Here is a 53,608-nt window from a genome sequence, read left to right on the forward strand (position 1 = left end):
GCGGGTCCAAGGCCGGCTATATCGAGGCGAACCTCGCCCTCGCGCTCGAGCGCGAGGATCTGGGCGACCATATCCGCGCCTTCGCCAGGGCTGAACTCGACATGCTCCAGATGGCAGCGGCGGCATAAGGCGCAGGTCGACAGCCGCCCTTCCCCCGAAGGGCGGCTTTCAAAGACTCAGTTCGCCTTGCTCAGGTCCACTTTCTCGACCCATTCGGGGTAGAAGCTGGGCTCGCGGTTGGACCAGCCCACGGCGGTCGCCGCCGCCTCGCTGATCGACTGGAGCAATGCCCGGCGCTTTTCGGGATGCAGGTGTGGCAGGCTCGCCGCCGCGCAGAAGGCCCCCGGCAGCCACGGCCGCGCCCCCGCGCCGAGCAGCCGTTCATAGAGGAAACGATAGGCGGAAAAGCTGCCCAGCCGGTCCTGCCCCAGGTCAAAGGCCGATACCGTCACCAGCGGCGCCATGAACGGCTCCATCTGGTCAAGCCCGCTGTCATCGGGCACCCGTGCCTTGATCTCGTCGAGCCGCCCGTAAACGCGGGCCTGCGCGCGGATGCTCGCCTCCTCCACCATGTCGCGCGACCATAATTTCATGGCGTCGCGGCGGTGAAGCCCGATATCCAGCGATCGACGGATATAGCGTTGCGTGGCAGACGGGAAACTGGCGAACTCGCGCAACTCCGCCAGTGTAATGGCCCCATCGGCCGGTCTTGCACTCGTGCCCATGCTCTTGCCCTCCGACTTCAAGTCGATCGACAGATCATGCGCCCTTCATGGTTACTGAAAGATTAAGCGCCTATCGCGTCGACATTTGCTAAGGAATCATGTTTCTTTGTGCAGTGCAACATGTAATTTTTGTGAATGCGGCGGACGGTTGCGGCTGCCCCCGACCCACCCCTGCATCGGCAAGGGCGCCCCGCGCAACCGGCTCGCAAGGTCAGGCCCGCCCTCATTCGCGGCACAGCGCGCCGCCGCGGCCTGCGACCTGACCGCAATGGATCTGGATCTTGATCCTCAATGCACGGCCGCTCATCGCCCGCCTGTGGCATGGGCCGGTGTTGCCGCCAATGGCGCCTTCAGCCCACCCGCCGTTCGAGAACCGCGCCGATCATGCTGCGCCATACCGCCACGTCGCCCGCCTGCGCCATCTCGGCATCCGGCTCGCGCAGCGTGTGAAGAATGGCATAGGCGTCGTCGACATGGTCCTTCCAGGTTGCGTCGACCGCGCTTGCCGCGTGCGGATCATTCCCGCCCCCATTCAAGCTCAACTGGCGGCCGGCCAGCACGCGGGCAATGCGTTCGATCGCGGGAGTGGCGGAAGTCGGCATGGAATAGGGCTCCTCTCACCTGCAGGCGGACCGCCCGGCCGTCCGCCGTTCCGGTCCGCCTTGACCTCGATCATATCATCATTATCGCCGCCGTCTATCAATCCTCCTCATCTTCCTTGTAGCCCGACGAGGGCACCGGCTCGCCATGATCGCCCGGCTTTGTAACGGCCGGCGGGTCGGACGCGTCCATCGAATCCTTCAACCCTTCCTCCAGCTTTTCGTCCTGGGTGACGGCATGGTCCTGCGCGTCGGTCGGACGTTCGTCGCCCGCCTCCTCGCGGCTGTTGGGCCGAATGTCGGTTTTATCACTCATCTGTCTCTCCTTCGCGCGGCGTGAAATCTTCCGCCTGGATCAACGGCCATCCACATTCCCCGGTTCCACCTCGACCAACGGCGGGTTGGCGTGGACCGGCTTCGGGCAATCGACCGGGCGGCCAAGGCAATGGCAAAAGGAGACGGTCGCCAACCTTGCCCGATCCTAGGGATCGATGGTGCGTGCAATCAGCAATTTTTCTCGCATGATGGTTCGAGACATTGCAATCACGTGATCGACCCCTTCAATGGTGATCGCCAAAGTTCCCTGCTCGGTTATTTCAATCAGGTCTTTCGCCTTCAGGTACCAAAGATGAAACTCGAAATGTTCATCCGAGCAGTCCAACATCTTCTGGACAAAATATCGACCCACCCCTGCATCCTGGGCATTTTCTCTTCTTCTTTTGTATAGAAGCAGCAAGATTTTCGAGTGCGCATCCGCGTCATCGTAGGCGGTTTTTTCTCCATCAGCTTCGTCATTCGCAGAAAAGATAAAGCCGGTCTTGGCAGTGTAGAGAAGGTCATACTGAGTGCGCTGGCCCGGATTCCTGAGCGCCTTATACGCCTCGATCACCTCGTTGAATTTCGTGGCGTCGGCCGTTTCGGCATGGTCGGGGTGATATTTCTTCGCAAGGAAGCGATAGGCAGTTTCCAGTCCACGTGCGTCACAGTTCGGACTGACCTGCAAGATCTTGTAGTAATCAATAAATGGTTGGCCATTAACCATCGCAAACTCGCCCCCCGCTTCGTGCGAACCTTCTCACAGGCCTGAAACCCGCCCGCATTGTCGGAGGCGGGAGCGACATTGTCAAAGCAGATCACACGCGGCCAGATCGTCCAGGCAGCCGATGATTGACCGTCAGCGCACCGGTCGTCGGGCTAGTCGTAAAGCGCCAAAACACTCTCATAATGGGCCGACAGGCTTGCGTCCCGCAAAACCGGGCTGAGGACGGGCAGGACTCCGATGTCGAAATAGGCCTCCAAACCCTCACGCACGGTCGATGGCGTCCCGAACAGCGTGACGTTTCTGAGCCATGCGTCGCTCAACAATGTCGGAATTCGCTCATGCTCCCCCTTCGCCAACGCCGCTTCGACGGCATCCATCTCTTCGACATATCCAACCGACCGCCAATAATTGCGGTAATTCGGGAGGCCCATGTAAAAAGCCTGGCTCTGCCGCATGACATTGCGCGCGACCTCGGGATCGGCGTCGATGACAGTCGGAATCGCATTGCCCACGAAAAAGCCTGCCGCGCGACGGTCGGCGGGAATGCGAGCAACCTGTTTTGCAAGATGGACCCTGCACGCCCTGGACGGGAACACGCCGTCCGCGATCTCAACGGCAAGATCGAACATCCGGTCCCTAAGCGCGGCCATGATGATCGGCGCTTGCGGCCCCGTCCACTCGACGGCCGCTCGCATCGCGGCGACGTAGGCGCGGCAATCCTCCAGCGGCGGACCCGGCTGGACATGATAGACCTTGTTGGCCAGCTCGTGGCTAACCCCTATCCCCAGCTGAAATCGTCCACCGCTGACTTCATGCAGATGGGCCCCCGTTTCCGCCAGCGATACCGGAACACGGTGATAGATGGGTTGCACCGCAGCCATCACCTTGACGGACCGGGTGACACCGAGAATGGACTGGGACATGGCCACGCAATCGCCTGAACTCGGCGTGGAAATCAGCGGAAACCCTCGGCGCTCTATTTCCCTGGCAAAGTCTATTATCCGCTGGCGATGGCCGATAACGGACGATACGCCTGTGGTAAAACCCGGCATTTGCCTCATCTCGATCTCCTGGCGCAGCTACCTCTTGAATGCAGCCGCGCAACTCTAATCGAGAATCTGTGCGATGGCTGATGGAAAATCTTCATGGATTGCGCACCCGCTTCGACCAGCGCCGGCCGGTATCGACCAACGACGCCTGTCTCGACGAACCGCCTTCGCGCGCGGACCCATGACAGGATGAGCGCCATATGTCGAGGGTCAAAGCCTTGTTGACGTAGCGTAAAACTACCCTTCAGGGACATAATATAGAACGCCCCCGGCGCAAGGGATGGCCGGGGGCGTATCCGGGATGCTGTCGGGCTCTCCGGGATCTCTCATGATGTCGTCTATGCAGACGGCGCCAATCCTGTCGATCCGTCGCCTGCCTGCCGCACTATAACCCAGGCGCGGATGAAAGCCGTCATGAAATCGACAACCGGCCGTAGCGTCCCCTCCCGATCGCAGGGCGCTCCCATCAACGGCCTGCCGTCGTCCATCAACGACATGGCGCGGACGCTTGCGGCCCGCCGGCGCCGCGCCCATATCGGCCGCGGACGATCTTGCCCATCAAGAACAAATCTGGAACAACACGCCCCATGAGTCTTACCACCATCAGCGTGCGCGGCGCGCGCGAGCATAATCTCAAGGGCGTGGACGTCGACCTGCCGCGCGACAGCCTGATCGTCATCACCGGCCTGTCCGGCTCGGGCAAATCCTCGCTCGCCTTCGACACCATCTATGCCGAAGGACAGCGTCGCTACGTGGAGTCGCTCTCCGCCTATGCCCGCCAGTTCCTGGAGATGATGCAAAAGCCCGATGTCGAACATATCGACGGCCTCTCCCCCGCCATCTCGATCGAGCAGAAGACGACCAGCCGCAACCCGCGCTCCACCGTCGCGACCGTGACGGAGATCTACGACTATATGCGCCTGCTCTGGGCGCGCGTCGGCATTCCCTATTCCCCCGCCACCGGGGAGCCGATCAGCGCCCAGACCGTCAGCCAGATGGTCGACCGTGTGATGCAGCTCCCCGAAGGCACCCGCTTCTACCTGCTCGCCCCCGTCGTGCGCGGCCGCAAGGGCGAGTATAGGAAGGAACTGCTGGAATGGCAGAAGGCCGGCTACACCCGCGTCCGCATCGACGGCGAGATGCACCTGATCGAGGACGCCCCCGCCCTCGACAAGAAATACAAGCATGACATCGAAGTCGTCGTCGACCGCCTCGCCGTCGCGTCCGACATGTCCACCCGCCTCGCCGACAGCTTCGAACAGGCGCTGAAACTCGCCGACGGCCTCGCCTATGTCGACCTTGCCGACGGCGTCGTCCCCGGCCGCGAGGACGAAGCCGAATCCGCCGGCAAGATGAAGAACGCCGGCATCCCCGCCAACCGCATCGTCTTCAGCGAGAAATTCGCCTGCCCCGTCAGCGGCTTCACCATCCCGGAGATCGAACCCCGCCTCTTCTCCTTCAACGCCCCGCAGGGCGCTTGCCCGGCCTGCGACGGCCTGGGCGAGCGGCAGGAGTTCGACCCCGAACTCGTCGTCCCCAACGAAGCGCTCAGCCTCAAGAAGGGCGCCGTCGTCCCCTGGGCCAAGTCCAACCCGCCCAGCCCCTATTATATGCAGGTCCTTGGCTCCCTCGCCCGCGAATTCGGCTTCACCCTTGAAACCCCCTGGGCCGACCTCCCGCCCGAGGTGAAGGTCATCATCCTCCACGGCACCGCCGGCAAGCCCGTCACCCTGCGCTTCGTCGACGGCAAGAAAAGCTACGAAGTCAAAAAGCCCTTCGAAGGCGTCATCGGCAACCTGAACCGCCGCCTGCTCCAGACCGACTCCGCCTGGATGCGCGAGGAACTGAGCAAATATCAGACCGCCATGCCGTGCGAGACCTGCCACGGCGCCCGCCTCAAGCCCGAAGCGCTCGCCGTCAAGATCGCCGGGGAGGATATCTCCATGTCCACCCGCCGCTCGGTGGTCGACGCGCTGCGCTTCTTCTCCACCCTCCCCACCCACCTCAACGACCAGCAGAACCAGATCGCCAAGGCCATCCTCAAGGAAATCGTCGAGCGCCTCGGCTTCCTCAACAATGTCGGCCTCGACTATCTGAACCTTGACCGCACCAGCGGCACCCTGTCGGGCGGCGAGTCCCAGCGTATCCGCCTCGCCTCCCAGATCGGCAGCGGCCTGTCGGGCGTCCTCTACGTTCTCGACGAACCCAGCATCGGCCTGCATCAGCGCGACAATGACCGCCTGCTCATCACCTTGAAGCGCCTGCGCGACCTCGGCAACACCGTCATCGTCGTCGAGCATGACGAGGACGCGATCCGCACCGCCGACTATATCGTCGACATGGGTCCGGGCGCGGGCGTCCACGGCGGCACCATCGTCGCGCAGGGCACGCTCAACGAACTGCTCGCCCACCGCGACAGCCTGACCGCCGACTATCTCAACGGCACCCGCCGCATCGAAGTCCCGGCCAAGCGCCGCAAGGGCAATGGCAAGAAGCTCACCGTCCACAACGCCCGCGCCAACAATCTGCAAAACGTCACCGCCAGCATCCCGCTCGGCACCTTCACCTGCATCACCGGAGTCTCAGGCTCGGGCAAATCCAGCTTCACCATCGACACCCTCTACGCGGCCTCGGCCCGCACCCTCAACGGAGCGCGCATCGTCGCCGGCCCGCATGACAAGGTCACCGGCCTTGAACATTGCGACAAGGTGATCGACATCGACCAGTCGCCCATCGGCCGCACCCCGCGCTCCAACCCGGCGACCTATACGGGAGCCTTCACCAACATCCGCGACTGGTTCGCCGGCCTCCCCGAAGCCCAGGCGCGCGGATACAAGCCCGGCCGCTTCAGCTTCAACGTCAAGGGCGGCCGCTGCGAAGCCTGCCAGGGCGACGGCGTGCTCAAGATAGAGATGCACTTCCTCCCCGACGTCTATGTCACCTGCGACGTCTGCCACGGCGCGCGCTACAATCGCGAAACGCTGGAGGTAAAGTTCAAGGGCCACAGCATCGCCGACGTGCTCGACATGACGGTCGAGGACGCGGTGGAATTCTTCAAGGCCGTCCCCCCCATCCGCGACAAGATGGCGATGCTCGCCGAAGTCGGCCTAGGCTACATAAAGGTCGGCCAGCAAGCCACCACCCTGTCCGGCGGCGAAGCCCAGCGCGTCAAGCTCGCCAAGGAACTCTCCCGCCGCGCCACCGGCCAGACCCTCTACATATTGGACGAGCCCACCACCGGCCTCCACTTCGAAGACGTCCGCAAACTGCTCGAAGTCCTCCACGCCCTGGTCGAACAGGGCAACAGCGTGGTCGTGATCGAGCATAATCTCGACGTCATCAAGACCGCCGACTGGATCATCGATATGGGACCAGAGGGTGGCGTCAAGGGCGGCGAAGTCGTCGCCGAAGGCACGCCGGAGAAGGTCGCGAAGAACGCCCGGAGCTTTACCGGGCGGTATTTGGCGCCGTTATTGGGGTTGGAGGCTGTGGCGGCGGAGTGATTGTCCTACCAGTTGCGTTCGTCTGCAATTTTATCTCGTTTCAACCCAACCAACCGGACGAGTTCTTGCAGTGAAGTGGTGAGCGCCACATGATTATCTTTGGGCGAATAGGTGATCACATTGATTCCCCTCGTTCGCTTAATTAGCCCTTTTTCTGCATCTGACACCGGGGATGGCAGAGTCATAAAGTGCGGCGATTCGTTATGTTTATATTTATAGTCCTCGAATATTAACTGAAGGTCCGGATCAGACAATCCACATCCGATACATACGAAGGTATGAGTGTGCAGTAACGACGAAAAAACATCATAGAAAGAGGAGTATTCCGTTCTCGCTTTTCCGTACTGCTCCAAAGTAAATATCATTTTTGAAACAGTATCAACTGTTCCATGGGGCTTAATTATGTATCTATCTGAACCAGAAACGGTTTCACGAATGTCATCATCATTGTAATTTTTTACGGAAACAGTTCCTTCGCTAGCTTTGATCGCGTAAGTTTCGTAAATCTTATCAAAATTCAACGATGCTACGATCCGAGAATCTAGATCAAATATTGCCTTATGTATCTCTGCATGCTTATAAATCGGGGTTACAAACTCAGCGCGGATTAGGTCTGCCCAGTTCTCTCCCAGTTCGGCTTGGATATAATCACATGCCTCCAAGTAACTATAGCGCTTGAGAGCACTGGCGATGTGAGGCGCTCGGCGGCCGATTTTGACATAAGCTGTTTGCAAAAAAGCCCCCCATGTAGCGGGCCGCTTACCATCGTCAGATTTTGAGTTCGCAGAAACACCTGACCCGATCAGCAAAACCGAACGACGACGGGCTATGGCGTTCACGACGCCGTCTGGCCACGAAATCATGCCGATAGCTCATCCAAGTTCTTCAATAAATTAGTAGCAATCAGGTCATAGATGTCGGCAGCATCTTTCACTTTGCTGAAATGTGCGCCTCTAACACCATCCTTTGCTCGCAATGCGAACACAGGCTTATGAGCTGTTTGAGATAGAGGAATCAAGCTATAGAGATTAGGAATTGTCCCGATTTCATAGGAAGACCCATCCATCTTTGCCATCTTGAGTTTTTCGACAAAGTTAGATTTAATTGCCTTTGGTATTTTTCTCATAATAGCTTCATAAGCCGCTACAGCGCGTTTCTCTCCTTCTTTTGTTTTTTGGATGTATTGCTGCGCCACATATCCAGCAAATTTTAATTCAAACGCTCCACCATGGGGAACATCGTTTACCAAATCATCGTCAACTTGGCTCAGCCCATTGGAGAGTTTTTTCTTCCACTCCTGTAATGCTAGTGAAATGTTCTCGATGGCTTTCAGGCTGAATATATCAATTGACATCGGACTGACAAAGAAATCGCATGCCAAGAGAACGGCACGATTTATAGAACCGAGTGATGGCCCCATGTCAAAAAGAACAAAATCATATTTTCCACATCTAGCAAGCAATTCTGAAAATAGAAAAGATGTTCGAAGACCACGTATTTCTCCACCGATCGCATCCTGCCAATCTTTCGAAAGCAGGTCTTCTTTAAGAGCAAGACGTGGATCACCTGGAATTAAATCAACACCGTAGTCAGGAATTCTGCGAGGACTAATTGTATCCGCATACCCTTTACCGATCGATAAAGGATGAACTATACTGTGCACAGTAAATGATTTATTATCTTCGTATAATGAGAATACTTCCATTTCATCAAGAAGAAGCTGCGTAGCGTTACATTGAGGATCGGCATCCACAATCAAAACTTTTTTCTTTTTTTCCAAAGCGAGATAAGCTGCAACGTTACACAGGAGAGTAGTCTTTCCTACTCCCCCCTTGTTATTGAAAAAAGCTATCGATTGCATCTAGGCCCCCATCTTCGGCCCGTTCGGCATATATATTTTTCTTTTCTGATCAAGGCATAGCTCTCAGCTTTGTGCATTATCGCCGTATCTCGCTAATCGGACACAGCAAATCTATCGTTAGCAACCATCCACCCTCTATGTTCCCATTTTGTTCTGTCCTACAACCCCTCCCCTGACATATCCTCCCGGCAAAGCCAATTCACGCAAAGGGCCTTGCCATGACCTGCCAATTCCCTCCCCTCCCCACCCCCGCACAGCAAATCCGCGTCGACGGCTGGAGCCCCGCGCGCCAGCGCGCCTTCCTCGAAACCCTCGCCGCCACCGGCATCATCCGCACGGCCTGCGCCGCCGCCGCCATCACCACGCGGTCCGCTTACGCCTTGCGCATACGCCGCGACGGCGCGGCCTTTCGCCTCGGCTGGGACGCGGCCATCCTCATCGCCCGCGCGCGCCTCGCCGACGAACTGCTTGCCCGCGCCCTCACCGGCCATGACGAAGTGATCCGCAAGGACATGGACGCCGGCGAAATCACCCGCCACCGCCACGACAACCGCCTCGCCATGTCGATGCTCTCCCGCCTCGACCGCATGGCCGACAACCCGCCCGAAGGCTCCGACGCCGCGCTCGCCCGCGTCGTCGCGCAGGATTTCGCCGCCTATCTCGACCTCATCTGCCGGCAGGATCAGCCGGAAAGCGACGCCGACCCGATCGGCGACGCACCCCAGGCCGCCGACCTGTCCGACTCCGCGCTGTCCGCCCCCTCCCCCGCCATCGATCAAGCCGCCACCGCCCTGTCGCCGGGCGCGTCCGCTGCCCTGTTCGTCGCGGCGCGGATGGCGATTGGGACAGGCGACAAGGCCGCTCGCCACCCCCTCGATGGACGGTGTGAACTTCGCCCCTTTTCGGCGGATCCGCCGATCGATCGCGCGACCCTTCCGCCCGACGAAGCCGCCGCCCGGCTGCGCGGCATATGGTGGGATGATGATCGCGAAAGCTGGCGCACCGACTATCCCGCGCCGCCCGGTTTTGCGGGGGATGAAAGCGAAGAGATCTACGATATCGACGGCTATGAGCGCGACCTGACGCCGCGGGAAATAGACGCCTTTGCCGCGCGCGAAGAGGCGCGCCGCCGCCCCTTTGAACAGGCCGCCGCCCGCGCCCGCGACGCCTTTTTCGGACTTGCGGCGCTGACGGAGTCGGGCTGACGTCGCGGCCGCGCGCGCGCCTTGGCCGGCGCTCCATGGCCTCGCCGATTTGCTATCTTGGCGGCCATGCCCTATATGGGTGTTGCTACAGTCGCAAATCGACGGTCTTCGGCGCTTTGCGGCACCCAGTTCCTTCTTTCCCTGCCCCTCTAGCAACCGGCCCGTCCACACGGGGCGCGCCGCAGACATGAAGGAACTACCATGAGCATTACCGGAACCGTCAAATTCTTCAACGCGGACAAGGGCTATGGCTTCATCGCCCCCGATGACGGCACCCCCGACGCGTTCGTCCACATCACCGCTGTCGAGCGCGCTGGCCTCGCCACGCTGCGCGAAAAGGACCGCGTCTCCTATGATCTGGAGCAGGACAAGCGCGGCAAGATGGCCGCTGTGAATCTCCAGCACGCCGACTAAGGCAGCGCTGAACGACCGGGCGCCGCCTTTGCGCGGCGCCCGGATCGCCTCCCGACGGCTGCCTTATAAAAAAGCCCCTCACGCACAGGGAGTAGAGCAACATGGCCCACCCCGATTATCGGAGCCTCGCCGCCCAGGCGCGCGGTGAAGCCGACGCCGCCACGCTGGACAATGTCCGCCAGCGCCAGCTCCGCTCCGAAGCCGCTTTCCTTGCAATGGCCCGTCGCCAGGACCTCGCCGACGCCAACCGCGCCCGCCGCGAAGCCGCCGCCGAAGCTGAGGCCGACGCCAGCGAGGCAAGAGCCGACGCGGCTGCCGCTACCCACGACGCCTGACGCCCTCGCGGGGGGCCATCCCGCGCCGCCTCCAGCAACGCCAGCCCGGCCGCTGCACCTCGCGAAAGCGCCTTCCGCCGCCTTGGCCGCTCGCTTCGCCGTTCCCCCTTTTTTCCCCGGAACCCTTCGTCCGGCCGCCGGTTATCTCCGGCAACTACCCCAGACACGGAACGAGGAGCCTCCCCATGATCCGCACCCTCATCTTCGGCGCCATCGCCGGTTACGTCGGCAAGAAACTCTACGACGAAGGCAAGCTGACCGAGTTCAAGGACGATCTCGTCTCACGCTACAACCAGGCGCGCGGCGACCTGTCCGCCCGCTCGACCGGCACGCAGTCCGGCACCAGTTCCAGCACCAACGGCCTGGAATCCGCCAGCACGCCCGCCATGCCGCGCGGCAGCAGCACCACCGGATATACGCCGTCCCCCAGCATCAGCTGATCCGCCTTACCACCTCCCGGCGGCTTTTCCCCGGCCGCTGGCCACCGCCCGCCCGGCCCGCTCCTCCACTCTTGGCGCGGCGCCGATGGCGGGCGGACTAGATAGATCCGGCTGCCGCCCCAGCTCGCGGCGCAAAAAAAGGGCGCGGCGATCGCTCGCCACGCCCTTTCCTACATCGTGTAAAACAGCTTACAGCTTGCTGGTCAGCTCCGGCACGACCTTGAACAGATCACCGACAAGGCCGATGTCCGCGACCTGGAAGATCGGCGCATCCTCGTCCTTGTTGATGGCGACGATGGTCTTGCTGTCCTTCATGCCGGCCAGATGCTGGATCGCTCCGGAAATGCCGACCGCGATATAGACTTCCGGCGCAACGATCTTGCCGGTCTGGCCGACCTGATAGTCATTCGGGACATAGCCGGCGTCCACCGCCGCACGGCTCGCGCCAACCGCGGCGCCCAGCTTGTCAGCCAGCGGGAAGATCACCTCCTCGAAGGTCGGACCGTCCTTGAGCGCACGGCCACCCGATACGATCACTCTGGCCGAGGTCAGTTCCGGACGCTCCTGCTTGGCGATCTCGGCGCCCACGAAGCTCGACAGCCCCTTGTCACCCGTCGAGCTGACAGCTTCCACCGCTGCCGATCCACCCTCACGGGCCGCCTTTTCAAAAGCGGTGCCGCGCACTGTGATGACCTTCTTGCCATCCTTGCTCTTGACGGTCGCAATCGCGTTGCCGGCATAGATCGGACGCGTGAAGGTATCCTCGCTCTCGACCGACAGGATATCGCTGATCTGCATCACGTCGAGCAGAGCCGCGACGCGCGGCGCGATATTCTTGCCGTTGCTGGTAGCCGGCGCAACAAACGCATCGTGCGCGCCCATCAGTTCGACAATCAGCGGCGCGACATTCTCGGCAAGCGCGTGATTGAAAGCACCATCATCGGCGACATGGACCTTGCCCACGCCAGCGATCTTGGCGGCTTCGGCTGCTACGCCGTCGACGCCCTGGCCGGCGACCAGCAGGTGCACCTCACCCAGCTTCGCGGCAGCGGTAACGGCCGAAAGGGTCGCATCCTTGACGGCGCCGCCCTCATGTTCAACCCATACAAGCGTCTTCATGCGGCAACTCCCAGAGCTTTAAGCTTCGCGACCAATTCATCGACATCGGCAACCTTCACGCCCGCCGAACGCTTGGCCGGTTCGGTGACCTTCAAGGTCTCGAGGCGGGGAGCGATATCCACACCATAATCGGCGGGCGCCTTGGTAGCGAGCGGCTTGCTCTTCGCCTTCATGATGTTGGGCAGCGAAGCGTAGCGGGGCTCGTTGAGGCGCAGGTCGGTGGTGACGATGGCGGGAACGTTGAGCTTCACCGTTTCCAGGCCGCCGTCCACTTCGCGGGTCACGCTGACCTTGTCACCCTCAACCTCGACCTTGCTGGCAAATGTGCCCTGCGGCAGGTTCAGCAGCGCGGCGAGCATCTGGCCGGTCTGGTTGCTGTCATCGTCGATCGCCTGCTTGCCCAGGATGATAAGGCCCGCGCCTTCCTCTTCCTGCACCTTCGCGAGGAGCTTGGCGACGCCGAGCGGCTCGACTTCATCATCGGTCTGGATCAGGATCGCGCGGTCCGCACCCATGGCGAGCGCCGTGCGGAGCGTTTCCTGCGCCTTGGCGACGCCGATCGACACCGCGACCACTTCGGTCGCCACGCCCTTTTCCTTCAGACGAATGGCCTCTTCGACCGCGATCTCGTCGAAGGGGTTCATGCTCATCTTGACGTTAGCCAAGTCGACGCCCGTACCATCCGCCTTCACGCGCGGCTTCACATTATAGTCAATGACCCGCTTCACGGGCACAAGGATCTTCATTGCAACATCCTCCGTTTTCACGCCATCGCCGCATCTGCGGACAAGGACGCAGACGCCTGTCTCCAGACCGCCTGCGCCCCATGGTGTTCGTTCAAGTGCCTGATTGGATCAGGCCGCCTTCCTCACTTCCGCCACGATCTTCTTGGCCGCGTCGCCCAGGTCGTCAGCAGGGACGATCGCCAAGCCCGATTTTGCCAGAATATCCTTGCCCTGCTGGACGTTCGTACCTTCAAGGCGCACGACCAGCGGAACCGACAAATTCACGTCCTTGGCAGCGGCGACGATGCCGTCGGCGATGATGTCGCACTTCATGATGCCACCGAAGATGTTCACGAGAATGCCCTTCACCGCAGGGTCCTTCAGAATGATCTTGAAGGCCGCGGTCACCTTCTCCTTGGAAGCGCCGCCACCGACGTCCAGGAAGTTGGCGGGGAACTCGCCGTTCAGCTTGATGATGTCCATGGTCGCCATGGCCAGGCCAGCGCCGTTCACCATGCAACCGATGTTGCCGTCCAGCTTGATGTAGGCGAGGTCATACTCCGAAGCCTCGACCTCGGCCGCGTCTTCCTCGGTCAGGTCGCGCAGTTCGGCGATATCCTTGTGGCGGAACAGGGCATTGCTGTCGAAACCAACCTTGGCGTCGAGAACAAGGAGTTTACCTTGTTCGGTGAGAGCCAGTGGATTGATTTCGATCTGCGAAGCGTCCGTGGCCAGGAAAGCTGCGTAGAGCGAGGAAGCAACCTTGGCGGCCTGGCTGGCCTGTTCCCCGGTCAGTCCCAGCGCGGCGCCCACGGCGCGGCCATGGTGCGGCATGAAGCCGGTCGCGGGATCGACTGCGAAAGTGTGGATCTTCTCGGGCGTCGAGTGGGCCACCTCTTCGATGTCCATGCCGCCCTCGGTCGACACGACGAAGGCCACGCGGCCGGTCGCACGATCCACGAGCAGAGCGAGGTAGAATTCCTTCGCGATATCCGCGCCGTCAGTGATGTAGAGGCGGTTGACCTGCTTGCCCGCTTCGCCGGTCTGAATGGTCACCAGCGTGTTGCCGAGCATGTCGGCGGCATGCGCCTTCACTTCGTCAAGGTTGAAGGCAAGGCGGACGCCGCCCTTCGCGTCGGGGCCGAGTTCCTTGAACTTGCCCTTGCCGCGACCGCCAGCATGGATCTGCGACTTCACGACATAAAGCGGCCCGGGGAGCTTCTTGGCGGCTTCCACTGCTTCGTCGACCGAAAAAGCGGCGAAGCCAGCGGCGATCGGCGCGCCATATTTCGCCAGCAGTTCCTTCGCCTGATATTCGTGAATGTTCATGGGCCCGGCCCGTCCTTTCGCTCAAAAAAGCTGTTGGCCGCGCTAAAGCACAGCCGGGACGAGCACGCCAGCCTCGTTTCGCAAAAGAACTTTGCAAAATTGCAAATTCAATTGTCCCAGCGGGACCGGATCGTCGGCGTCAGCTACAACGCGCAGACGATGGCCGCCTTGCTGGTCACCGTCAGGATCTGTGGATCTTCCAGCGCCCGCACCTTGTAGAGGAAGCGATCGATCGTCATGTCTTCCATGCGTGACTTGCGAAGGGATGCGAGCGACTGAAGCCGGCGCAGTTGCACGATGCTCAATCGATCAACCATCCTTTCCGCCATGCACGCCGCCAGTCGGGGCGACAGGCCAGCGTCGACAAGTCCTGCCCGGACTCGCGATTCGGGTGACACTGTGGCGCATGAGCACAGGAATATGGCAAAGGGCAGCGCCAGCAGGCCGCGACGAAGAGTCATGGTGATCATGGCCGTTTCATGGCAACCACAGCCTGAACGGGGGCTAAACGGCGCAGGCGGAGACCAAGGGAATGGACAAGATTTTTGGAACGTTCGCGCATCGCGTGTCCAGCTGGTCGGGGCAGCCGCTCGCCTTCATACTGGCTGTGACCATCATTCTGTGCTGGATCGTCACGGGGCCGGTGTTCCATTACTCGGATACTTGGCAACTCATCATCAACACAGGCACCACCATCGTCACGTTTCTGATGGTGTTCCTGATCCAGAACGCACAGAATCGGGACGGATCAGCTATCCAGGCAAAGCTGGACGAACTGATCCGCGCGGTTAAGGGCGCACGAAATGACTTCATAGGCATCGAACATTTGACCGAGGCGGAACTTGAACACATCAAAGCCGTCCTCGAACGCGAAATCGGCGACGACAGCAGCCACCGCCTATCGATCCAGCGGCTGATCGAGCGCCGATGATCGAGAGCGCGGATTTCAGTGCGCGAGATCGACCATCCGCGCATTTGCGCGGCGATATGCATCGACCTGATCTATATAGCCCCGCGCGAGATCCTCATAAGCGGCCCGGCCCTTCGTTGATCGGCTCATCTGAGCCCGGATCAGTGACATTTGCTGGCGGTGCAGCAGGTAGTTGACATCCATCTCTCCAGTCATTCACGCCCTCCTGCCTGATCGCGTCAAGAAACTGGTGGGGTACCGCGACCCTTGGCGAGTCGTCTTTCCCGCAGTTCGCTATAACATCTGTCCAGGGCCGACGCGATTCCATCCGGCGCGCCTGCGGAGCGACCTGACGGAAACCGCTCAGGCATCATTACTCCCCAAGGCCAGCCTACCGTAACGGAAGGTGTCAGTAAGCGATGCCAAGAGGCATGCTCGACACTGCCCCGGCCGCCTCAGCGCCGCACGGAAACAGTGAGCTGGGCGGCACAAACAACATCGTTCAACCCTGGCGCGTTGCGAATCGTCTGGTTTTTTACGCTTCGCCTGTCATTAAGCGCATGAGTTCTTGGGGGAAACGAGTTAATGGCCGAAACCTTGGTCGCCATCTTGGCGGCTGTTCATCACGAAATTTTGCTGTTCGCCGTTGTCGGTCTTGCTGTCGGCGGTATCGACGATTTTCTGGTGGACATCCTGTTTCTCTGCCGCCGCTGGTGGCGCAGGGTTACGATCTATTCACGCCATCCGCGCATGACGACCGCCACCCTGCCCGCATCGGCGCAGCCCGGCCGGATCGCCGTGTTCGTGCCCGCCTGGGGCGAAGCGGAGGTAATCGCTCCCATGCTCCGTAACGCGCTGAATCGCTGGCGCGATGGGGATTACCGGATCTTCGTGGGCGTTTACCCCAACGATCATGCCACGCTAAAGGCTGTCACCGCCGTCGCCCAGGGCGAAGATCGTCTGATCATCTGCATCAATGAACGGCCCGGACCCACCACCAAGGCCGATTGCCTCAATCTTCTCTGGCGCAGCATGGAGCGCGAGGAAAACCACACCGGAATCGGCTTCAAGGCGATCGTCCTCCACGATGCCGAAGACGTCGTCCATGCAGAGGAAATCCGCCTGTTCGACGTGATGATCGATCGTTTCCAGCTGGTCCAGTTGCCGGTTCTGCCTCTCCCCGGCCATGGCGGCTGGTGGGCCCGCGCCATCGCCAATCATTATTGTGACGAGTTCGCGGAACCGCGTCGGGTGTTAGCGTAATTAGAGTGATCTGCCGCTAACACCCGATTTCCAAGGCATCATCTACTTTGTTTCAACGCCTGCAGTTGATCCTCCAGTTGCCAGATGCGGTCCAAATTCAGACGGGCGTTCAAATCGACTATGCCTTGTGCAATCTCAGCCGCCTCATCGTCGGACAGTTTGGCGCAGGTTGTCGCTACATACCCGGCGATCTCATCCGACTTGTCGGCCGTGAGACGCTCGTTGATGGCGTTGAATTCGGCAGCACGTTCCGAATTGCTTAAACCATGCCCAATCAGGGTGTGCATCGCTTCCCACGCATAGTGAAGGCGCTTCTGAATTGGGGCGGCGCTGGCCGCGAGCGCGGCCACCGCGTTGCCGAGCTTTTCCCGTTCATAATCTTCTGACATCAGGCTCTCCCCTATTAGCTGCAAAGGTCACGCAACGCCGCGAACGATAGTGGCGATGCTTGGCTGGCCTTCACGTAACCGTCGAACTTCGCAAACATTTGCCGATATCGGGGAAGCGACGTCTGCGAGTGGCTGTTGAGGTTCACCCCTTTGCGGCTCGTGCTGAATTCTTCTAGATCCTGGATCATTGTCTGGGCGACGCCATAATGAGGGTCATTGTTAGCGTCGAAGCCAGCAAACGCCGTCCAGTGCCAGGTTTTTGCTTCGTCAGCCTCTGCTCCGCTCAGCTTCTGGATCGAACTTTCGATGATGCCCCACATCCATAGAATATTGGTTGTTTCGGAAACCACCTCATCGGACGGCGCTTGGCTCTCGAAGATACCTGGATATTTGCGCGCAAGGGCCCAGCCATCATTATTGATCACCAGTGACTTTACGAGAGACGGGTCGATCTCTCTGTCAAGCTTCAGCGCTTCCATCACTTCCGCAAGCATCACTAAAATCAGGCGTTCACCGTCAGACATTTTCATTGACCACTCCCTGTTAATCGGAGCGACATGTTGGGAGTGAGCCGTTGTTATTCAAGCGCAATGAACCTAGCAGTGATGTTTGTCAGCACAGCCTACGGCTCGGCCGTCCTCGAAGGCACCAGCCGCTCGATCGGCACCTCGCGGCTGTTCGTGATGATGAGCTCCCGCGCCGCAACCGGCGACCCATTGCCGACCGTATATTGCAGATCGACCGTTGCCATGGCGAACCCGGCGAACGCCTCGCGGATCTCCGGCACATCATTGATGCTCATCAGGAACTGCCCCTCGATCCCGCGCAGCTGCTCGGCCATGACGCCGAACTCCGCTCGATCGAACATGCGCGCGCCATAGTCGCCCTCGCTGCCGTAATAGGGCGGGTCGAGATAAAAGAGCATGTCGGGCCGATCATAGCGGCGCACGAAATCCGACCAGGGAAGCCGCTCGATCGTCACGCCGGCGAGACGCTCGTGCAGCTGCTCCAGCATGGGCTGCAGCTTCGTCACATCGAACCCGCCGGAGTTTCCCGAATCGACGCCGAAGTTGCGGCCAGCCACCTTGCCGCCGAACGCCAGGCGCTGGAGGTAGAGGAACCGCGCCGCCCGCTCCAGATCTGTCTGGGTGGACGGATCGACCCGCATCAGTCGCTCGAAATTGCTCCTGGTCGTCAGTTGATACCGGAGCATGTCCAGGAAAGCGACATAGTGGCGCTGCAGGATGCGGAAGAAGGTCGCCACATCCTCCGACCAGTCATTGATAAACTCGGCACGCGGACGCCGACCGCGGCGCAGGAAGACGCCGCCCATGCCCATGAACACCTCGCCATAGGACTGGTGTGGCACCAGGTCGATCGCGCGCGTCACGCGCTTCCACAGCCTGCGCTTGCCCCCGATATAGGCCGCCACGGGCGACACGGGCGCGACGAAATCATCAAAAAGCGGACTCGACTCCATTATGTTTGTTCCATATCTGTTCACCCCTCCCGAGCGCCGGGAGGCGGGATGAATCCGGCAGGCCAGCCGGTGACATGGCGGGTCGTTTCCGCCGGCTTGAGGCGTTTGCCGCGCCTCAACCCCCGCCGAGGCGGGGAGCTCACTGGCTCACCGGATGGAGAACCAAATGGACGATGAACTGAAAGCCCGCTTCCGGCAGTTTGCCGAGCGTTGGCGGGATGATGAAACGGTGGATGATGGCGGCCTGACTGGCCGCGACCTGAAGGTCATTGCGGCGCGGTTGGAGAGGCTTGTGGCGATTCGCTACGCCAGCCTTGATGAACTGGCCGCCATGACGAAATGACGTGGCGCGGTATCGAGACGGGCTGAAGATCGCGACCTGCCTGTTCGAGGCGGCCGCATGGCACCGGACGGTGAAGGTCATCTGCCAGTGCGGCCACTTCGGACTATTCCACCCCCACGGTCTGTGGTGGCATTTCCACCGACGCGGCCTGGACGACAATTTCGGCCCGGCCCGTCAAAAAATGTGGTGCCGGGAATGCGCCCGCCGCATCGGCAAGCGCATCCGGCCGAAGGCGATCGAACTGGTCGATGCACCTCCTCAAATCACCCTTCCGCTGCCCGACGAGCGGGAATGGAAGCGGGTCGTAAACAGGTTTCGCGGCTGACAGCATCAGCCCGGCCGCTCACATTAGGGAGGTATGATGGCATCGTCGGGCGATCGTTCAGGAGGCGCGCGCCCTTCATTGTGCCGGATGATCTCGGCCCGGCTCTCCACATAGGCGTTGACGACGCCGGCGTGATGCAGGCGGCACTCCTCATAAATGCGGGCGTCGTCCTGGCTGATCCGCACTAGCGTCGCCACCAGTGGATCCCAGATCAAAGACAGCGGCGGGCAAGGCGCACTCAATTCCGCCGTCAGTTCGGCGGGAACAGGCGCTGCCGGTGCGGGCGGCGTTGAGTTCACGGAGCACGCCGTCAGACAGGCGAGCATCACGACGGGCGAGAAACGGATCATGGGCGATCTCCCTTTCGAGTGCAGGCTGGATGATGGTGCGGTGATAGATCCGCACGGCCGCGATCTTGTCGGCCAGGGTTCGGTCGTTCGAGGTGACGACAGCCGCCAGACGACCCTCGCTCCGACGCAGCAGGATATTGAACGTTGCGGCGGCCTCGGCACGGGCGAGGCGCTCATCCGCCTGCGCCCGCTCATAGCCGCGATGGTCGATAGCCCAGACGACGCACGCGATCGCAGCGACGGCGAGCAGATGCGGCCATATCCGCGAGAAGATCGCCCCCATCACTCACTCCCGTAATTCTTGTCGGGAATCAGCGCGGCGAGCGTACCCACGGCCAGGCTGAGCCAACTCCACGGCGGCGGCAGCACCGAAGCCGCGCCGATCGCGGTCCCAATGCCCACCAAGGTCGAACGCTCCTGCAGGCGCGACCGGAGCCAAAGCAGCGCGCTCATGCCTCATTCCTCGACACAGGCGCGCCGGATGCCAGCAGCTTCACGGGCCCGCCGATGACGCCAACGCCCGCAGGCCAGCGCCGCGCGACACAGCGGCTCTTTTCCAGCCGCATGATGCTCACCCGGTCGCCTTGGTTGCCGCCCAGCACATGATAGTGCGTCGAATCCTCGCCCACATAAAAGGCGACGTGCCCGCCGCCGGATCGATCGAAGATAAGGATCGCGCCAGGCGCGAGCCGATCGGCCGCGATCGTCACGCCCCAGGTAGCCCACGCCTTCGCGCGGACACCGACCTTCATGGCCGACAGGTCGACGCCGGCTGCGCGCAGGCAGTGGGCGACGAACAGGCCGCACCAGGGCACGCTGTCCGCATTGTAAAGGATGCCCAGCACCTTGACGCCGAGCAGCTTCGCCCAGCCGAGGATCGAGGCATTGTTCGCAGCGCCAGCCGCTTCGCGCGTGCCGAGCAGTTGCCGCGCGGCCATCAGCCACGCGGGATCGGTCGAGTTCATCTCATTCCCCCATGAAAAAGGGCGCCGAAGCGCCCCGAAGATTGATCCTGTGAAGGGTCGCTAGACCCGCTCGGCCTCCGGCGCGGGCCGGTCGATCATCGCCATCAGCGTCGCCAGATCCTCAGGCAGCGCCGGATCGAGCGGGAAGGCGCGGTCCAGCATCGCCTGCGCCCGCGCCAGATTCGGATTATCCGGCTCGACCCGCCGGAGCGGTTCCGCGACCAGTTCAAAGGCCCGCCGCAGCACGCGGATCTCCACCGCCTGCCGACGCAGCTGGGTTTCGATATGTTGCTGATACTGCCGGTCCCGTTCGTCCTGTTGCTTCTCCCGCGTTTGCAGCTCTTCATGCCAAGCCTGCAGCTTGGCGGCCCGCGTCTTCGCCCGCGCGTCCTTCCAATTGAGCAGCCAGGCCACTCCCTTCCCCAACGCCGCCAATATGGCGATCGCACCAGCAACCATCCCGCCGACCTCACCGGCCGACGCCCCCGCTTCAACTGCCATGTTCGTGAATTACCCCGCCAAAAGTGCGACGATCCCAGTCGCGATAGATCATGCCGCCTCCAACTCCACGAGACGCGCTTCGATACGATCCAGGCGGCGGCGCTGATAGGCCGCCTCCAAAGCAAAGCATTCATCATAGCGCAGGCCCCAGCGGTCGCCCGCCTCCAGCGTGACACGGGTTTCGCCGGTATCCACCAGTTCGGCGCGGGCTGGCTCGATCTCTTTGCCGTCGCCGTCCAGCACGGCGGGAATTTCGACCGTCTCGAAGATCGGGTCGCGCTCTTCTTCCCAGTCATCATAACAGAGCAGGCCAATCGTCTGCGCGTCGAGGTTGCGCGCCGCAAAGGCATCCCGAACCGCCTGCGCGATCAGGCCGATATGCCAGCGGGCATCATCTCCCTTCGCCTGCACCGCGTCGATGAACTTGTATCGCGACCAGTCAACATCGCCCCAGGCGTCCAGCCATTCTTCGGGGACAGCACTGATATTCTGTTTGGCACGCTCGTCTGAGGTGTTGATGGTGCCGGTCGCCGCGTAAACTACAGACCAACGGAAGGAAGCCGTCCCTATGCTGTAACTGTTGTCCTGACCTGGCCGTGTAGCCCCCCCTGTTTCAATTCGCAGCCTCTCAGCCCCGACATCCACGATGAACGCACCGCTTCGCGTCCCCGCGCGGATAGTGCCCACGCTGTCACCCATGAGCAGGCCGCTGGCCGTCGAAGAAGATATAATGGCTTGCAGGTCTGTCGCCGATCCTACCACAGTCAGCTTGCTGACGGGGGACGACGTGCCGATACCGACGTTACCGCTGCCGTCCACGCTGGCCCAACCCAGCGTCGGATCAACCGCCAGCGCGATCCTCCAGCTTGCTATCGTGCCACTGCCCGCTGTTGCCGTGACGTTCACGGTCAGCGCGCCGGTCCCCGAATTATAGGCTGTCACCTGCCCAATCATGTAATTGGACGGGCTTGCCGTGCTCGCAACGATTACCCACTGCCCGACCTGCAGCAGCGATCCGGTGGAAGCGGTGAAGCTCTTCGACCCGGTGCCGATTGCCACGCTGCTGCTCGACGTGCAGTTGTAATTTGTACCCGATGCCGCCGCGAGAACGGCAGCTGCAAAGGCGTTGATCTCATTCCGCAACGTCGGGAACGCCGCCACAAAGGCATCCGCACGCGATGCGAAATTCGTCGGATCATTTCGGCTCGGCGGCGTGGGCAGGGCGGAAATTGTCGGGATCGTCATCAGGTCAGTCCTTCGATTTCGAGGGTGCAGATGCTCATCGTCGGATAGGCAATCTCGACGTTGAAATCCTTGTAGAAGCCATAGAGCGCGGTGAAGGCCATGCCGTCGGCGCCGACCCAGACAACGGGCGTGGCGCGATACTGCGCTGCCAGATTGATCAGGGCGGGCACCCGCTCATTCTCAGTCCAGACCGTGAACCGCCCGCGCTTGGAATAGGCGCGCTCCACAATGGAGTAGCTGCCGAACTCGTCCGCTTCCTTCTTGGAATAGTCGGTGATGCCGATCGACGCGCCATATTGGGTCGCGCCCAGGTCGCGCTGCTGCCCGACTATGACCGTGCCGACCGAAACCTCGGCCCCGCTGCTGGTCAGGATGATATTGATCTGGGGATTGGGGGCAGGCGGAAGATCGAGCAGGATCAGTTCACTGAGATAAGACACATCCTCATAGAAATAGGCATACCAGTCAGTGAGGCCGCCAACATCGATCAGGGAGTAGGTCTGATCGTAGATGGTCGCAAACGTCGCCCCGTCTGTGGAAATCACCCGAGCGGAGACCGCGGACACATTCAGCAACGCGATGCTGTCAACGCGCCCTGCCGACTGAAACCCCGGCACGGGGAAACCTACGCTGGTGAAAGTCACGCTGATCTGGTCGTTGGCAATGGTCTTGGTGCCGTTGACCTGGTCGAACATGGCCCAGCGATTGGCCGGACCGACATCGATCCACCATGCCGGGTCGGTGACGGCATGGTTCAAATTGCTGTTCTGGAGGCTTTCATAGGCGCGGAGAGCAACGCCACCGGGTGTGGTCGGGGCTTCGACTCTCTGGCCGATGGAGTAGGTGGTCGCGTTGTCCCATAGCTTGTAACCATCAGCCACCTTCCTCCACCATGTAGGCGAGGAAGCGGGCGAGTGATTGAGATTGGGAACTTGTAGATTCTGATACCATGTCACGTTCGTGCCGCTGAATACGGCGACCCGGTCAACCAGGGAACCATAGGTCGTTCCGCTGTTCCACGCATTGGACGCTATCGCAGGGGCAGGAACATCACTGTTGACGGTTGCGGTATTGACGACAAAGGGACGGATGATCTTCATGCTGTCTCCACCTGCGTTGCGATGGCATCGCCCCGATCGGCTCGGCGCAGGATGCGGGCGCTTTCCCCGGTGTTGCTCGCGATCGACACCAGCGCCGCCTGCATTTCGCTGCGCAGCGCCGCGATCTGGCTGTTGGTCGCGTCCTGGCTGCTGTTTAGCTTGTCGATGATGCTGGTCATGTCGGTGAGGTTGGCATTGACCTCAGCCAACGCCGGCAGCGCGTTGCTGGCCTGATCCACCTCCAGCTGCAGCCGATCCGCCTCGCCCTGCGCGGCTTTCAGATCGGCAATCGCCTGCGCCACTGATATGACGCTGTCGTCCAGGTCGATCAGCTGCTCGACACTCTTCTTCAGCGCAGCCAGCTGCTGATCCGCGGCGCTGGCGACGCCTTCCGCCCCAGCCTGCGCCAGACCGGCTGCGGCAGCGACACGGGCTACGTCGCGGGCATAGTCCAGCGCGGACCCAGCGCGGTTGCGCGACGCATCGAGGAACGCCTGCGCGTCGCTCGTGAATGCCTGCAGGCTCGCCTCGTTGCCGAACTGGGCCATGCTGGCGGTATTGTCGAACCGGGCGCGAGCCTGATCATAGCTGTTGCCACCCAGACCGCTGGCGAGCAGGCCAGCGCGGAAATCGCCGATGGTTTTGGCGAAATCGCGGAATTGCGCGGCGGTGGACACCAACTGCGCCGATTCCCGGTCATAGGCCGACGAAAGCAGATCCCGTGCGTCACTGACCTTTTGCGCCGCCTTTGCCTGCGCGTCTGCCAGATCCTGCCACGCATAGATCTGAAGCTGCATCGGCCGAAGGCTCTCCTCGATCGCCGACAGCTCCATCTGCCTCCGGAGCGCCAGGGCCGCGCTGCTCTGGCCCATGGCTTCCAGCAGTTCGATCTGCTTGGCCTGGCGCTGGTCGGCGAGATCAGCAGCCGACCGCGCCTGCTCTTGCGCATCAGCCTGCGCGGCAGCCGCATCCTGCCAGGCATAGATCTGCTCCTGAAGTGGCCGAAGGCTCGCGTCCATCGCGTCAAGCTCCGCTTGCCGCCGCAGCGCCAGCGCCTCGCTCGATTTCCCCTGGGCTTCCAGCAGCGTGATCTCCATCGACCGCCGTTGGCTGGAGATCGCGGCAGCATCCTCAACAGCGAGCACCTGCGCCATCAATGACTTGAGCTCATCCTTGGTCTGGCTGAGTTCGATTTCACGCTGGAGCGCCAGCGCCTCTGAGGCCTTGCCCTGGGCGGTCAGCAGACGGACCTCCAACTCCCGGCGTTCATTCAGCTTTTCGAGCGCATCCTTCGCCGCCTCATCGAGAATATCCTGCCGCTGCATCGTCAGCAGCTGTTCCAGCTGTCCATATTCCTCCGTAGTGGCGCCCGCCTCATCGAAGGTCTTGCGCAGGCCGTCAAAACGCTTGCTCAACTGCTCCAGCGCCGCGCCGGCGGGATCGAGCCGCGCTTTCAGGTCCGTGAACACGCCCTCGAACGACATCGCCTTGGCAATCTGCCCCTCGATATCGTCGCTTCCCTGCAAGAGGCGTTGAGTGGATGCGCGTAGGCCGAGCAGCGCCCCATCCTTGACCGCGTCGGCGATCGCGAACTTGATCGCGTCCTCGGCCCCTTCCTTGCCAAAGTCATTGAGGCCCTTCCCCGTCGCGCCCGTATTGCCCTTGAAGTTGAGTTTCCCGTCATATCCGGTCGTGGAGACGCGCCATTTGCCCTTATACTGGCCGATAGAGACATTGTAGCCGCCGATACCGGCCCCGAACTGGTCGGCGATCGACTGCAGCCCGCTCTGGATCGAGGTGGCGGCGAGATTGGCGTTGGATCGGTAGGCCGCCTTGTTACCGGAAACCGTCACGTCGTCCGCACCCTGGCCGGTGACGACCGCCGTGCCCCACTTCGCCTTTTTGAACAGCCCGCCGAGCGCGCCGCCCAGCAGGCCACCAACGATGGAACCGATCGGCCCGGCGAAGTCGCCCAGCCCCTTGGCGATAGTTTCGAAGCCCTTCGACAGGAACTTCTCGCCCAGCTTGCCGCCGATCGCGCCGCCGATCGACGCGCCAAGCTTGCTGCCATCTTTGCCGAGCAGCATCGATGACGCAAGCGAACCCATGCCGGCATCCTGCATCACGCCCGTCATGGTCTTGGCGAACTGCCCCTCGCCGCCAAAGATGCTGTCCAGCTTCTTCGTGACTTGCTCCCAGCCATCCTTGCCGACGACCGCGCTCGTCAGATTGAGCAGCGACCCGAGTTTGCCGCCCACGCCCGCGAAATTGCCGCCATCAAGGATGCCGGCGACGATGCCGGCGACACCACCCAGCGCACCGCCCATCTGCTGTAGCAGGTCCAACTGGCGCAGATACACGTCCAGGATCTGTCGAGCGCCTTCGGCGCGCGCCTGCTCCAGATCCTCCAGATCCTTCGCCTGCTGGATCATGGTTTCGCCGACGGTGACCTGGTCCTTGCCCCAATCCTGCTGGCGCTTCACCATCTCATCGAACAGCTTGTTCACATTGCCCTGCGCTTCGGCGCGCGCAACCATCATCTGCTTGTAGATTTTTTCGGCCGCGTCGGACTCGGCCTTTGCGGCCTTTTCCGCCTTATCCTTGCGATCCTTGATGATCTCGTCGGCCTGCGCCTTCAGCCGGGCATTACGTCGAGCAATGGTAGCGTCCTCGAACCTGCCGAACGACGCGAGAGCCGTTTTGCGGGCCTCATCGTAGGAGTTGCTCCAAGCGTCGCCAAACGCCTTGCCGGCAGCACTATATTGCATTTTCCAGCCCGACAGGTCGATCGGAGCGATTTTGGTGAAGCTGGTACCGAAGATCGCGTTCGATTTCTCCGCCAGCCAATTGAGCCCTGCGACCGCTGCGTTGATCTGATTCTGAACGGCGGTGATCACGAGGTTTACGGCGAGCTTCACGCCCTCACCCACCAGCGAGGGCAGGTTCTTCCAGAGCGAGCCGATATTGTCGTAGGTCGCCTTGAACGCGCCATAGACGGACGCCACCGATTCCTTGAACTGGTCGTAGAGCCATTGCGCTCCGTCGCTCACCCACCCCTTCAGCGTCTTGAAGACGTCGTCCAGGTTGAGCGCTTCGCGGATCATGTCCCAGGCCGCGCCGGCGGCGTCGCCGAGCGTGACATGCGCATCTTTCAGCTTCTTCGCTTCTTCGGCAGTCAGGCCGAGCGATTTGATATAGTCATCGACAGGCGCTTTGTTCTCGAGCGTATCGGCGAAACCCTTGAACGCCACCGCACCCACAGCGACCGCCGCGCCTGCCGCAAGGATCAAGGGATTCGCCGCGAGGAGGCCGGCTGCCATGCCCGCCAGCTGCTTGACCATTCCACCAACGCCGACACCGGCCTGCATCAGGACGCCACTGATCTGGCTACCCTGCTGAAGAAACGCAGTGAGCGGATTGGAACCGGAAGCGATCTGCACCCCGAGATCCTGAAACTGAAAAGCGAGATTCTGGATGTGGTGGCCGGCGAGCTTCCCGCCTTTGCCAATGCTCGCAAGATTATCATTCGCCGCGCGCATGCTACGGCCGACATCATTCGACATGTCACCGACCGACTTTTGCACCTTGCGCATGTCTTCCTGCAGACGCGCGATCTCGGCGACGATCTCGATCTCTAGCCTACCCGCCTGCATGAAAACTCCACGAAAAAAGGGCCGCCGGGCGAACCCGACAGCCTGACACCCACCGCCATTGCAGTTAATTCGCTCTGCCCGCCTCAAACCGCAGCGTCGGCACACGAAAAAGGGCCGTCGGTTTTACCCGACGACCCATATTATTCCACCAATCGGATCCGATCAGTAAGTGATCGGCTCCGCCGTGAAGGCGTTGACGAACTGGCCCGGGATCATCACGGCGGAACGGCCACTGACCAACCAGGTCGCGAATACGGCGGCAACCGTATTGCCCTTGCCTTCCTGCCGATGCGTGCCGCGCATCGCATAGCTGCGCCCACCCACGGTGACACTGTCGAAGTTCACTTCAAACTTGCCCGACTTGCCGCCAACGGCCTTGCCGGTCTTCCAGGTGATGGTTCCGTTGACCTTCGAGCCGCGCGGAATGGCGACCGCGCCGCCATCAAGCACATCGTTGACAACCGAGAAGGATACCTTCTCGCCAACCTCGACCTTCTTCGACGAAATCTCGGCATCCGGCGTGATGGAAACCAAAGTGCTGGCAGGCAGCGTGCGAACCACTGGCGGCGGAGAGACAGCTACACCTGCATCTTGAGCCGATGCCGCGAAGGGAACAGCCAAGGCGAACAACATCGGAACAACAAACTTCTTCATGATTACCCCCTGCTTGAAAAGCGAGGCAGTAGATGCCGCGCTCCCAGCCCCTTGTCTAGCGGCCTTTCATTACCAATGCCTTGAAAGCATTGCCGACCTTGCGCGACACCGCCTCGCGATTGAGAGCCGGAGCACCCGTCCAGGGCGGAGGACAGTCAGGCTTGCGCGCGTCATCGCCCATGGCGATGAAATCCTGCGACAACCGCCGCAGTATCCTGCCCTCTATCGGCAGCAACTCCACGCCGGCGATCCCCTGCCATGCCTGCATGTCATGCCATCCGATCGGCGCGAGCCCCATGCCCGTGGGCACCGTGGGGCCGATCTCGAACAGCCAGTCTGTCAGATAAGATGCAGGGTTGGGCGGCAGTTCCGGTTCAATCCCCGCCGCCCGCATTCCGTTGATGCGGCTGTCCGGTTCAGCCGCAAGCTTGCTCTTCGGCTTGGCGATCAGCCAGGCCACCTGCCGGATGTAGAGGCTCAGCTGCTCGCCGAGCCTTTTGTAAAAGCCGACCAGTCGTTCGCCTCACCATAGACATGGTCGCGGATGAAGCCGATCGCATCATCGGCATAGGCGGCACGGAACATGTCCTGCGCCGTCGCGCCCTTCTCAACCGGATATTCCCAGCCATTGAAGCTGATCGTCACGCGGCAGAGGAAATCGATCCGGTCGTCGCGAGCGTGATCAACCGCGGCTTCCAGTCGGCCGCCGCTCTTGCGCACCCGCTCCGCCTTTCGCCGGTTCGCTTCGGCGGTTGCCTGCTGCCAGACCTTGGAGGCCGGGCCATGCACGGTGACGCTCAGCTGGTTGCCGTCGTCATCGAGCAGGGGCGAGTTGTCGCCATTGATGAGGTCGATCGTCGCGGTTTCGAGCGCGCGCTTCTTGGTGATGTCGAATGCCATGGAAACTACCTTTCACGGAAGGTGCCCCGGCCCGCCTCCGTGACGGCAGGCCGGGACATGAAAAACCCCGCCGAATCGGGGGTCAGGTTAAGCTCACGGGCCGATCAGCCTCAGGCGACGCCGATGATGACGATCTTGTAGGTGACGCTGGAGCCGCCGGCGCTGTTGGCGATCTTCAGCAGATCGGCCGTGCTGGCCGTCACCGCCAAGCCGTTCGCGTCGGGCGCGACAATCAGGAACATGCCGCCGGGCTTCACCTTGATCGTGTCGTCCGTCGCGCCCACGAAGCTGATGAAGCCGTTGGAGGCCGCGCCACCGACCAGTACGTCATTGCTGTTGGTGGCGGCGGCCTGGATGGCGATCGCCTTGATCTTGGTGAAGGTGATGAGATTGCCGAACACGTCCGACAGGCCGCCAGCCAGATCGAGGCTTTCGTTTGCCGACGCCGCGAGCGTGCGCTCGTCCGCGAACACGGCCTTGGCCTGGTTCGCGCCGAGCCCGTCGCTGAACACATAGGAGGGCGACCAGCTGGCCTCGTGCGAGGCTTCGCCGATATCGACCAGCGTGGAGAGGTCGAAGGCCAGCGTCGCGCCGACCTTAGCCGAATTGAGGGTGGGCATGGATCAGCCTCCTTATGCGAGCTTCTCGACAACGCCGACGCCGGCGGCGGAGGTCGTCAGTTCGAGCGTGATGGAGGCCGTCGTGATCTGGTCAACGCCGCCGACGCCCACCTTGAAGTTCATCACCTGGGCCTGGAAATAGTAGATGTCGCCATTCTGGGTGGTGACTCGGAAGCTGTAGTCATTGTCGGACAGCGACGCCGACTTGGCGAGGATCTGGCCGGCATCGTCGGTGTCGAGGCCGAGCGCCAGCGTCATCGAACCTTCGTTGAACGAGCCCTTCTTCTTGACGGTGCCGCGCGAACCGACCGGATTGTGCGTCACCAGCGCATATTCGCGGCCGAACTCGCCCAGGTCGGTGACTTCGCCGATGGCGGTGAACGACAGGGCGTCATAGCCTGCGGTGTTGAAGGTGGCGGGATTGGCGGCCGAGATGGCGATCGTCGTCCCCGCCGAAGTGCGAACAGTCATTTCGTTGCTCCATGCAGAAAAGGCCCGCGCGCGGCGGGCGGGTCATTGCCGCGATGGCAATAGGTGGATCAGGTCGCTTCGCTGTAGCGGACCAGGAAATCTTGAGTGCGCGCGCGCACCATGGTCGTCGGGCTGGTGCCCTGCGGCCCGGCACCGTCGGTATGGACCGTTACATGGGCAAGCCCATCGACCGCCGGCATCGTGTCGGCGCAGGCCGCCTTGATTGCCTTCATCAGGACAGCCAAATCCGGCACCGTGGCGGCATGCCCGCGAACCGTGACCCGGTCCTGGACATGCCGCGCGCCCCCCCGCGAAAGGATATTCCGATCGACGCTGCTCACCAGCTCGACTTCGATCGCCGGCAGCACCACGCCCTGGCCGAGCTCGTCACCCGAGATCCGCGACGGTACGGCTGTGGGATCGACCAGCGCCGCGACGCCGGCATCCGCGCAGAGCAGCTGGAGGATGACTGCCACGCCGTTCATTCTTCCACCTCGTCGAGTTGCGCCGGCGCGGAAAAGCCGGTCTTGTCTTTCAAATAGGTCCGCAGACGATCGCCGAAAGCCTTGACCGCCTCATCCGCCTTCACATCAAGCGCAGGCCGCAGGAAGGGCTGGGCAGGGATACCCGGATGCAGCACCGCGCCGGTCACGAAATCAGCGCCAATCTTCAGCGCGCCATCCACTTCTTCGCTGCCTTCGCGCCCCACCTTCTGGGTCAGCTTGCGCGCCGACAGATTGCTGTCGCCGGCAGTGATGAAGTGCGGCGCGACGCCATATTCAAAGAAGATGCCGAGGAAGCTGTGCCGCCCCTTCAGCCGGACGCTGATCGAGATCGTGCCATCCTGATTGACCTTCGGGCTGCCGGATTTGATCGACTTCGCCAGCTTGCCGGTTTTGCGCGGCGCGTTGGTACGGGCCTGATCGCGCACCGGCCTGGCCGCCGCCGTCAACGCCGACCGCACCGCCCCCTTCTGCAGGCGGGCAGGAAAGGCCGCGAGAAACGCATCCAGATCCTTGCCGCCCTTCAGGGGAATGGTCACGGCTCTTGCCCTTCGGTGCTGAGCTCTTCGGCCACCAGTTCCAACCCTTGGCGACGCCCCATCTCCGCCGGCCCGCCGACGATGCTGTAGATTCGCCCATTGATCGACAGGCGCATGCCGGAGTCGATGTCGGCGCGATACCGCATCCGGACGCGGCAGGGCCGGTTCGTGATGCTGATCCCATCGGCGATCTTGTCAGAGCGCGACGGCAATATGTCCGTCACCTGGGCCCAGACGGTCGCCAACGGCACCCACGCGACAACCGCCGACCGGAAAACCGGGTCGATCTGATCGGCGCGGCTGAGGATCGTGACCCTTTTATCCAGGCGACCCGCGCGCAGCAGATTGGCGGCCATTAGACCGTCGGCATCCGATAGGCGTTGCACAGCAGGCCGAACGCCGCCGGCATGCCGCCGCTCGCCTCACCCTCCATCGCGACATCGCGCATGGCATAGAGATAGCCCAGCGCCAGCTTCGCGGCCGCGATCAGCGGTGCAGGGCAGGCATCCGCCGCATAGCCAGCAGTGAATGTCACAGTGACCGGCCCGCCCTCCGGCCAAATGGTACCCGGCGCTGCCACCAGCGCGCCATCGACCGCCACCCGCCAGCCACCATCCGGCAGATCGACGGTTTCGCCATCGACCGCCGAATAACTGACGGCGGTCACTTCGACCGTCGGAACAGGCCCGACGCCCAATTGCATCCCCCGACCAAAGCCGGGGAACGTCGCCACGATGCCCTCCACCACGCCGAGGCGAATGCCGCAAACCTTCTCGACCAGCTGCAGCGCCGCATCGCGCAGCACCTCGATCAGATCATCCTCCGCATCATCGTCGACGCGCAGGTGCAGCTTCGCCGCATCCAGGCTCAGCAGGGCTTCCCCATAGCCTTCGGGCATGGCCATGGGGGTCAGGGTGAACAGCATCGCGGCGCGCGCCCCTTATGCCTTGGACTTAACTTCGGCCTTGGCGAAGGCGACCGCCCTCTTATCCGCGTCGGCCCAACCGTCGCGCTCGGCGATCTCAACCTCTTCGGGCAGCAGCTTCGCCACCGTGTCGGCCTTATAGGGGCCATGGTCGACCAACACGCGCACCTCGATCCTGGTGGCCTGCTGAGCAGCGGCAAGCGCCTGCTCCGCCTTCGCCAGTTCGGCCTTCAGCGTTTCGTTTTCCGGATCGCCGACCAATGCCTCGCGCGCGGCGGCAACCGCCGCCTTCAGTTCGTCTAGAGAAAGTTTTGCCACGGAATGTCTCCCGATGGAGGAAGGGAAAGCGGGTCCGGCGATCGCGCGCCGGACCCCGCATCATCAGGACGCGCTGTTGCGGTACCGCTTCACCGCGCCGCCCACGTCCATCAGGTTGCCACCCGACCGCAGGAAGGCCAGGAAACCGACCTGCCCCTTCTTCGCATAGGCGCTGTCCGTGAAGCGGAACATCTCGATGCCCATCGCGTCGCGGATCAGGTAGTTCTTGAAGTCGCCGAAGGCGATCGAATAGGCGTTGGCCGCCATCGTCGCGACATGCTGGTTGACCTTGATCGGGTAGCCCAACAGCGTGTCCAGCTTGCCATTATTGGCGGCATCGTAGCCGGGCAGGAAGATCGGCCGACCCGCCGTATCCTTCAGCTTCTTGACGATCTTCACCGAATCGTCGTGCATCATGAAACGGCAATTGCCGATCTCACGATAGGCCGGATCGACGCTGTGCTCCAGGTCGACCAGGTCATCATAGATGACGGTGGCGGTCTGGCCGGTGGTCCCCGTCTTGCCGGTGCCGGCGGCGACCATGACGCCGTTCGGCTGCCCCGACCCGGTGCCGATGGTGAAGTGCTTGTTGGTAATGCGGCCCAGGCGGGTGACAAGGCGGGCGCGAACGAACGCCTCAATGTCGACGCTGCTATCCTGCAGCAACTCGATCGGCACCGCGACCGTCTTCGAGCTATATTTATAGACGGGCAGATCCTTCGTGCCGAAGCTGACATCAGCGTCCGCAGCGGTGGCATTCTGATCGAGGATTTCGCCTTCCTCCGAAGTGCCGTCGCTGGTCGGCCAGTTCATCGCATTGCCGCTGCCGGACTGGAAGACATCGCCGATGTCACGCATGCCGCCATAGGCTTTGAGGGCGTCCAGCACGGTTTTGGCGACATCGGTCTGGACGGTATAGCCACCCTCGCTGCCGGTCGTCGTCGACATGGTGTTCTGCACTGCGGCAAGGTGCGCCTGCCATTCCTCGGTCGTCAGGGCATTGTCGCCGCCGCGCAGCCACTTGGCGAAAATGCGGCTCGCCTCGCTGTTCTGGTCGCGGCCGATGCGATCGGCGGTATCGATCACGGTGCTGGTCAGCGCCGTTTCGGCGGCCAGCTGGTTCATGCGCTGGTGGCGTTCGATCTTGGCGTCGATGTCCTCGATTTCGGCGATGCCGGCATCATAGGCGGCCTGGTTGTCGGCGGTCCACGGACCTTCCTTCTTTACCAGATCCTGCAGCGACTTCGCCTTTGCCGCGCGCTGCTCGCGGAGAGCCTGAATGCTCATTTACGCTTCTCCATAAAAAAGGGCCGCGAAAGCGGCCCGGTGGTCTCCCTCGCGCGGCGCGCTCAGGCAGCTTGGGTCAGCAGGTCCACGGCAAGGCGCCGCTCGCGTGCTGCAATCTCATCGGATTCGCTGGGCTCCGGCGCGGGCTGGGGCTCCGATGCCGGTGCGGGGGTCGGGATCTTGTTCACCGGCGGATGATCGAAGGCCGACAGATTCCAGCCCCGCTTGCCGGAGTTGGCCGCCTTCCCGCCCTGTTCGGACAGCACTTCGTCGATCAGGCCGAGCGCGAGCGCCTCATCGCCGGTAAACCAGCTTTCCTTGTCCATCAGGGCAATCCAGTCGGTTTCGCCACCAGCTTTCGCGGCGTAACTGGCCGCGATGCTGGCATCGATCTTGTCGAGCAGATCGGCCTCGGCGCGGAAATCGGCGCTGTTGCCGATCATCAAGGTCCAGGCCCGATGGATCATCACGAACGCGCCGGGGGCCGCGACGACATGGTCGCCGCTGATCGCGATGTAGCTGGCCGCGCTCGCGGCCAGGCCGTCGATATGGCATGTCACCTTGCCATCATATTCCCGAATGGCCTGGGCGATCGCGCGGCCGCCGAACACATCGCCGCCAGGGCTGTCGATCCGCACCGACACATCGCCCTCCATCGCCATCAACTGGCGGGTGAAGCCTTCGGCGCTCACCCCACCCCACCACTGCGCATCGGCTTCCGACCCGGCGATATAGTCGTAGAGATAGATGGTGTTGCCTTCGGCCTTAATGCCCGCGCCGACCTTGGCGTTGCGGGAATAGAGGTTAAGCAGGCGGTTGCGCATTGGCGTTGTCCTCGAAGCTGTCGCCGCCGGGAGTGCGGCCATAGTTGATCAAACGCCGGACTTCGTCCCGCGTCAGGATCGGCTTTTCGCCCGCGCGGCCGAGCGCCGAGCGGAAGGTCTCGAACAGGGTTTTCAGGTCGGCGCGCTCCAGCTCGAACGTGTCGAACTCCGCGAGCCGCGCCGAGGTGCGGAAAAACTTGCGGTTGATCTCATTCTGGAAGGCGTTTAGGTGACGGCGCAGCACATAGCGCACGAACGCCGTGCCCATCTCCGCCACGCCCGAGCCCCAGCTGGTCGTCTTCTCATTGTGACCGATCATGAACGGCGGCACATTGTAGATGCGGGCGATTTCCTCGATCTGCAGCTGCCGGGTGACGGCCAGTTCCGCATCCTTGTTCGGCAGCGTGATCGTCTTGATGTCGAGGCCGCCGGTGAGCAGCATCGGCTTCGACCCTTGGCCATTGCGCAGGGCGTGACGCTCTTCGACCTGGTTGCGGAGATTTTCGATCTTCTCCGTATCGAACTTGGCTTCAACCGGCGCGATCAGCGCATAATCGGGACGGGCCTGATTGGCGAAAAACTGCCCGGCATAATTCTGCGCCGCCAGTGCCACGCCCCCAACATTCTGCAGGGCATGACGCAGTGGCGAGAAAGAGCGCGTGCCGTTGAAGCCCAGGCCGGGCACATGCAGCATGTCGTCCTGGTCGAGCACCCGCACCGACTGGTCGGCCAGATCCGGCTCGGGATAGACGATATAGGCGAGCCGTGACCCGTCTTTCCACGGCACCGGCTCGACACGGCGGGGATGCAGCGGCACCAAACCGGACTCGCCCGGACCCTTGCGCAGGATCTCGGCATAGGCATCGCCCTCGAACAGGCGGGACAAAACCAGCCATTCCCACCCGGCGGACGCGACCCAGCGCGGGCAAAACTCTTCGTTCAGCACCCACCACAGGTCGTCGCTCTCGCGGATGGTCCGCTCGCCATCCTTCGTCCGATTGTAAAGGTTCATGGGCAGCGTGGAGATGGCGCCGGCGATCAGCGACACGCACGACCAGATCGCGCTGATCGTCAGCGCGCTCCGATCCGTCACAACAGGCAGGCCAGCAATGGCCGGAACGCCGGTGAACCATTCAAAGGCTTCCGTGCCACGGCGGATCGTCGGCAGGGACACTTCGCCCGAATTGCTGATGGGCTCGCCGGAGCCCGCCCGCTCAGCGTCGGTGCCGATCAGCCAGCGGCCGACCTTTTCGCGCAGATTCATAGGTTGTGGATCTCCGGTTCCGGTGCGTCGTCTTCGGGGGCCATGCCCACCGCCTTCGCCATCACCGCCGCGACGATGCCGTCGATCTTGTCCTTCGACCGCTTCTTCGCAGGCATGTAGTTTAGATTCTCATCGAACCGGACCATGGTGTTGCGCGCCATGTAGCGCAGCAGGGGATGCCCCCCATGGTCCAGCGTGCCGGCATAGACATGCCGCTCGAACTCCTTGGTCGGTTCGCCGAGCGAATGGATGCCCTGGCGGACCTGCAGCAGCAGATCGGTGTCGATCCCTTCCTTCTGCATGTCCGTCACCAGCTTGACGCCGCCCCACGGGTCGTAGCCGATGCGCTCGACATCGAAGGCGCCGATTCCGGCCTCCACCGCGCGCAGGACATAGTCCTGGTCGACAATATCCCCCGGCGTCACCTCCAGCGCGCCCATGTCGCGCCAGCGGTCGAAGGGAACCTTCGTTTCCTTCACCCGCTGCGCCAGCGAAGCCTCCGGAACCCAGAAGCGGCACAGCAGATGCCAGAGCGGGTCGCCCGCGATCGGCGGGAACAACCACACCAGCGCCGTGATGTCGCGCACCGACGACAAGTCCCATGCGCCGAAACAACGGCGGCCCGCCATGCGCTCCGCCATCGTCAACCAGCCATTCTGGCCGACCTGGCACTTGTCCCACTTCGCCATGTTGAGCCAGAGAGCCTGATCGTCGACCCACTGGTTCAAATGGTAGCAGCGAAAATGCGCTTCCTTGACCGGGTTTCCCTTCGCAAGGCGCGCTTCACCGCGCAAAAACTGCAACGTCGGCGACAGGCCGAGCGACGGGTTCGCCGATCGCCAGACCGCCTCGTCTTCCCAGTCCGCGTCATCCGGCGCGGCGAAGATGACGACCAGCGTCGCCGGGTCGTCGATCGTCCCGTCGAGGATCTGTTCGCTCTCTTCCCAGATTTCGACGCCGGTCTGGTTCGTTTTCAGGCCAGCGGTCGACGCAAACAGCGCGATCGGCTGCAGGCGGGCACCTTGGCCTTGCCGCAGGTCGTTCTCGATCTTGCGGCTCTTCCACTCGTGCATCTCATCGCCGAGCGTGACGCTGGGCGACTTGCCGTGCTTCCCCTGGTCGCTTCCCGTCAACACCACGAACGACGACGACAGCGGCTTCAGCCACATATGGCTGCTCTGCACCTGAATGTCCCGCGCCAGCACTTCGCTGTGCGACACCATGGCCTTCATCTTGGCGAACGGGATTTCCGCCTGATCCTCATCGCGGGCGAAGGCATAGCCTTGACCGCCCTGGAGCCCTTCGACCGCCCAAAACATCAAGGCGAGTGCGGCCAGGAACTCAGACTTCCCGTTCTTGCGCGGAATCCAGAGGCGCAGGATCTGGAAGATCCGCACATGCTCTTCCACGTCCGCGCCCGTCATCGGATCGATGATCTGGATCGGATGCTTCCACCCGAACAGCAGGCGGACAATGATCTCCTGCCAGAGGTTGAGGCGGAACGGCACGCCCGCAAAGCGGTCGTCCGTCAGCCGGAAAATTTGCGGCCATAGCGTGACGACGTGATCAGCCTTGGCATGGTCGAACCATGCACCGGGCTGCGCCGCCGCCTTCTTCCATGCACCGATCGCCCAGCCATAGGCCGGGTCGCTCTCGACCTGCGCCAACCAGGGCGGCAGCGGGTCTCCTTCCCGCCACCAGGGCGACAGCGTGGCCGCTGCCGTCTGGTCGGCCATATCAGTTCGGCCGCTGTCCCGGCGGCGGCGAATCCATGCCGCTCAGAATGCCGACACGGGGGCCGGAGGCGGGTGCCTCTTCCCCAGCTTCAACCTCGCCTTCGGCCTTGCGCTGGGCAGGGACCGGCAACGCGCCACCGAACAGACCGGGATTGGTAGCCGCCGCGCCCGCCTGATTCTTGAACAGGTCATATTCATCGTGCGGCGTCAGGCCGAACTGCCGGGACAGCGTCATGACATTGTCGAAGCATTCCTGCCGCCGCCGCACCGCCGGATGATCGCGGATCATGAAGCCACCCGCGACCGTCTTCACGCGCTGCGTCATGCCTTCCTGCTTCAGCTGATCGTTCAGCGAAACCCAATCGGCGTAATAGACGCAGAACATGGCAAAGATCATGCGATGCTGCTCGGGCAGGCGGTGCGTGCGCGCGAGGCGCGGTGCCATCTCCCGCCAGACCGCTACCGCGCCGGCATAGAGCGGCCCCTGGTCGATCAGCGCGGGCGGCTGCAGCACATCGCCCGATGTCGACGCCACCAGCAGCTGCGCGACGCGCGCCGCCTCTTCCTCCCGCTTGCGCGTTGCCGACTTGCGCCGGTTCGGAAAGCCCTTTGCTTCCTGATCTGGGTCGGGCCTACGTCCACGCGGCATAAAAATCACTCCCTGGCCGACCGTCGCGCGGCCCACCTCCTTCGCCAAATCCGCTGAAAACTCAGCGCCTTAAAAAAATATCTGGCGCAGAATTTCGCGCCGATTTTTTCCTATGTGCATGGCCGGTCCTAGGGGCCGCCGGGCCAGCCTTTGGGCACCCCCCTCCCGCCCGAGGGGGAGGCCATGGGCTCGCGGCCGAGGCGGCGGGCCAGCGCGTCGATCGCGCCCTTGCCCGCCTGCTCGACGGCCTGCTTCATGCCCGAGTGGCACGCCGTGCAGCTGGCCACCCACCATTCGGTCAGCCAGAACACGCCGTCATAGGTCCGGTGCGGGTAGAGATGGTCGACCAGCACCGACGGCTCGACCCGATCCTCCAACGCACAATATTCACAGAGCGGATGCCGCCGCCGAAACGTCGCGGACGCCTTCGTCCACCGGCTCGTATATCCACGCGACGCAGCCGACCCGCGCCGCTCATCCTGCTCCTTGCGCACCTGCTCCCGCGATCGCGCGCCCGCAGGTCGTAACCGCTTCGGCATCGTCGGCATGGCGTCACCCAAAGAGAAGCGGGGCCAGTGTCGCCACCAGCCCCGCTTCAGTCATCCAAGGAGAGGAATGCTTGGCTCCCCCCAATCCACACGACTGGACCAAGCATATATCTGAAATAGGGCCATTCACTGCGGAAACGGACACCCTTTATTTACTCCGGAAAAATTCCGGGGGTTGACACATTCCGCAAGCGGAAATGCTGGGTTTCGCTGAGCGTCACAGCAAATCGTGCGACGAACCGTTGCGGTTGAGACGCTGTGCGATGCCCGTGATCGCCCGCGAATAACGCTTCCGCAGCGCCTCCGCACCGATCATGACGCCCTCCGATTCGGCAACGTCGCGCCAATCGAACCCGACCTTGCGCGAGCGCAGCCGCAGCACCGTGGCGATCAGCGACCGATCGCGCGGCACGACCCACTCGATCCATGCGCCGTCGCCGGTGAGCAGCCGCTCGACCAGATCGACCTGGGCGGAGCGCAGGCCGGGCCGACCTGGGCGCGTCTCCATCCAGTCGCCCTTGCGCACATCACGGATGACGGCGGGCATGGAGGAGCGCGAGCAGGCGCGCAGCCATGACGCCTCACCATCAGGCATGCGGATCAGATAGCCCCACGCCTCCACCATGCGCTCCTGCACCGCCTCAAATGTCCAGAATTGCGACCCTTCCACCACCGGAACCGTCATACTCTCACCCTTCCACTACTCAACTCTATGAAAAGCCTATTTAAATTCTTGTATTTGGAAGGTTCGGAAGGGTTGGAAGGATTATTGTATATGTTCATCACCTATGCGCCCGCGCACACGCGCATATGTGAGGGAAACATGCGCACAATCCTTCCAACCCTTCCAATGGCGCAGAAATTCGCGCTTTCTTCCTTCCAGTGATGCTTCCGCCACCCTTCCAACCCGGAAGCATTTGAACCTGTCGCGCCGCCGCCGCTCAGAAGTCGGGCACGAAGTCGTCGTCATAGGGGGGAGGCGCGGGCGGCATGTCGGGCGACACATCGGCCGGGCCGGACGCCGCATCGGGCAGCATCGGCGCATCCTCGCGCGGCCGCCCATGCTCATCGACAAAGTCCGACGCCTCGCGCACCAGGCGGATACCGAGCCACTGGATGCCGTCGCTGGGTTTCTTGACGAAGCCCTTGTCGAGCATCGCCTTGGTAAAGCCCTTGTTCGACCAGTCGCGTTCGCCCGCGACCTTGCACCAGGCGAGGAACACTTCGTGCAGCTTGGACGACTGGATGCGGCCTTTCTGATCCTTCTCGACGCAGAGGTTCAGGAACCGGCCCAGCGGATCGCTGGCCTCGCGATATTCGGCCGTCGCATCCTTCACTGCCTGCGGCTCGATCAGCCCATTGTCGAGCCAGTCGAGCAGGCCGCGCACCATATGGTTGAGCACGCCGGCGGCCTCGGCCCGCAACTTCATGGGCAGCTGCTCGTCGCGATCGCCGTCGGCGACATGCGCGTTCCACGGCACCAGCTTCATGCGCCGCCAGATGCCCTCGTCGGTGCCGGGAATATCCGGCTTGTAGTTGCCGCCGATCGTCAGCTTGAACAGCGGCATCAGGTCGAAGAACCCGCGATGCAGCGCGCGCACCGCCATCGGCTCGCCGCCGGTCGCCGCCTTTATCAGCGCCTCATTCAGCTTCGCCCCACGCTCCGGTTCCGACGCGCGCAACATGCGCACGCCGCCCAGGCGCGCCAGATCCGGCGATGCCTGCTCGCCGCGCTTCTTGATGCCCTGGTCGAGAAAGGTCTCGATCCCGATCGTGCCGCTATAGTCGCCGATCACATGCGCCCACAGGTCGATCGTGGTCGATTTGCCGTTCGCGCCCAGGCCATACCAGAAGTGCAGCTTCTGCTCCGATATGTCGCCGCTGGCGCTATAACCGGCCCACTGGTGCAAATAGCGCCGCATGCCCGCGTCGGGCTGGGCCCATTCCAGGAAGCCGTCATAGATCGGGCTGGTCGCCGCCGGATCATAGGTGACGGGCGCGAGCTTGGTGTTCAGATCCTCGCGCCGGTGCGGTTCGAGCGTGACGGTCGCGCCATTTTCCTTGTCGCGCCGGAATCGCAGCGTACCGTTCAGCACATTGATCGCCAGCGGGTCGCGGTCGAAATCCTCGATCGGCGCTGTCACCCACCGCTTGGCGAGGCCGGCAATGCATCCGATCCGCCCCGCGCCTTCCGAAACACGCCCGAATTTGGCGATCTGCTCCGACAGGATGACCGGCCCGCTGCTCTTAATTTCGAGCACGCGGTCCATCGCCCCGATGCGCTCGCCGCTGTCACGATGCCGCTTCCACTGATCGGCCAGCAGCACGGGCACCTTGCCCTCAGTGGGCAAAGGCTCATCGGGCTTCGCAAAGCCGGTGGTCGCCACGAAATCCGCCTCGCGCTGGATCGAGCGCACCGTGTCGAACACGGCCGCCTGCACTTCCGCCGGCAGTGTATCCTTGTCCTGGTCGAGCACCTTCCAGCGCCTGCCGTCCCAGCCCAGCCAGCCCTTGGCCGTGGTGAAGCGGAAGCTCCCGCCATAGCGGGCATTGAACCGCTCGGCATTGCCCAGGTCCGTGCGCTGGAATCCGGCGCACCGCATGTCGAGCAGCATCGGCGCGATGTCGAAGCCCTTGGCGACGCCGGCGGCGAAGCTGCGCTCAATATCCTCGGCCGCGACATCCTCAACGCCGTCCGCCACCTCATCGATCGCGTCATCGGCCATGTCCTGGTCGATCAGGCCCGCGCCAACGCGCCGACCCATGCCCCAGGCGAACAGCGTCACGCCATCCTTCGTGCGCTCGGCCGAGGCGACAAGGCCCGCCAGCCGCTTCGCCGCCACCGCCCGCAGCCGGTCCTGCACCTCCTCCGTCTGGTCGGAGAATTTCGCCTCCATGGTTCCAACCGGAAGCTTTTGATCCTCGACCACCCACCGGGGGGCCGGGGGGAACTCGGCGTTGAACAGGGTCCGCCAATAGGACTGGTACTGCAGCCGCGTCTCTTCATGCGCCACGCTCGCCGCGAGATCGGCCAGTTGCTGCCAGATCGCCGCCCTCCCTTCCGGCGTGTCGCGATCCCCGGCCGCCAGCACCGCCGTCCAGACATAGCTGGACAGCGAAAGCGCGACGCCGACCAGATCGTCGATCGCCGCGCGCCCGCATTCCCGCACCAGGCTGTCAGGATCATAGCCATCCGGAAGGGTGGCGATCTTCAGCGACCGACCCGGCCCGACCATGGGCAGGGCGCGAATGCAGGCGCGGGAGGCCGCCTTGCGGCCCGCTTCGTCGCCATCCATCAGCAGGACCGGGCATTCCGTCACGCGCCAGGCGCGCTCCAGCTGCTCCGGCGTGATCGCCGTCCCCATCGGCGCGACCGCCTCGCCGATCCCGGCCTGGTCGAGCGCGATCGCATCGAAATAACCCTCGACCACCAGCAGCCGCCGGGCGACACGCGCCGCCGGGGCCGCGCGGTGCAGGTTGAACAGCACCCGGCCCTTGTCGAAATGCTCCGACTGGTCGCTGTTCAGATATTTGGGCTGGGCTTCGCCAAAGGCGCGACCGCCAAAGCCGATCGGCCGACCGCGCGCATCGTGAATCGGAACGATGATGCGATGCCGGAAGCGATCGCGCTTGCGGCCCTGCTCATCCTCGACGACCAGGCCGGCCGCCACCAGCTGGTCGGCAGCGATGCCGATCGCCGACACGCCGCCGCGCATGGGCGCAAAGCCGATGCCGAACCGCTCGATCGAGGCGGGCTCGATTCCGCGCTCGGCCAGCGCCTCCATCGCCATGCCGGTCGGCTCCAGCTGGCGAGCATACCATGCCGCCGCATCGCCCAGCACTTCACCGACATGCTCAGCCCGACGCGCGCGCTCCGCCTGCTCCGGCGTCCGCGCCGGCATCTCCACCCCGGCCGCTTCCGCCAGCTGCTTCACCGCATCGATGAAGTCCATGCCTTCATGATCGGTGAGCCAGCGCAGCGCGTCGCCATGCGCGCCGCAGCCGAAGCAGTGATAGAATTCCTTGTCGTCATTGACGGTGAAGCTGGGCGTCTTCTCGCTATGGAACGGGCAGCAGCCCTTATGTTCCTTGCCCTTTTTCTCCAGCTTCACCTTCTGCCCGATCAGGGCGGAGAGCGGCGTGCGGGCGCGGAGTTGGTCCAGAAATGCAGTTGAAAGAGACACAGAAACCCACCCCGAAAAATCAGGTCAAACATTCACATCGATGTCGCGAAGGTCGCGGCCGTCAGGACGGCGGCGCGCTACTCCCCGTCATGCTCGATCGTCCTGGCCGTCGGGTCCGCCCGATCGCCGTCGAGATACATCCAGGGATGCGCCTCGACCGCCTCCATGATCGGCGCGGGGGCGAGGTGAAAGGCGAGCGCAGCCGCGCCGACCGTCTGCCCTTCCCACCGCTGATCCTGCAGGCCGCTCCACACCTGGAGCGCGGTGCCCAGGGTGCCGATCGCGTGCAGTTCGATGCCCATGCAGTCGCGCGCGAGCTCGATCGGCAGGTTGAAGACGCGCGCGACGATCTCGGCCGTCGGTTCGGTCGGCTGCGTCAGTGACCAGCGCGCTACGGCCTGGCCGACCAGCCAGCGGCCCGGCATGCCCGATCCGTCGCTGTCGCCGCCTTCCACGTCCTGGTCGGCATTGTCCTCATCCAGTTCGGTGACATTCCAGCTGTCGGTTTCCCGACCCCAGCGCGTCACCCATGGGCCCACAACTTCCTGCGTCAGTGCCACAGTCACCCCCTCTGCCGTGCGTGGCGCTTGCTGGGCACCGCTCGCGGAAGGGGAGGCTTGACCGGCTGCTGAGCCTGATCGGGTTCCCGATGTTCGCACACCGCTGCGCCGCTTGCGTCGTTGAAGCAATAATTTGCTTCCCCGGCAGGTGGCACCTGCAGAACATCGCCCGGGATCGTGATCAAATTGTCGAAACCGGGCACGGGCGGGATGGCATGCGATGCACATCCGGTGGCGGCGCTCAGAATAGCGCCCATGAACAGCGGCCTGACGACTTTACGGATATTCACGCCTTTATTCCTCCCCCAACAGGTCCGGCGCGCGAAACGGCGTCAGGACATCATAAATGCAGTGGCGATCGATCGCCTCGTCGTCCCAGACACACCAGATCACTTCCATGGTCGGCGCGCCCTTGCCCAGGAAATCGGGCCGCCAGTTCAGCGCCCAGATCCGCTGCGGCTGCCGCTGCCGCCAAAGCCCCGTCCGCGCCTGGGCATGCCAGAAGCTGGCCTTCAGCAGCATGGCGACATAGGTGCAGTGCAGATCGACCAGCAGATGCCGGATCATCTCCTCCGCCAGCGCGAAGGGCGGATTTGTCACCACCACCGGCGACCATGCCTCCTGGCAGAGCAGCAAGTCCTGCGGCGCCACCAGGTTGTCAGGATCCGCAATCAAGTCGGAGGCGACCGTCGGAAAGCCCGCGACCCTGAGTTCCTTCGCGATGGCACCGCCGCGACCGCAGGGCTCCCACACGGGATGATGGCCATCGCACATCGTCAGCAGCGCCTCGCGCTCCGCCGCGATCAGCGCGCGCGTGACGGTCGCAGGCGTCGGATAATAGTCATTCCCCTGCCGATCGACCTTGGCACCACCGCCCGTCATCATGCGGCCGAGGCCGAGCGGAGCGGGACCGGCGATCGGCGGTTCGGGGAAAAGGGCGTCAGTCATCACGAACGACCAAGTTCGCGAATAGTTGTCGCGCCGTCATGGTAGTGGACAGAGATAGGCTGTCCTTCACCAGATTCAGGATCGACCAGAAGTCCCAGCGCCTTCATCATGTCGAACATGGGTTTGATGCGCGAAACATAGACATCATAGTCTTCACGCGTCAGGAGACTCGCCCCGCATTTGGGGCAAGGCTTCCCGATTTGGTCCTCCCGCAATTCATCATTTTCCTCGCGATGGCCGCATCCCTGCGCATCGCACTGCAGAAAACCTTTCAGCATCAGACCCTCAACGGCATAAGGACATAAAGGCGGGCGGCATCGTCGCTGGTCTGCCAGAGCGATGGCGCGGCGGGGTCGGCCAGCTTCACGCGGGCGCGCTCGTCGCCCATCCCCTTCAGCTGCCGCAGCACATCCAGCAGATAGCTGCCGTTGAAGCCGATGCGCAGCGGCTCGCCGTCATATTCGCAGGGCACTTCCTCGCTCGCCGTGCCATTCTCCGGGCTGGTGACTTCCAGCGTGACGGCCTGCGCGGCAAAGTTGAAGGCGATCGCCTTCGTCTTGTCGCTGCTGATCGTCAGCACCCGCTCCACCGCCTCGGCGAGCGGGCCTGGCTCGAACCAGCAGTCCAGCCGGTTGGCGGCAGGAATGACGCGGGTGTAATCGGGAAAGGTGCCGTCGATCAGCTTGCCGGTGAGCACCGTCTTTCCGACCTCGAACCGGAACTTCGACGTGCTCACCGCCACATCGACCATGCCGCCCTCTTCGTCGAGCAGCTGGGCGAGCGCAGCGACCGCCTTCCGGGGAATGATAATGTCGGGCATGCCGTCCGCGCCATCGGCAACGTCGCAATGGAAGCGCGCCAGCCGGTGCCCGTCGGTCGCGGCCGCGAACTGGCACTCCGACCCGTTCGGCACATGCAGGAAGATGCCGCCCAGATAATAGCGTGTCTCTTCCGTCGAGATGGCGAACCGCACGCTCTCGATCATCTGCACCAGCTGGGTGCCATCCTGCTCCCACTGCGCATCCCAATCGCGGGCAGCGAGCACCGGGAAATCATCGGTCGCCAGCGTCGGCAGCTTGAACCGGGCCCGGCCGCACTTGATCGTGATGCCCGTGTTGCCGTCAGACTCGATCTTGGCGATGCCCTCCGCCGGCAGCTTGCCCGCAATCGACGCGAGCAGCGCGGAATCGACGCAGAAGTTCATGGCGGTGTTCGCGCCCGCATCCTCCAGATCGACGGTCTTTTCGACCATGATCTCCAGATCGGTGCCGGTCAGGAACATCTGGCCCGGCGTCGATCGCACCAGCACCGTCGCGCAGATCGGCACGGTCGTCCGCTTCTCGACCACGGCGTTGACCGCCTTCAGCGCGGCGCGCAGCACCTTCACATTGACGTTGATCATGCGCTCAATCCTCCACGGCGAGCATCGGCTCGCTCGCCTTGAAGGAAGCGAGCGGCGGCTGTCCCTGCACATTGGGCTGCATCGCTGCCGTGACGGCGAAGGGCGGAAACTCCAGGGCGAACAACCCGTCCGCGCTGGCCTCGTTGATGGTAAGCGCATAGCCGCCATCCTTGCCCTTCTTGGCCCGGAAGCAGTCGGCCGCATTGTCCACGCTCAGCGCGACATGCCCCGCGAACTTGCCCCCCCCCCAGCGACAACCGCAGACCGGCCTGGTCGCCGACCATGCACAGCGCCTTCGCCAGCTGCGGGCCGATCCCGATCTTGATGTAGCGCACCATCTTGCCGTTGCGTGCGCCCAGCTTGCGGGCGGCGATGCTCACGCCCATGGCGGGCACCTTCTCGGCCGACGGCGGCGTCGGCTTCACATTGCTGATCGGCTCCCAGCTCACGCCACTTCCTCCTCTGCTTCAGGGACGTTGTCGCCATGGGGGTTGTCCGCCCAGGCTTCGATCGACCGCCATGTCAGGCCGATGGCCTGGGCGTTCTCCAGCAACTCCTCCAGGTCGTCATAGAAGGAGCATTCATATTCGTCGGCTTCCGGCGTATCCGGCTGAGCATCGGCATAGGCGCCATTCTCCCAGCGGAAATGCGCGACGCCATCGACCTGGATGACGACGGGCGCGGGATCCATCGCCAGCACTTCGGCGCGTCGCGCGACCAGTGCTTCAGCGGCTTCCGCCTTCGCCCTTTCCTCAGCTTCGCGCCGGACGGCCTTCTCAGCCTCCTGCAGCAGATATTCCTTCTCGGCATCCTCCAGCCGCGCATCGATCTCCGCCGGCGTCACCAGGATCGAGAGGCTGACGGTATGGCAATCGCCCAGCCCATCCTGCTCGACCAGACCGCCCAGATGCGGCCGCGTCGATTGCCACCACAGCCGCCCTTCGGTGCGCTCCTTATGATGGTCCCGCGCCACCATCCATGCCGCGACCGATCGCACTGCGCCCGCCCGCAACCGGGCTTCCCGATCCGCCTCCGACTCGCGAGCGGCATGCTGCTGAGGCGGCACCACATCGGCCAACCGCGCACCCGGCACGAAAAAACCTTCGTCCAGCACCAGCTTCCCGGCATGATCGATCCCGGCATAGCCGATAATGTCTATGCCTGCGTCGCTGGCCTTCTCCCGCAGCTTTGCCAGACTGGGCAGATCATTACGCCAATAGGGCCGCTCGACCTTTTCATACCCCTTCGGCGCCTTCGGCACCTTGCCCAGGCGCAGGCCAGGGACAAGGATCACGTCGCTGGTCGCCGGATGGTCGCGCTTCGCGTCCGCCTGCACATGGATGATCTGGAAGTTCGCCCGGTCGGTGGCGATCCCCATGATAATGTCGGGGTCGATCAGCTTGCGGCCGGAACAATTCTCCGCATCGCCGAACAGATCATCCTCATAGCGGCCGCCCTTCTTCTCATAGCCCGCCTTGCCGACGAACTTGAACAGCGCGTCACCAGTCGTCATCACCGCGTTGGTGATGCCCGACCGAATGCTCTGGACCCCATGGCCCCAGCTTCCCTTTTTCTCTTCGGCCGCAAATATCCGCAGCTGCAGCTTCTGGTCCTGCGTCCCGGCATAGGCCATGGCCGCATCGAGCGTCAGCTGGCCGCGCCGCATCGCGTCGAGTATCTCCGACGCCAGTCCCGCCAGCCGTAACCGCTGCTTCACATAGCGTTCCGAAAAACCGAACCGCTTGGCGATGTCCGCAGGCGACAACGCACCGGGCCGCATCAGTTCCTGGAAGGCCGCAAATTCATCCGCCGGATTCATGTCCCGCCGCGCCAGATTTTCCGACAGCGACAGTTCGATCGCCTCGGCCTGGTCGCGGATCAGCACCGACACCTCATAGCCATCGTCGATCGAGCCGCGCTCGCGCAGCAGCTGCAACGCCTGCAGGCGACGCCCGCCGCCGATGATATAGACCGCCGCCGCGTCAATATCGGTGTCGCCGACATAGCCGATCAACGATTGGAGCAACCCGTGCGCGGCGATGTCGTCGGCCAGGCTCTCCACATCGGCCGCCTTGTCCGTATGGCGCACATTTTCCGGCGCGCGGACAAGACGGCCGAGCGGCACCGGCTGAATGGCCATGGGCGCGACCCGAAGGCTCGCCGGTGCTGTCGTCTCTTCAGGCGCACCCTGCGCCGTCGCTTTCTTCGGTCTGGCCATGAAACGTCCTTCTCTCTTGGGCTTGCCGGTTGCGGCTTATGGATTGTCGGAGTGGGAAGAGGCGGAGGCGGCGCGATGTGCAGTCGCGTCCGCCTCCGCAGGGAAACCGCCGCTCGATAAGGGTCGGCAAGCGGCGGCAATCTGTTCATTGGTTTCGCGGTCGATCTCGTCGGCCCAATGCTCGGCCGTGTCGAAGTCGATGCCGAAGATCTGCGCCAGGTCGGCCAGCATGCAGCGGCCGACCTGATTGTAACGCGCCTCGAAATGGCGGCGGGTGATGGTCATGTCGACGAAGGTCATCGGCCCGCCTCCACCATCAGCCGATCGGCCAGAGCGCGTGTGCCGAGCGCGGCGGCGATCGACGCGATCAGCTGCTCGGCTTCCCGCTCGCCGATCTCCGCCATGCCGTCCGCCGTCGCCAGCAGCACCTGTCGAGCCGCCGGGCGGTAAAGCGCCATGATGCCGTTCGGGAACCGCCACCGCGCGCGCCGGGGCAATCCCTGCTGCGCCCGATAATGCTCCATCGTGCCGCCATCGACGCAGCCGCCGCAGAAATAGGCCGGATCGAAACCGGGCACCCGCACCGCGTCCCAGCCGTCAGGCAGCGCCGCCTCGGCCACGCCCTCTGCGATGGTGACGCAGCCGAAGCACTGGATCTGATCGCTCATAGCGCCCCCCGTACTGTCGATTTGCCGCTGGCGACCAGGGTCACGACGCGGCGCTCGCGGGTGCCGAAATTCGTGACGGTGAGCAGCTTCTGCTCGACCAGCTGGTTGAAGAGATAGCGGGCGGCCTCGGCATTCTTCAGGCCCATCTCCCGCGCGATCTCCGCATTGGTCCGCGCCGGGATGCCGAGCTTCAAACACCGCTCCATGATCGCCAGCACGCGGCCAGCCGGCGTCTCCGGCGCGGCATGCAGAGGGCGGGCCTGCGCCCTGGGCTGCCGGTCGGGATAGCGGCGCACGACGAAATATTCCCATTCGCCGTTCACCTTGCGCTGGTGCGTGCGGACCTCGCCCTCCTGCGCCAGTTCCCGGGCGCGGATAACGACATCGCGGCGCTGGTCCAGGACCGCGCCGCGCGCATAAACGAAGTCGGCACCCTCCGGCGCTCCGGCGATCCACTCATCCAGTTCATGGACGGAGGTGGACAGGCAGAGCGGCCCGATCGAAAAGCGCAGATCGCGCGCGTTCGTGGCCATCGTCAGCGCCCCCCTTCCATGGCCAGCAGGCGCTGATCGAGCGCGGCCAGCGTTTCCTGCATGATCTGGATGTCGGCCCGAATGGCGGCGTTCTCGCGCGGCGACACCGCCTCGCCAGCCTCGCCCTGGGCGCTGATCGCCGAGCGGATGCTGTCCGACAGATCGCCGAGTTCGCCCGCCAACTCGACCACCGACAGGGTCAGGCCGTTGGCATCGTCCTGCGGTTCGGGCATCGGCACGAACACGCCGCCCAGCTGGCGGCAATAGGCGCGCAGGATGAACGGCTGTCCCTCGACGCGAGCGCCCAGCATGTCGATGGTGACGGCGTCGCGGATCGTGATGCTGTCAGGCTCATTGACCGAACTGCAGCGCGACAACTGGCTCTTTTTGACGGATGTTTCGTCGGCGCAGCGTTCCAGCCCGCCAGCCGCTTCGATGGCGCGTTTGGTCGCCAGCGCAAGCGCCTTTTCCCCCGTGGCAATATCCCCCCGTGGCATTTTCTAGACTGTCTCCTCTGCAAGAGGGGAAGTTGCGGGACAATTTCCCGGTGACGAAGGCGGGCTCGCGCTCCTATCGGAGACGATATGACCGACCCCGTAGAAGTCGTTGGGCATCACCTCGCTGCGCGTCTTTTCGACGATGCGAAGCATCATCGTGCGATCGGGAATTTGCTGTCCCTTGGCGTATCGCTCGACCGTGCGCGGGTATTTCGTCCCGATCAAAGCGGCGAACGCGGTAAAGGTAAGTCCTTCTCGAGAGAGGTAATCTTGGAGCGTCATGAGCCCGCTTTAGCTACATTGGCTAATTCCCGTCAAGCCAAATTAGCTATATCCAGCCAAGACGGATTTAGCCGGGTCGGCTATTCCAAACGCATGGCTGAAAACCAGAACATGATCCGCGAAATTCGCAGGCGCAGGGGGCTCACGCTGGAGCAGTTGGGAGCACTGACGACGAACCCGCGCACGGGTAAGCCGACAGATCTTGCCACCATTCAGAAGATTGAAACCGGCAAGCGGAAGCTCGACGGAGATTGGCGCGCTGCGATCGCCGAGGCGCTAGGCGTGGAGCCGGATGATTTAGTTGGCGCGACTATCCCCCGCCGTCCGGTGCGAAGGGTGCCGCTGTTGGGCAAGATCGCTGCAGGCAACTGGCGAGCCGCAATGGAGGATCCGCTGGATTTAATCCCAACCACCAAGGGCGGACCGAACACCTTCGCCTTGGTGCCGGATGGGGACAGCATGGACAAGCTGGTACCGCACGGGGGAATTATATTCTGCGACCCAGACGATAAAGCGCTGATCGCGAACAGCTATTACGCAATGATGCGTCCGGGCGGAGAGATGACCTTCAAACAGTTTCTCGACAGCCCGCCCAGGCTCGCTCCTTGCTCCACGAACCCGGAGCATAAGGAAATGCTCATGGGCGAAGAGCCGTTGACCGTCATAGGACGGATTATCGGATATAACGCCGACCTCTAGGGCCAGACCGGCGCAATCCAGGTCAGAGGCTCTAGAAACACACGCCCGTATTGCAGATCGACGTGCGCCTCACGCGCTTCTACCGCGTCCTGCACGGCTTCCGCGCGCGTTTGACGTAGCGGCCCCTTCACCTGCGTATCGACCATGAACACATAGCCGATCGGCCTGCTCTTACCCGCAGCCGCATCAATCGACCGCTGCACCTTACCAGAATAACCCACCCACGACTCCTTTCCGCCGGTGAGAACATAAATCGAACAAACATTGCCAACGAGTCAACGGGTTTAAATCGAATTAGCTATCTTGGCTAAATTTGCCGTTGACATGATTTAGCCAAGATAGCTAATTGAGCCAATCGCCAACACGGGAGGCTCATGTGCTTCAAACTGAAAACCATTTCCCTTATCCCGGCAGCATCGCGTTGTTTCTCGGCCTGCGCTGGCGCGTCCTGAGCCATGCGGCCGACGGCACCGCGCATATCGCCCGCGAAGGCACCGCCGCATGTCTCAGCCGCCGCGCTGACATCAGCGAACTGGTCGATCCGAAGATCGCCGACGAGAACGCTATGATCGCGCTCACCGACATGAGCGAGGCAGCGGCCCGTATCGGCCTCTTCATCGCCCGCCAGCTGCGCGACGCCAATGAAGTCACCATGGCGGACCTTCGCCGCTTGCTGGCCGAGGCCGCCCGCGAAGGCCGCATCCCGGCAGCGCGCGACAACTTCCAGATTGCGATGCTCCTGCGCCGCCTGGGCTGGCGCAAGGTGGGCTATGCCAAGGAAAGCTACGGCACGTCGGCCCGCTATGCGCGCGGAGCCGTCCAGTGAGCGCCGCCGCATTTGTGGTCATCTTCGGCAGCGCCTGGTTCGCCTTGGCGATCATCTGCGGGATGATGGTGGAGTATCGGCACAAAATCGCCGCGGCCCTGCTGTTCGAGCCGATCCCGCGCGATCATCCCGTCATCATCCAGCGCAGGTCAAACGATGGCTGACAAGTCGATCTACGCGGGCAATCCCGCCGACGTTCGCGGGCGCCCGCTGGCCGAATTCACCGGCGTCGCCCAGGACATAAACGACAGCGACCCGCTAATGGCGATCTACGCCGCGCCGGAATGGGCATGCCTTGGCGATGACGGCCAGCAATGGGTTTGCGGCCTGGTCCGCGAGACGATCGCGCGCGCCGCCGAGCGGCACCGTGATCGCTATCACCTCGCGCTCATGGCCATCCAACTCGCCGCCGTCGAGGGCAGGATCTGCGACGATGTCGCATGGTTCGACAAGTTCACCACCCTCTACGACCTCATAGAGGACGTTCTCCGCCCTCCACAGGCGCCCGTCATCGCGGACCTGTTCAATGCCAATGAGGCCACGACATCGCAGCACTTCGCGCATCAGCTGCTGACAAATCTGCCCCGCACCGTGCCGACACAGCAGCCGATCACGCATGACGCCGACTGCCTTTCTTTCTTCGAGGCGGCACCGGGGCCCTGCGATTGCAGCGTTTCCCGCCGTGCCTAAGCCGACCCCCGCCCAACTGCACCAGTTCGCCAAGGATGAACGCGCGCGCCGCAAGCTATCGTGGGAGCGCGCGGGCAAGGCGGGCAGCGAACAGGCGCGTTACGATGACGCGCTGTGGTCCAACATCGAACAGATGGCGGGAATCGCGGCAGGCGATCCGACCTGTCGGACACGCGAGCCCCAATGGTGGAGTCGGCCGCAGCGCATCATCATGGCGCGCAACGCTTGGACCACGGCCTGCAAAGCCGAGAACAGCCTGGATCACTCAATCAAGGCGAACCTGAGCAAGATTGCCGACCTCTGGCAGCTGTACCGATGGCTCCAGCCCGTGGGCTGGTCCCCTTATCTCAGCAGGGAGACCGCATGAACGCGCCCCTCGACCCCGCAACCCGCGAATTCGTGAAGGCACTTGCGCGCGCGCAAGTTGCAAGAGACATTGCCGCCCTTCGCGCCGCGCACCGGCCCGAGGGCCAGGGAGACATTCGTGCGCACGGTCATCTACGCACGCTTCAGCAGCGATAACCAGAATCCGCGCTCGACTGCGGATCAGATCGCCCTGTGCCGCCAGCGCGCGGAACAGGAAGGCTGGCCGGTCGTGGGCGTTTTCGAGGATGCGGCCATCTCCGGTGCCGCAGGCATTGGCCCGCAACAGCGGCCCGGCCTGAACGCCATGCTTCAGCTGGTCGAAGCGGGCGCGGTCGACCAGGTGCTCGCCGAATCGACCGACCGCATCACGCGGCATGTCGCCGATGCCCATGTCGTCCGCGAGCGCATCGAGTTTGCTGGCGCTCGCCTCTTCACCCTTTTCGACGGCACCGTCACGCCCATGATCGGCCTGGTCAAAGGCTTCATGGACGCGCAGTTCCGCACCGACCTCGCCAAGCGCGTGCGACGCGGTCAGCTGGGCACGCTGAAACAGGGCCGCATCCCCGGCAGCATCGCCTACGGCTACCGCCACGCCAACCGTCTCGACGAGAAGGGCGCGCTGGTACGCGGCCTGCGCGAGATCGATCCCGACAAGGCCGAGATCATCCGGCGCGTGTTCGCCGAATATGTCGCCGGCCGCAGCCCGCGCGCGATTGCCGCAGGCTTGAACGCCGAAGGCATCCCAGGCTCGCGCGGCGGCATCTGGCACGAGACCGCCATCAGCGGCGACGCGAAATTCAAGCGGGGCATGCTCCGCAACGAGACCTATATCGGCGTTGTCACCTACGGCCGCAGCCGTCAGGTCATCAACCCGCAGACGCGCCAGCGCCTCAGCCGGCCAACCACCGAGGGCGACGTCGAGCGCCATGAGTTCCCGCACCTTCGTATCATCGACGATGAAACGTGGCGGCTGACACAGGCACGGCTTGCATCGAACCAGGGCGTCAGACCGGAACGCCAGCGCCGACCCAAGCACGTCCTGTCGGGCCTCGGCTTCTGTGGCGTCTGTGGCGCGCCCTGGGTCAAGACCGCCGGCGAATTCTGGGGATGCAGCGTCTTCCGCTATGGGCAGGACTGCACCAACAACCGGCACATCAAGACGTCACGCTATGAGGCGCTGGTCCTGGCCGACCTGAAGGCGGGCCTCCTCTCCCCCGATGCCGTGAGCGAATATGTCCGCGAATATCACCGCGACTTCGCCCGCCAGTCGGCCGACCTCGGCCGCGATCGCGCCCGCATCGAGCGCAAGCTACAGGAGGCTGAGCGTAAGAAGGAGCGGATGCTGAAGGCGTTCGCCGAAGGCGGCAGCGAGTTCGCCGAGATCCGCACGATGCTCGCCACCGCCCGCGATGAAGCCGATCGCCTGCAACGCGAGCTCGCCAGCATGGATGCGCTGCCGAACGTCCTGGCGCTGCACCCTCACGTCGAGGAGCAATATCGCCAACAGGTCGAGGATCTGGCCGCCGCGCTGGCAACCCCCGAGGCCCAGCCGGAAGCGATCGGCCGCTATCGCGCCATGATCGCCCGCGTGATCGTCAGCCCCGACACCACGAAGCAGCGCGGTGCT

Annotated in this window: 68 protein-coding genes and 3 pseudogenes (1 of these 71 cut by a window edge); 17 read left to right on the top strand and 54 right to left on the bottom strand. The window is 63.0% G+C overall.

The features are described from left to right. Positions 1-128 (top strand): annotated as a pseudogene (locus AAC640_RS06870) (UTP--glucose-1-phosphate uridylyltransferase); the annotation flags it as partial. A gap of 48 nt (positions 129-176) precedes the next feature. Here the strand turns inward: AAC640_RS06870 and AAC640_RS06875 are convergent. From AAC640_RS06875 to AAC640_RS06895, 5 genes are all read right to left on the bottom strand, one after another. Beyond that, positions 177-725, bottom strand: coding sequence for a hypothetical protein (locus tag AAC640_RS06875; RefSeq protein WP_340265378.1), 549 nt, complete (start codon positions 723-725; stop codon positions 177-179). A gap of 350 nt (positions 726-1,075) precedes the next feature. Continuing rightward, a complete protein-coding gene (locus tag AAC640_RS06880) occupies positions 1,076-1,327 on the bottom strand; it encodes a hypothetical protein (protein ID WP_340265379.1) in 252 nt (83 codons plus the stop codon). Between the two features lie 97 nt (positions 1,328-1,424). Then, the gene (locus tag AAC640_RS06885; RefSeq protein ID WP_340265380.1) at positions 1,425-1,640 is read right to left on the bottom strand and encodes a hypothetical protein; all 216 of its coding nucleotides are present in this window, start codon (positions 1,638-1,640) and stop codon (positions 1,425-1,427) included. 165 nt (positions 1,641-1,805) lie between these two features. Further along, positions 1,806-2,366, bottom strand: a complete 561-nt coding sequence (locus AAC640_RS06890; RefSeq protein WP_340265381.1) for a J domain-containing protein — start codon at positions 2,364-2,366, stop codon at positions 1,806-1,808. 152 nt (positions 2,367-2,518) lie between these two features. Then, a complete protein-coding gene (locus tag AAC640_RS06895; RefSeq protein ID WP_340265561.1) occupies positions 2,519-3,367 on the bottom strand; it encodes an LLM class flavin-dependent oxidoreductase in 849 nt (282 codons plus the stop codon). Here AAC640_RS06895 and AAC640_RS06900 point away from each other — a divergent pair. Continuing rightward, positions 3,288-3,476, top strand: a complete 189-nt coding sequence (locus tag AAC640_RS06900; RefSeq protein WP_340265571.1) for a hypothetical protein — start codon at positions 3,288-3,290, stop codon at positions 3,474-3,476. The genes AAC640_RS06895 and AAC640_RS06900 overlap by 80 nt on opposite strands. Positions 3,477-4,002: 526 nt before the next feature. Then, positions 4,003-6,918 carry an excinuclease ABC subunit UvrA gene (gene uvrA, locus AAC640_RS06905; protein ID WP_340265382.1) on the top strand — a complete coding sequence of 972 codons (2,916 nt, stop codon included), beginning with the start codon at positions 4,003-4,005 and terminating at the stop codon, positions 6,916-6,918. Between the two features lie 5 nt (positions 6,919-6,923). Here uvrA and AAC640_RS06910 read toward each other — a convergent pair whose 3' ends face one another. Then, positions 6,924-7,757 (bottom strand): SIR2 family protein, encoded by an 834-nt coding sequence (locus tag AAC640_RS06910; RefSeq protein WP_340265383.1) that lies wholly within the window; start codon positions 7,755-7,757, stop codon positions 6,924-6,926. Positions 7,758-7,777: 20 nt separating this feature from the next. Then, on the bottom strand, positions 7,778-8,779 hold the full coding sequence (locus AAC640_RS06915) for a ParA family protein (protein ID WP_340265384.1): 1,002 nt from the start codon (positions 8,777-8,779) through the stop codon (positions 7,778-7,780). Positions 8,780-8,997: 218 nt separating this feature from the next. Here AAC640_RS06915 and AAC640_RS06920 point away from each other — a divergent pair, with 218 nt between their 5' ends. The 4 genes from AAC640_RS06920 (at position 8,998) to AAC640_RS06935 (ending at position 11,173) form a co-directional block, all read left to right on the top strand. Next, positions 8,998-9,984, top strand: coding sequence for a hypothetical protein (locus tag AAC640_RS06920; RefSeq protein ID WP_340265385.1), 987 nt, complete (start codon positions 8,998-9,000; stop codon positions 9,982-9,984). Positions 9,985-10,185: 201 nt separating this feature from the next. Then, positions 10,186-10,398 (top strand): cold-shock protein, encoded by a 213-nt coding sequence (locus AAC640_RS06925; RefSeq protein ID WP_340265386.1) that lies wholly within the window; start codon positions 10,186-10,188, stop codon positions 10,396-10,398. A 101-nt stretch (positions 10,399-10,499) separates the two neighbouring features. After that, positions 10,500-10,733, top strand: coding sequence for a hypothetical protein (locus tag AAC640_RS06930; RefSeq protein WP_340265387.1), 234 nt, complete (start codon positions 10,500-10,502; stop codon positions 10,731-10,733). A gap of 185 nt (positions 10,734-10,918) precedes the next feature. Next, on the top strand, positions 10,919-11,173 hold the full coding sequence (locus AAC640_RS06935; RefSeq protein WP_340265388.1) for a hypothetical protein: 255 nt from the start codon (positions 10,919-10,921) through the stop codon (positions 11,171-11,173). A 189-nt stretch (positions 11,174-11,362) separates the two neighbouring features. Here AAC640_RS06935 and AAC640_RS06940 read toward each other — a convergent pair whose 3' ends face one another. The 4 genes from AAC640_RS06940 to AAC640_RS06955 form a co-directional block, all read right to left on the bottom strand. Further along, entirely contained in the window at positions 11,363-12,292 is a 930-nt protein-coding gene (locus AAC640_RS06940) for an electron transfer flavoprotein subunit alpha/FixB family protein (RefSeq protein WP_340265389.1), read from the bottom strand. After that, positions 12,289-13,038, bottom strand: a complete 750-nt coding sequence (locus AAC640_RS06945; RefSeq protein WP_037486034.1) for an electron transfer flavoprotein subunit beta/FixA family protein — start codon at positions 13,036-13,038, stop codon at positions 12,289-12,291. Before AAC640_RS06945 ends, AAC640_RS06940 begins: the two co-directional genes overlap by 4 nt. A gap of 108 nt (positions 13,039-13,146) precedes the next feature. Further along, positions 13,147-14,346: an ADP-forming succinate--CoA ligase subunit beta gene (gene sucC, locus AAC640_RS06950; RefSeq protein ID WP_340265390.1), complete on the bottom strand. Its 1,200-nt coding sequence runs from the start codon at positions 14,344-14,346 to the stop codon at positions 13,147-13,149. A gap of 143 nt (positions 14,347-14,489) precedes the next feature. Next, positions 14,490-14,816 (bottom strand): hypothetical protein, encoded by a 327-nt coding sequence (locus tag AAC640_RS06955; RefSeq protein WP_422794962.1) that lies wholly within the window; start codon positions 14,814-14,816, stop codon positions 14,490-14,492. Between the two features lie 62 nt (positions 14,817-14,878). On the opposite strand from AAC640_RS06955, the gene AAC640_RS06960 reads away from it, so the two are divergent. Further along, positions 14,879-15,277, top strand: a complete 399-nt coding sequence (locus AAC640_RS06960) for a low affinity iron permease family protein (protein WP_340265391.1) — start codon at positions 14,879-14,881, stop codon at positions 15,275-15,277. A gap of 15 nt (positions 15,278-15,292) precedes the next feature. Here AAC640_RS06960 and AAC640_RS06965 read toward each other — a convergent pair whose 3' ends face one another. Continuing rightward, on the bottom strand, positions 15,293-15,472 hold the full coding sequence (locus AAC640_RS06965; RefSeq protein WP_340265392.1) for a hypothetical protein: 180 nt from the start codon (positions 15,470-15,472) through the stop codon (positions 15,293-15,295). A gap of 369 nt (positions 15,473-15,841) precedes the next feature. On the opposite strand from AAC640_RS06965, the pseudogene AAC640_RS06970 reads away from it, so the two are divergent. Next, positions 15,842-16,498: pseudogene (locus AAC640_RS06970) on the top strand (glycosyltransferase); the annotation flags it as partial. Positions 16,499-16,557: 59 nt separating this feature from the next. Here AAC640_RS06970 and AAC640_RS06975 read toward each other — a convergent pair. From AAC640_RS06975 to AAC640_RS06985, 3 genes are all read right to left on the bottom strand, one after another. Further along, the gene (locus tag AAC640_RS06975; protein ID WP_340265393.1) at positions 16,558-16,908 is read right to left on the bottom strand and encodes a hypothetical protein; all 351 of its coding nucleotides are present in this window, start codon (positions 16,906-16,908) and stop codon (positions 16,558-16,560) included. A 14-nt stretch (positions 16,909-16,922) separates the two neighbouring features. Then, entirely contained in the window at positions 16,923-17,438 is a 516-nt protein-coding gene (locus tag AAC640_RS06980; protein ID WP_340265394.1) for a YfbU family protein, read from the bottom strand. 92 nt (positions 17,439-17,530) lie between these two features. Next, positions 17,531-18,388: a DNA adenine methylase gene (locus AAC640_RS06985; protein ID WP_340265395.1), complete on the bottom strand. Its 858-nt coding sequence runs from the start codon at positions 18,386-18,388 to the stop codon at positions 17,531-17,533. A 166-nt stretch (positions 18,389-18,554) separates the two neighbouring features. On the opposite strand from AAC640_RS06985, the gene AAC640_RS06990 reads away from it, so the two are divergent. Together AAC640_RS06990 and AAC640_RS06995 are read left to right on the top strand one after the other, a co-directional pair. Further along, positions 18,555-18,731, top strand: a complete 177-nt coding sequence (locus AAC640_RS06990) for a hypothetical protein (RefSeq protein ID WP_022681140.1) — start codon at positions 18,555-18,557, stop codon at positions 18,729-18,731. Between the two features lies 1 nt (position 18,732). Next, positions 18,733-19,056: a hypothetical protein gene (locus tag AAC640_RS06995; protein ID WP_340265396.1), complete on the top strand. Its 324-nt coding sequence runs from the start codon at positions 18,733-18,735 to the stop codon at positions 19,054-19,056. A gap of 23 nt (positions 19,057-19,079) precedes the next feature. Here the strand turns inward: AAC640_RS06995 and AAC640_RS07000 are convergent, their stop codons facing one another. The 38 genes and pseudogenes from AAC640_RS07000 to AAC640_RS07185 all read right to left on the bottom strand — a co-directional run bounded on the left by AAC640_RS07000 (position 19,080) and on the right by AAC640_RS07185 (position 49,118). After that, positions 19,080-19,253: a hypothetical protein gene (locus tag AAC640_RS07000; RefSeq protein WP_340265397.1), complete on the bottom strand. Its 174-nt coding sequence runs from the start codon at positions 19,251-19,253 to the stop codon at positions 19,080-19,082. Further along, entirely contained in the window at positions 19,207-19,689 is a 483-nt protein-coding gene (locus AAC640_RS07005; RefSeq protein WP_340265398.1) for a hypothetical protein, read from the bottom strand. Before AAC640_RS07005 ends, AAC640_RS07000 begins: the two co-directional genes overlap by 47 nt. Then, positions 19,689-19,859, bottom strand: coding sequence for a hypothetical protein (locus tag AAC640_RS07010; protein ID WP_340265399.1), 171 nt, complete (start codon positions 19,857-19,859; stop codon positions 19,689-19,691). The genes AAC640_RS07005 and AAC640_RS07010 overlap by 1 nt, the downstream gene beginning before the upstream one ends. Then, positions 19,856-20,371, bottom strand: a complete 516-nt coding sequence (locus tag AAC640_RS07015) for a TIGR02594 family protein (protein WP_340265400.1) — start codon at positions 20,369-20,371, stop codon at positions 19,856-19,858. Before AAC640_RS07015 ends, AAC640_RS07010 begins: the two co-directional genes overlap by 4 nt. Positions 20,372-20,431: 60 nt before the next feature. Then, on the bottom strand, positions 20,432-20,872 hold the full coding sequence (locus AAC640_RS07020; RefSeq protein ID WP_340265401.1) for a hypothetical protein: 441 nt from the start codon (positions 20,870-20,872) through the stop codon (positions 20,432-20,434). 48 nt (positions 20,873-20,920) lie between these two features. Next, positions 20,921-22,117 carry a tail fiber domain-containing protein gene (locus AAC640_RS07025; protein ID WP_340265402.1) on the bottom strand — a complete coding sequence of 399 codons (1,197 nt, stop codon included), beginning with the start codon at positions 22,115-22,117 and terminating at the stop codon, positions 20,921-20,923. After that, positions 22,117-23,217 (bottom strand): hypothetical protein, encoded by a 1,101-nt coding sequence (locus tag AAC640_RS07030; protein WP_340265403.1) that lies wholly within the window; start codon positions 23,215-23,217, stop codon positions 22,117-22,119. Before AAC640_RS07030 ends, AAC640_RS07025 begins: the two co-directional genes overlap by 1 nt. Next, positions 23,214-26,321 (bottom strand): coiled-coil domain-containing protein, encoded by a 3,108-nt coding sequence (locus tag AAC640_RS07035; protein ID WP_340265404.1) that lies wholly within the window; start codon positions 26,319-26,321, stop codon positions 23,214-23,216. The genes AAC640_RS07030 and AAC640_RS07035 overlap by 4 nt, the downstream gene beginning before the upstream one ends. A 99-nt stretch (positions 26,322-26,420) precedes the next feature. After that, positions 26,421-26,870 (bottom strand): annotated as a pseudogene (locus AAC640_RS18375) (phage tail length tape measure family protein); the annotation flags it as partial. 162 nt (positions 26,871-27,032) lie between these two features. Then, entirely contained in the window at positions 27,033-27,524 is a 492-nt protein-coding gene (locus AAC640_RS07045) for a hypothetical protein (RefSeq protein WP_340265406.1), read from the bottom strand. Positions 27,525-27,579: 55 nt separating this feature from the next. Beyond that, entirely contained in the window at positions 27,580-27,984 is a 405-nt protein-coding gene (locus AAC640_RS07050) for a hypothetical protein (protein ID WP_340265407.1), read from the bottom strand. A gap of 17 nt (positions 27,985-28,001) precedes the next feature. Then, positions 28,002-28,424, bottom strand: coding sequence for a hypothetical protein (locus tag AAC640_RS07055; protein WP_340265408.1), 423 nt, complete (start codon positions 28,422-28,424; stop codon positions 28,002-28,004). Between the two features lie 110 nt (positions 28,425-28,534). Beyond that, positions 28,535-29,044 (bottom strand): hypothetical protein, encoded by a 510-nt coding sequence (locus tag AAC640_RS07060; protein WP_340265409.1) that lies wholly within the window; start codon positions 29,042-29,044, stop codon positions 28,535-28,537. Between the two features lie 12 nt (positions 29,045-29,056). Then, positions 29,057-29,515 (bottom strand): hypothetical protein, encoded by a 459-nt coding sequence (locus AAC640_RS07065; protein WP_340265410.1) that lies wholly within the window; start codon positions 29,513-29,515, stop codon positions 29,057-29,059. 68 nt (positions 29,516-29,583) lie between these two features. Further along, a complete protein-coding gene (gene gp17 / locus AAC640_RS07070; protein ID WP_340265411.1) occupies positions 29,584-30,000 on the bottom strand; it encodes a tail completion protein gp17 in 417 nt (138 codons plus the stop codon). Next, on the bottom strand, positions 29,997-30,557 hold the full coding sequence (locus tag AAC640_RS07075; RefSeq protein ID WP_340265412.1) for an HK97-gp10 family putative phage morphogenesis protein: 561 nt from the start codon (positions 30,555-30,557) through the stop codon (positions 29,997-29,999). Before AAC640_RS07075 ends, gp17 begins: the two co-directional genes overlap by 4 nt. Continuing rightward, positions 30,554-30,913 (bottom strand): phage head closure protein, encoded by a 360-nt coding sequence (locus tag AAC640_RS07080; RefSeq protein ID WP_340265413.1) that lies wholly within the window; start codon positions 30,911-30,913, stop codon positions 30,554-30,556. The genes AAC640_RS07075 and AAC640_RS07080 overlap by 4 nt, the downstream gene beginning before the upstream one ends. Continuing rightward, positions 30,913-31,482 carry a head-tail connector protein gene (locus tag AAC640_RS07085; RefSeq protein WP_340265414.1) on the bottom strand — a complete coding sequence of 190 codons (570 nt, stop codon included), beginning with the start codon at positions 31,480-31,482 and terminating at the stop codon, positions 30,913-30,915. The genes AAC640_RS07080 and AAC640_RS07085 overlap by 1 nt, the downstream gene beginning before the upstream one ends. Before the next feature lie 15 nt (positions 31,483-31,497). Continuing rightward, entirely contained in the window at positions 31,498-31,800 is a 303-nt protein-coding gene (locus AAC640_RS07090; protein ID WP_340265415.1) for a hypothetical protein, read from the bottom strand. Positions 31,801-31,863: 63 nt separating this feature from the next. Continuing rightward, positions 31,864-33,087 carry a phage major capsid protein gene (locus AAC640_RS07095; RefSeq protein ID WP_340265416.1) on the bottom strand — a complete coding sequence of 408 codons (1,224 nt, stop codon included), beginning with the start codon at positions 33,085-33,087 and terminating at the stop codon, positions 31,864-31,866. A 62-nt stretch (positions 33,088-33,149) separates the two neighbouring features. After that, positions 33,150-33,911 (bottom strand): head maturation protease, ClpP-related, encoded by a 762-nt coding sequence (locus AAC640_RS07100; protein ID WP_340265417.1) that lies wholly within the window; start codon positions 33,909-33,911, stop codon positions 33,150-33,152. Further along, a complete protein-coding gene (locus AAC640_RS07105; protein ID WP_340265418.1) occupies positions 33,892-35,175 on the bottom strand; it encodes a phage portal protein in 1,284 nt (427 codons plus the stop codon). Before AAC640_RS07105 ends, AAC640_RS07100 begins: the two co-directional genes overlap by 20 nt. Beyond that, positions 35,172-36,911, bottom strand: a complete 1,740-nt coding sequence (locus AAC640_RS07110) for a terminase large subunit (protein WP_340265419.1) — start codon at positions 36,909-36,911, stop codon at positions 35,172-35,174. The genes AAC640_RS07105 and AAC640_RS07110 overlap by 4 nt, the downstream gene beginning before the upstream one ends. 1 nt (position 36,912) lies before the next feature. Then, the gene (locus AAC640_RS07115) at positions 36,913-37,560 is read right to left on the bottom strand and encodes a P27 family phage terminase small subunit (protein ID WP_340265420.1); all 648 of its coding nucleotides are present in this window, start codon (positions 37,558-37,560) and stop codon (positions 36,913-36,915) included. 128 nt (positions 37,561-37,688) lie between these two features. Next, positions 37,689-38,108 carry a hypothetical protein gene (locus AAC640_RS07120; protein ID WP_340265421.1) on the bottom strand — a complete coding sequence of 140 codons (420 nt, stop codon included), beginning with the start codon at positions 38,106-38,108 and terminating at the stop codon, positions 37,689-37,691. A 217-nt stretch (positions 38,109-38,325) separates the two neighbouring features. After that, the gene (locus AAC640_RS07125) at positions 38,326-38,793 is read right to left on the bottom strand and encodes a hypothetical protein (RefSeq protein WP_340265422.1); all 468 of its coding nucleotides are present in this window, start codon (positions 38,791-38,793) and stop codon (positions 38,326-38,328) included. Between the two features lie 256 nt (positions 38,794-39,049). Then, positions 39,050-42,292: a DNA primase gene (dnaG, locus tag AAC640_RS07130; RefSeq protein WP_340265423.1), complete on the bottom strand. Its 3,243-nt coding sequence runs from the start codon at positions 42,290-42,292 to the stop codon at positions 39,050-39,052. A gap of 77 nt (positions 42,293-42,369) precedes the next feature. Continuing rightward, positions 42,370-42,858 (bottom strand): hypothetical protein, encoded by a 489-nt coding sequence (locus AAC640_RS07135; protein ID WP_340265424.1) that lies wholly within the window; start codon positions 42,856-42,858, stop codon positions 42,370-42,372. Continuing rightward, complete coding sequence (locus AAC640_RS07140; protein ID WP_340265425.1) at positions 42,855-43,142, bottom strand: hypothetical protein; 288 nt, start codon at positions 43,140-43,142, stop codon at positions 42,855-42,857. Before AAC640_RS07140 ends, AAC640_RS07135 begins: the two co-directional genes overlap by 4 nt. 4 nt (positions 43,143-43,146) lie before the next feature. Then, positions 43,147-43,800, bottom strand: a complete 654-nt coding sequence (locus AAC640_RS07145; RefSeq protein WP_340265426.1) for a hypothetical protein — start codon at positions 43,798-43,800, stop codon at positions 43,147-43,149. Beyond that, entirely contained in the window at positions 43,800-44,078 is a 279-nt protein-coding gene (locus AAC640_RS07150; protein WP_340265427.1) for a hypothetical protein, read from the bottom strand. Before AAC640_RS07150 ends, AAC640_RS07145 begins: the two co-directional genes overlap by 1 nt. Continuing rightward, positions 44,078-45,202: a DNA polymerase III subunit beta gene (gene dnaN, locus AAC640_RS07155; RefSeq protein WP_340265428.1), complete on the bottom strand. Its 1,125-nt coding sequence runs from the start codon at positions 45,200-45,202 to the stop codon at positions 44,078-44,080. Before dnaN ends, AAC640_RS07150 begins: the two co-directional genes overlap by 1 nt. A gap of 4 nt (positions 45,203-45,206) precedes the next feature. After that, positions 45,207-45,413: a hypothetical protein gene (locus AAC640_RS07160; RefSeq protein ID WP_340265429.1), complete on the bottom strand. Its 207-nt coding sequence runs from the start codon at positions 45,411-45,413 to the stop codon at positions 45,207-45,209. A gap of 234 nt (positions 45,414-45,647) precedes the next feature. Further along, positions 45,648-47,420, bottom strand: a complete 1,773-nt coding sequence (locus AAC640_RS07165) for a ParB/RepB/Spo0J family partition protein (RefSeq protein ID WP_340265430.1) — start codon at positions 47,418-47,420, stop codon at positions 45,648-45,650. A gap of 36 nt (positions 47,421-47,456) precedes the next feature. Beyond that, a complete protein-coding gene (locus AAC640_RS07170) occupies positions 47,457-47,720 on the bottom strand; it encodes a hypothetical protein (protein WP_340265431.1) in 264 nt (87 codons plus the stop codon). Continuing rightward, positions 47,717-48,088: a hypothetical protein gene (locus tag AAC640_RS07175; RefSeq protein ID WP_340265432.1), complete on the bottom strand. Its 372-nt coding sequence runs from the start codon at positions 48,086-48,088 to the stop codon at positions 47,717-47,719. The genes AAC640_RS07170 and AAC640_RS07175 overlap by 4 nt, the downstream gene beginning before the upstream one ends. Then, positions 48,085-48,621: a hypothetical protein gene (locus AAC640_RS07180; RefSeq protein WP_340265433.1), complete on the bottom strand. Its 537-nt coding sequence runs from the start codon at positions 48,619-48,621 to the stop codon at positions 48,085-48,087. Before AAC640_RS07180 ends, AAC640_RS07175 begins: the two co-directional genes overlap by 4 nt. Positions 48,622-48,623: 2 nt before the next feature. Next, positions 48,624-49,118 (bottom strand): phage regulatory CII family protein, encoded by a 495-nt coding sequence (locus AAC640_RS07185; RefSeq protein WP_340265434.1) that lies wholly within the window; start codon positions 49,116-49,118, stop codon positions 48,624-48,626. A gap of 87 nt (positions 49,119-49,205) precedes the next feature. On the opposite strand from AAC640_RS07185, the gene AAC640_RS07190 reads away from it, so the two are divergent. After that, positions 49,206-50,099: a helix-turn-helix domain-containing protein gene (locus tag AAC640_RS07190; protein ID WP_340265435.1), complete on the top strand. Its 894-nt coding sequence runs from the start codon at positions 49,206-49,208 to the stop codon at positions 50,097-50,099. Here AAC640_RS07190 and AAC640_RS07195 read toward each other — a convergent pair. After that, positions 50,096-50,320: a hypothetical protein gene (locus AAC640_RS07195; RefSeq protein ID WP_340265436.1), complete on the bottom strand. Its 225-nt coding sequence runs from the start codon at positions 50,318-50,320 to the stop codon at positions 50,096-50,098. The genes AAC640_RS07190 and AAC640_RS07195 overlap by 4 nt on opposite strands. Before the next feature lie 155 nt (positions 50,321-50,475). Here AAC640_RS07195 and AAC640_RS07200 point away from each other — a divergent pair, with 155 nt between their 5' ends. The 5 genes from AAC640_RS07200 to AAC640_RS07220 form a co-directional block, all read left to right on the top strand. Then, positions 50,476-50,925, top strand: a complete 450-nt coding sequence (locus tag AAC640_RS07200) for a hypothetical protein (RefSeq protein ID WP_340265437.1) — start codon at positions 50,476-50,478, stop codon at positions 50,923-50,925. Continuing rightward, entirely contained in the window at positions 50,922-51,089 is a 168-nt protein-coding gene (locus AAC640_RS07205) for a hypothetical protein (protein ID WP_340265438.1), read from the top strand. The genes AAC640_RS07200 and AAC640_RS07205 overlap by 4 nt, the downstream gene beginning before the upstream one ends. Further along, positions 51,082-51,615, top strand: a complete 534-nt coding sequence (locus AAC640_RS07210; RefSeq protein WP_340265439.1) for a hypothetical protein — start codon at positions 51,082-51,084, stop codon at positions 51,613-51,615. Before AAC640_RS07205 ends, AAC640_RS07210 begins: the two co-directional genes overlap by 8 nt. Continuing rightward, positions 51,608-51,982, top strand: a complete 375-nt coding sequence (locus AAC640_RS07215; RefSeq protein ID WP_340265440.1) for a hypothetical protein — start codon at positions 51,608-51,610, stop codon at positions 51,980-51,982. The genes AAC640_RS07210 and AAC640_RS07215 overlap by 8 nt, the downstream gene beginning before the upstream one ends. A gap of 117 nt (positions 51,983-52,099) precedes the next feature. After that, positions 52,100-53,608, top strand: partial view of a recombinase family protein gene (locus AAC640_RS07220; protein WP_340265441.1) — the 5' portion only. Its footprint extends 75 nt past the window's final position; 1,509 of the gene's 1,584 nt are visible here — the first part of the coding sequence; it begins with the start codon at positions 52,100-52,102; the stop codon falls past the right edge of the window.

It is taken from the genome of Sphingobium mellinum (assembly GCF_037860795.1).
Taxonomy (GTDB): domain Bacteria; phylum Pseudomonadota; class Alphaproteobacteria; order Sphingomonadales; family Sphingomonadaceae; genus Sphingobium; species Sphingobium mellinum.

Bases quoted from the DNA above. Each gene is read 5' to 3' on its own strand.
- AAC640_RS06875 (WP_340265378.1), bottom strand. From the start codon at position 725: ATGGGCACGAGTGCAAGACCGGCCGATGGGGCCATTACACTGGCGGAG.
- AAC640_RS06880 (WP_340265379.1), bottom strand. From the start codon at position 1,327: ATGCCGACTTCCGCCACTCCCGCGATCGAACGCATTGCCCGCGTGCTG.
- AAC640_RS06885 (WP_340265380.1), bottom strand. From the start codon at position 1,640: ATGAGTGATAAAACCGACATTCGGCCCAACAGCCGCGAGGAGGCGGGC.
- AAC640_RS06890 (WP_340265381.1), bottom strand. From the start codon at position 2,366: ATGGTTAATGGCCAACCATTTATTGATTACTACAAGATCTTGCAGGTC.
- AAC640_RS06900 (WP_340265571.1), top strand. From the start codon at position 3,288: ATGGCCACGCAATCGCCTGAACTCGGCGTGGAAATCAGCGGAAACCCT.
- uvrA (WP_340265382.1), top strand. From the start codon at position 4,003: ATGAGTCTTACCACCATCAGCGTGCGCGGCGCGCGCGAGCATAATCTC.
- AAC640_RS06915 (WP_340265384.1), bottom strand. From the start codon at position 8,779: ATGCAATCGATAGCTTTTTTCAATAACAAGGGGGGAGTAGGAAAGACT.
- AAC640_RS06920 (WP_340265385.1), top strand. From the start codon at position 8,998: ATGACCTGCCAATTCCCTCCCCTCCCCACCCCCGCACAGCAAATCCGC.
- AAC640_RS06925 (WP_340265386.1), top strand. From the start codon at position 10,186: ATGAGCATTACCGGAACCGTCAAATTCTTCAACGCGGACAAGGGCTAT.
- AAC640_RS06930 (WP_340265387.1), top strand. From the start codon at position 10,500: ATGGCCCACCCCGATTATCGGAGCCTCGCCGCCCAGGCGCGCGGTGAA.
- AAC640_RS06935 (WP_340265388.1), top strand. From the start codon at position 10,919: ATGATCCGCACCCTCATCTTCGGCGCCATCGCCGGTTACGTCGGCAAG.
- AAC640_RS06940 (WP_340265389.1), bottom strand. From the start codon at position 12,292: ATGAAGACGCTTGTATGGGTTGAACATGAGGGCGGCGCCGTCAAGGAT.
- AAC640_RS06945 (WP_037486034.1), bottom strand. From the start codon at position 13,038: ATGAAGATCCTTGTGCCCGTGAAGCGGGTCATTGACTATAATGTGAAG.
- sucC (WP_340265390.1), bottom strand. From the start codon at position 14,346: ATGAACATTCACGAATATCAGGCGAAGGAACTGCTGGCGAAATATGGC.
- AAC640_RS06955 (WP_422794962.1), bottom strand. From the start codon at position 14,816: ATGATCACCATGACTCTTCGTCGCGGCCTGCTGGCGCTGCCCTTTGCC.
- AAC640_RS06960 (WP_340265391.1), top strand. From the start codon at position 14,879: ATGGACAAGATTTTTGGAACGTTCGCGCATCGCGTGTCCAGCTGGTCG.
- AAC640_RS06965 (WP_340265392.1), bottom strand. From the start codon at position 15,472: ATGACTGGAGAGATGGATGTCAACTACCTGCTGCACCGCCAGCAAATG.
- AAC640_RS06975 (WP_340265393.1), bottom strand. From the start codon at position 16,908: ATGTCAGAAGATTATGAACGGGAAAAGCTCGGCAACGCGGTGGCCGCG.
- AAC640_RS06980 (WP_340265394.1), bottom strand. From the start codon at position 17,438: ATGAAAATGTCTGACGGTGAACGCCTGATTTTAGTGATGCTTGCGGAA.
- AAC640_RS06985 (WP_340265395.1), bottom strand. From the start codon at position 18,388: ATGGAGTCGAGTCCGCTTTTTGATGATTTCGTCGCGCCCGTGTCGCCC.
- AAC640_RS06990 (WP_022681140.1), top strand. From the start codon at position 18,555: ATGGACGATGAACTGAAAGCCCGCTTCCGGCAGTTTGCCGAGCGTTGG.
- AAC640_RS07005 (WP_340265398.1), bottom strand. From the start codon at position 19,689: ATGGGGGCGATCTTCTCGCGGATATGGCCGCATCTGCTCGCCGTCGCT.
- AAC640_RS07010 (WP_340265399.1), bottom strand. From the start codon at position 19,859: ATGAGCGCGCTGCTTTGGCTCCGGTCGCGCCTGCAGGAGCGTTCGACC.
- AAC640_RS07015 (WP_340265400.1), bottom strand. From the start codon at position 20,371: ATGAACTCGACCGATCCCGCGTGGCTGATGGCCGCGCGGCAACTGCTC.
- AAC640_RS07020 (WP_340265401.1), bottom strand. From the start codon at position 20,872: ATGGCAGTTGAAGCGGGGGCGTCGGCCGGTGAGGTCGGCGGGATGGTT.
- AAC640_RS07025 (WP_340265402.1), bottom strand. From the start codon at position 22,117: ATGACGATCCCGACAATTTCCGCCCTGCCCACGCCGCCGAGCCGAAAT.
- AAC640_RS07030 (WP_340265403.1), bottom strand. From the start codon at position 23,217: ATGAAGATCATCCGTCCCTTTGTCGTCAATACCGCAACCGTCAACAGT.
- AAC640_RS07035 (WP_340265404.1), bottom strand. From the start codon at position 26,321: ATGATCCGCGAAGCGCTCAACCTGGACGACGTCTTCAAGACGCTGAAG.
- AAC640_RS07045 (WP_340265406.1), bottom strand. From the start codon at position 27,524: ATGAAGAAGTTTGTTGTTCCGATGTTGTTCGCCTTGGCTGTTCCCTTC.
- AAC640_RS07055 (WP_340265408.1), bottom strand. From the start codon at position 28,424: ATGGCATTCGACATCACCAAGAAGCGCGCGCTCGAAACCGCGACGATC.
- AAC640_RS07060 (WP_340265409.1), bottom strand. From the start codon at position 29,044: ATGCCCACCCTCAATTCGGCTAAGGTCGGCGCGACGCTGGCCTTCGAC.
- AAC640_RS07065 (WP_340265410.1), bottom strand. From the start codon at position 29,515: ATGACTGTTCGCACTTCGGCGGGGACGACGATCGCCATCTCGGCCGCC.
- gp17 (WP_340265411.1), bottom strand. From the start codon at position 30,000: ATGAACGGCGTGGCAGTCATCCTCCAGCTGCTCTGCGCGGATGCCGGC.
- AAC640_RS07080 (WP_340265413.1), bottom strand. From the start codon at position 30,913: ATGGCCGCCAATCTGCTGCGCGCGGGTCGCCTGGATAAAAGGGTCACG.
- AAC640_RS07085 (WP_340265414.1), bottom strand. From the start codon at position 31,482: ATGCTGTTCACCCTGACCCCCATGGCCATGCCCGAAGGCTATGGGGAA.
- AAC640_RS07095 (WP_340265416.1), bottom strand. From the start codon at position 33,087: ATGAGCATTCAGGCTCTCCGCGAGCAGCGCGCGGCAAAGGCGAAGTCG.
- AAC640_RS07100 (WP_340265417.1), bottom strand. From the start codon at position 33,911: ATGCGCAACCGCCTGCTTAACCTCTATTCCCGCAACGCCAAGGTCGGC.
- AAC640_RS07105 (WP_340265418.1), bottom strand. From the start codon at position 35,175: ATGAATCTGCGCGAAAAGGTCGGCCGCTGGCTGATCGGCACCGACGCT.
- AAC640_RS07110 (WP_340265419.1), bottom strand. From the start codon at position 36,911: ATGGCCGACCAGACGGCAGCGGCCACGCTGTCGCCCTGGTGGCGGGAA.
- AAC640_RS07115 (WP_340265420.1), bottom strand. From the start codon at position 37,560: ATGCCGCGTGGACGTAGGCCCGACCCAGATCAGGAAGCAAAGGGCTTT.
- AAC640_RS07120 (WP_340265421.1), bottom strand. From the start codon at position 38,108: ATGCCGACGATGCCGAAGCGGTTACGACCTGCGGGCGCGCGATCGCGG.
- AAC640_RS07125 (WP_340265422.1), bottom strand. From the start codon at position 38,793: ATGACGGTTCCGGTGGTGGAAGGGTCGCAATTCTGGACATTTGAGGCG.
- AAC640_RS07145 (WP_340265426.1), bottom strand. From the start codon at position 43,800: ATGACTGACGCCCTTTTCCCCGAACCGCCGATCGCCGGTCCCGCTCCG.
- AAC640_RS07150 (WP_340265427.1), bottom strand. From the start codon at position 44,078: ATGCTGAAAGGTTTTCTGCAGTGCGATGCGCAGGGATGCGGCCATCGC.
- dnaN (WP_340265428.1), bottom strand. From the start codon at position 45,202: ATGATCAACGTCAATGTGAAGGTGCTGCGCGCCGCGCTGAAGGCGGTC.
- AAC640_RS07165 (WP_340265430.1), bottom strand. From the start codon at position 47,420: ATGGCCAGACCGAAGAAAGCGACGGCGCAGGGTGCGCCTGAAGAGACG.
- AAC640_RS07170 (WP_340265431.1), bottom strand. From the start codon at position 47,720: ATGACCTTCGTCGACATGACCATCACCCGCCGCCATTTCGAGGCGCGT.
- AAC640_RS07175 (WP_340265432.1), bottom strand. From the start codon at position 48,088: ATGAGCGATCAGATCCAGTGCTTCGGCTGCGTCACCATCGCAGAGGGC.
- AAC640_RS07180 (WP_340265433.1), bottom strand. From the start codon at position 48,621: ATGGCCACGAACGCGCGCGATCTGCGCTTTTCGATCGGGCCGCTCTGC.
- AAC640_RS07185 (WP_340265434.1), bottom strand. From the start codon at position 49,118: ATGCCACGGGGGGATATTGCCACGGGGGAAAAGGCGCTTGCGCTGGCG.
- AAC640_RS07190 (WP_340265435.1), top strand. From the start codon at position 49,206: ATGACCGACCCCGTAGAAGTCGTTGGGCATCACCTCGCTGCGCGTCTT.
- AAC640_RS07210 (WP_340265439.1), top strand. From the start codon at position 51,082: ATGGCTGACAAGTCGATCTACGCGGGCAATCCCGCCGACGTTCGCGGG.